Origin of the sequence: Pseudomonas sp. B3G-3, assembly GCF_028640915.1 — a bacterium.
Taxonomy (GTDB): Bacteria; Pseudomonadota; Gammaproteobacteria; order Pseudomonadales; family Pseudomonadaceae; genus Aquipseudomonas; species Aquipseudomonas chlororaphis_I.
Map to the genome: position 1 here is coordinate 166,512 of NZ_JAQZAB010000137.1, position 57,671 is coordinate 224,182.

Annotated in this window: 45 protein-coding genes (1 of these 45 only partly in view); 34 read left to right on the forward strand and 11 right to left on the reverse strand. The window is 66.5% G+C overall.

The window, feature by feature from the left end:
- From PVZ80_RS33205 to PVZ80_RS33265, 13 genes are all read left to right on the forward strand, one after another.
- On the forward strand, nucleotides 1–1,119 hold a 1,119-nt coding region (locus PVZ80_RS33205; protein WP_273865093.1), incomplete at its 5' end, for an aldehyde dehydrogenase family protein.
- Between the two features lie 452 nt (nucleotides 1,120–1,571).
- Entirely contained in the window at nucleotides 1,572–2,240 is a 669-nt protein-coding gene (locus PVZ80_RS33210; RefSeq protein WP_009049179.1) for a haloacid dehalogenase type II, read from the forward strand.
- A 42-nt stretch (nucleotides 2,241–2,282) separates the two neighbouring features.
- Entirely contained in the window at nucleotides 2,283–3,557 is a 1,275-nt protein-coding gene (locus PVZ80_RS33215) for an NAD(P)/FAD-dependent oxidoreductase (RefSeq protein ID WP_273865094.1), read from the forward strand.
- Nucleotides 3,558–3,646: 89 nt separating this feature from the next.
- Nucleotides 3,647–5,284, forward strand: a complete 1,638-nt coding sequence (locus PVZ80_RS33220; RefSeq protein ID WP_041983646.1) for an ABC transporter substrate-binding protein — start codon at nucleotides 3,647–3,649, stop codon at nucleotides 5,282–5,284.
- Nucleotides 5,285–5,332: 48 nt separating this feature from the next.
- A complete protein-coding gene (locus tag PVZ80_RS33225) occupies nucleotides 5,333–6,289 on the forward strand; it encodes an ABC transporter permease (protein ID WP_009049176.1) in 957 nt (318 codons plus the stop codon).
- Nucleotides 6,286–7,161, forward strand: coding sequence for an ABC transporter permease (locus PVZ80_RS33230; protein ID WP_028684087.1), 876 nt, complete (start codon nucleotides 6,286–6,288; stop codon nucleotides 7,159–7,161). The genes PVZ80_RS33225 and PVZ80_RS33230 overlap by 4 nt, the downstream gene beginning before the upstream one ends.
- A 1-nt stretch (nucleotide 7,162) precedes the next feature.
- Nucleotides 7,163–9,004, forward strand: a complete 1,842-nt coding sequence (locus tag PVZ80_RS33235; RefSeq protein ID WP_028684086.1) for an ABC transporter ATP-binding protein — start codon at nucleotides 7,163–7,165, stop codon at nucleotides 9,002–9,004.
- Entirely contained in the window at nucleotides 9,001–9,309 is a 309-nt protein-coding gene (locus PVZ80_RS33240; protein ID WP_124334900.1) for a (2Fe-2S)-binding protein, read from the forward strand. Before PVZ80_RS33235 ends, PVZ80_RS33240 begins: the two co-directional genes overlap by 4 nt.
- Nucleotides 9,291–10,697, forward strand: coding sequence for an FAD/NAD(P)-dependent oxidoreductase (locus tag PVZ80_RS33245; protein ID WP_028684085.1), 1,407 nt, complete (start codon nucleotides 9,291–9,293; stop codon nucleotides 10,695–10,697). The genes PVZ80_RS33240 and PVZ80_RS33245 overlap by 19 nt, the downstream gene beginning before the upstream one ends.
- Nucleotides 10,694–11,848: an NAD(P)/FAD-dependent oxidoreductase gene (locus PVZ80_RS33250; protein ID WP_009049171.1), complete on the forward strand. Its 1,155-nt coding sequence runs from the start codon at nucleotides 10,694–10,696 to the stop codon at nucleotides 11,846–11,848. Before PVZ80_RS33245 ends, PVZ80_RS33250 begins: the two co-directional genes overlap by 4 nt.
- Nucleotides 11,845–13,002: an acetylornithine deacetylase gene (gene argE / locus PVZ80_RS33255; RefSeq protein ID WP_273865095.1), complete on the forward strand. Its 1,158-nt coding sequence runs from the start codon at nucleotides 11,845–11,847 to the stop codon at nucleotides 13,000–13,002. The genes PVZ80_RS33250 and argE overlap by 4 nt, the downstream gene beginning before the upstream one ends.
- A 277-nt stretch (nucleotides 13,003–13,279) precedes the next feature.
- Entirely contained in the window at nucleotides 13,280–14,737 is a 1,458-nt protein-coding gene (locus PVZ80_RS33260; RefSeq protein ID WP_053269137.1) for an NAD-dependent succinate-semialdehyde dehydrogenase, read from the forward strand.
- Between the two features lie 33 nt (nucleotides 14,738–14,770).
- Entirely contained in the window at nucleotides 14,771–15,850 is a 1,080-nt protein-coding gene (locus tag PVZ80_RS33265) for a tartrate dehydrogenase (RefSeq protein ID WP_124355077.1), read from the forward strand.
- 477 nt (nucleotides 15,851–16,327) lie between these two features.
- Here the strand turns inward: PVZ80_RS33265 and PVZ80_RS33270 are convergent, their stop codons facing one another.
- Complete coding sequence (locus PVZ80_RS33270) at nucleotides 16,328–17,251, reverse strand: 2-hydroxyacid dehydrogenase (RefSeq protein ID WP_009049167.1); 924 nt, start codon at nucleotides 17,249–17,251, stop codon at nucleotides 16,328–16,330.
- Nucleotides 17,252–17,525: 274 nt separating this feature from the next.
- On the opposite strand from PVZ80_RS33270, the gene gabT reads away from it, so the two are divergent.
- From gabT to PVZ80_RS33305, 7 genes are all read left to right on the forward strand, one after another.
- Entirely contained in the window at nucleotides 17,526–18,815 is a 1,290-nt protein-coding gene (gabT, locus tag PVZ80_RS33275) for a 4-aminobutyrate--2-oxoglutarate transaminase (protein ID WP_009049166.1), read from the forward strand.
- A 96-nt stretch (nucleotides 18,816–18,911) separates the two neighbouring features.
- Nucleotides 18,912–19,571, forward strand: a complete 660-nt coding sequence (locus tag PVZ80_RS33280) for a hypothetical protein (RefSeq protein WP_009049165.1) — start codon at nucleotides 18,912–18,914, stop codon at nucleotides 19,569–19,571.
- 43 nt (nucleotides 19,572–19,614) lie between these two features.
- A complete protein-coding gene (locus PVZ80_RS33285) occupies nucleotides 19,615–20,103 on the forward strand; it encodes an Lrp/AsnC family transcriptional regulator (protein WP_009049164.1) in 489 nt (162 codons plus the stop codon).
- Between the two features lie 434 nt (nucleotides 20,104–20,537).
- Nucleotides 20,538–21,320: a DUF4198 domain-containing protein gene (locus PVZ80_RS33290; RefSeq protein WP_232788579.1), complete on the forward strand. Its 783-nt coding sequence runs from the start codon at nucleotides 20,538–20,540 to the stop codon at nucleotides 21,318–21,320.
- Between the two features lie 78 nt (nucleotides 21,321–21,398).
- A complete protein-coding gene (locus PVZ80_RS33295) occupies nucleotides 21,399–22,604 on the forward strand; it encodes a DUF1624 domain-containing protein (protein ID WP_101282548.1) in 1,206 nt (401 codons plus the stop codon).
- An 80-nt stretch (nucleotides 22,605–22,684) separates the two neighbouring features.
- A complete protein-coding gene (locus tag PVZ80_RS33300) occupies nucleotides 22,685–24,028 on the forward strand; it encodes an OprD family porin (protein ID WP_028684081.1) in 1,344 nt (447 codons plus the stop codon).
- A 205-nt stretch (nucleotides 24,029–24,233) separates the two neighbouring features.
- On the forward strand, nucleotides 24,234–25,496 hold the full coding sequence (locus PVZ80_RS33305; protein ID WP_103330692.1) for a T6SS phospholipase effector Tle1-like catalytic domain-containing protein: 1,263 nt from the start codon (nucleotides 24,234–24,236) through the stop codon (nucleotides 25,494–25,496).
- A gap of 14 nt (nucleotides 25,497–25,510) precedes the next feature.
- On the opposite strand, the gene PVZ80_RS33310 is transcribed toward PVZ80_RS33305, so the two are convergent.
- Genes PVZ80_RS33310 through PVZ80_RS33325 form a run of 4 tightly spaced genes read right to left on the reverse strand, consistent with a single transcriptional unit; the run spans nucleotide 25,511 to nucleotide 30,163 of the window.
- Complete coding sequence (locus PVZ80_RS33310; protein WP_009049159.1) at nucleotides 25,511–25,963, reverse strand: response regulator; 453 nt, start codon at nucleotides 25,961–25,963, stop codon at nucleotides 25,511–25,513.
- Entirely contained in the window at nucleotides 25,960–28,317 is a 2,358-nt protein-coding gene (locus PVZ80_RS33315; protein ID WP_101282545.1) for an ATP-binding protein, read from the reverse strand. The genes PVZ80_RS33310 and PVZ80_RS33315 overlap by 4 nt, the downstream gene beginning before the upstream one ends.
- Nucleotides 28,314–28,982 (reverse strand): response regulator, encoded by a 669-nt coding sequence (locus PVZ80_RS33320; RefSeq protein WP_124301642.1) that lies wholly within the window; start codon nucleotides 28,980–28,982, stop codon nucleotides 28,314–28,316. Before PVZ80_RS33320 ends, PVZ80_RS33315 begins: the two co-directional genes overlap by 4 nt.
- Complete coding sequence (locus PVZ80_RS33325) at nucleotides 28,979–30,163, reverse strand: sensor histidine kinase (RefSeq protein WP_257373576.1); 1,185 nt, start codon at nucleotides 30,161–30,163, stop codon at nucleotides 28,979–28,981. The genes PVZ80_RS33320 and PVZ80_RS33325 overlap by 4 nt, the downstream gene beginning before the upstream one ends.
- A 170-nt stretch (nucleotides 30,164–30,333) precedes the next feature.
- Between PVZ80_RS33325 and PVZ80_RS33330 the strand changes: the two genes are divergently transcribed.
- A complete protein-coding gene (locus PVZ80_RS33330; protein WP_016705169.1) occupies nucleotides 30,334–30,858 on the forward strand; it encodes an SgcJ/EcaC family oxidoreductase in 525 nt (174 codons plus the stop codon).
- 135 nt (nucleotides 30,859–30,993) lie between these two features.
- On the opposite strand, the gene PVZ80_RS33335 is transcribed toward PVZ80_RS33330, so the two are convergent.
- Entirely contained in the window at nucleotides 30,994–31,998 is a 1,005-nt protein-coding gene (locus PVZ80_RS33335) for an AraC family transcriptional regulator (protein WP_028684076.1), read from the reverse strand.
- 249 nt (nucleotides 31,999–32,247) lie between these two features.
- On the opposite strand from PVZ80_RS33335, the gene PVZ80_RS33340 reads away from it, so the two are divergent.
- Nucleotides 32,248–33,015, forward strand: coding sequence for an EAL domain-containing protein (locus PVZ80_RS33340; protein ID WP_273865096.1), 768 nt, complete (start codon nucleotides 32,248–32,250; stop codon nucleotides 33,013–33,015).
- Nucleotides 33,016–33,221: 206 nt separating this feature from the next.
- Here the strand turns inward: PVZ80_RS33340 and PVZ80_RS33345 are convergent, their stop codons facing one another.
- The 4 genes from PVZ80_RS33345 to PVZ80_RS33360 all read right to left on the reverse strand — a co-directional run bounded on the left by PVZ80_RS33345 (nucleotide 33,222) and on the right by PVZ80_RS33360 (nucleotide 37,786).
- A complete protein-coding gene (locus PVZ80_RS33345) occupies nucleotides 33,222–33,527 on the reverse strand; it encodes a YceK/YidQ family lipoprotein (RefSeq protein ID WP_053279613.1) in 306 nt (101 codons plus the stop codon).
- Nucleotides 33,528–33,773: 246 nt separating this feature from the next.
- Nucleotides 33,774–35,087: an NAD(P)/FAD-dependent oxidoreductase gene (locus tag PVZ80_RS33350; protein ID WP_273865097.1), complete on the reverse strand. Its 1,314-nt coding sequence runs from the start codon at nucleotides 35,085–35,087 to the stop codon at nucleotides 33,774–33,776.
- Entirely contained in the window at nucleotides 35,084–36,172 is a 1,089-nt protein-coding gene (locus PVZ80_RS33355; RefSeq protein WP_273865098.1) for a polyamine ABC transporter substrate-binding protein, read from the reverse strand. The genes PVZ80_RS33350 and PVZ80_RS33355 overlap by 4 nt, the downstream gene beginning before the upstream one ends.
- A gap of 255 nt (nucleotides 36,173–36,427) precedes the next feature.
- Nucleotides 36,428–37,786, reverse strand: a complete 1,359-nt coding sequence (locus tag PVZ80_RS33360) for a glutamine synthetase family protein (protein ID WP_009049149.1) — start codon at nucleotides 37,784–37,786, stop codon at nucleotides 36,428–36,430.
- 162 nt (nucleotides 37,787–37,948) lie between these two features.
- Between PVZ80_RS33360 and PVZ80_RS33365 the strand changes: the two genes are divergently transcribed.
- On the forward strand, nucleotides 37,949–38,854 hold the full coding sequence (locus PVZ80_RS33365; RefSeq protein WP_273865099.1) for a helix-turn-helix domain-containing protein: 906 nt from the start codon (nucleotides 37,949–37,951) through the stop codon (nucleotides 38,852–38,854).
- 45 nt (nucleotides 38,855–38,899) lie between these two features.
- Here the strand turns inward: PVZ80_RS33365 and PVZ80_RS33370 are convergent, their stop codons facing one another.
- On the reverse strand, nucleotides 38,900–41,608 hold the full coding sequence (locus PVZ80_RS33370) for a hypothetical protein (protein WP_273865100.1): 2,709 nt from the start codon (nucleotides 41,606–41,608) through the stop codon (nucleotides 38,900–38,902).
- Nucleotides 41,609–41,897: 289 nt separating this feature from the next.
- Here PVZ80_RS33370 and PVZ80_RS33375 point away from each other — a divergent pair, with 289 nt between their 5' ends.
- The 11 genes from PVZ80_RS33375 to PVZ80_RS33425 all read left to right on the forward strand — a co-directional run.
- On the forward strand, nucleotides 41,898–44,042 hold the full coding sequence (locus PVZ80_RS33375; RefSeq protein WP_053269125.1) for a phosphocholine-specific phospholipase C: 2,145 nt from the start codon (nucleotides 41,898–41,900) through the stop codon (nucleotides 44,040–44,042).
- Nucleotides 44,043–44,269: 227 nt separating this feature from the next.
- Nucleotides 44,270–44,779, forward strand: coding sequence for a sigma-70 family RNA polymerase sigma factor (locus PVZ80_RS33380; RefSeq protein ID WP_007925423.1), 510 nt, complete (start codon nucleotides 44,270–44,272; stop codon nucleotides 44,777–44,779).
- Nucleotides 44,779–45,753: a FecR domain-containing protein gene (locus PVZ80_RS33385; protein WP_009049145.1), complete on the forward strand. Its 975-nt coding sequence runs from the start codon at nucleotides 44,779–44,781 to the stop codon at nucleotides 45,751–45,753. The genes PVZ80_RS33380 and PVZ80_RS33385 overlap by 1 nt, the downstream gene beginning before the upstream one ends.
- Before the next feature lie 68 nt (nucleotides 45,754–45,821).
- Nucleotides 45,822–48,245, forward strand: a complete 2,424-nt coding sequence (locus tag PVZ80_RS33390) for a TonB-dependent receptor (RefSeq protein WP_273829409.1) — start codon at nucleotides 45,822–45,824, stop codon at nucleotides 48,243–48,245.
- A gap of 362 nt (nucleotides 48,246–48,607) precedes the next feature.
- Nucleotides 48,608–49,984: a diaminobutyrate--2-oxoglutarate transaminase gene (locus PVZ80_RS33395; RefSeq protein WP_273865101.1), complete on the forward strand. Its 1,377-nt coding sequence runs from the start codon at nucleotides 48,608–48,610 to the stop codon at nucleotides 49,982–49,984.
- A gap of 221 nt (nucleotides 49,985–50,205) precedes the next feature.
- Nucleotides 50,206–52,005 (forward strand): IucA/IucC family protein, encoded by a 1,800-nt coding sequence (locus PVZ80_RS33400; RefSeq protein WP_273865102.1) that lies wholly within the window; start codon nucleotides 50,206–50,208, stop codon nucleotides 52,003–52,005.
- Complete coding sequence (locus tag PVZ80_RS33405; RefSeq protein ID WP_273865103.1) at nucleotides 51,998–53,218, forward strand: type III PLP-dependent enzyme; 1,221 nt, start codon at nucleotides 51,998–52,000, stop codon at nucleotides 53,216–53,218. The genes PVZ80_RS33400 and PVZ80_RS33405 overlap by 8 nt, the downstream gene beginning before the upstream one ends.
- The gene (locus PVZ80_RS33410; RefSeq protein WP_273865104.1) at nucleotides 53,215–54,633 is read left to right on the forward strand and encodes a DHA2 family efflux MFS transporter permease subunit; all 1,419 of its coding nucleotides are present in this window, start codon (nucleotides 53,215–53,217) and stop codon (nucleotides 54,631–54,633) included. The genes PVZ80_RS33405 and PVZ80_RS33410 overlap by 4 nt, the downstream gene beginning before the upstream one ends.
- 18 nt (nucleotides 54,634–54,651) lie before the next feature.
- Nucleotides 54,652–56,520 carry an IucA/IucC family protein gene (locus tag PVZ80_RS33415; protein ID WP_273865105.1) on the forward strand — a complete coding sequence of 623 codons (1,869 nt, stop codon included), beginning with the start codon at nucleotides 54,652–54,654 and terminating at the stop codon, nucleotides 56,518–56,520.
- The gene (locus PVZ80_RS33420) at nucleotides 56,514–57,287 is read left to right on the forward strand and encodes an HpcH/HpaI aldolase family protein (RefSeq protein WP_273865106.1); all 774 of its coding nucleotides are present in this window, start codon (nucleotides 56,514–56,516) and stop codon (nucleotides 57,285–57,287) included. Before PVZ80_RS33415 ends, PVZ80_RS33420 begins: the two co-directional genes overlap by 7 nt.
- Before the next feature lie 4 nt (nucleotides 57,288–57,291).
- Nucleotides 57,292–57,671: the 5' portion of an IucA/IucC family protein gene (locus PVZ80_RS33425; RefSeq protein ID WP_273865107.1), read on the forward strand. Its footprint extends 1,504 nt past the window's final position; only the first 380 of its 1,884 coding nucleotides appear in the window; it begins with the start codon at nucleotides 57,292–57,294; its stop codon lies beyond the right edge, outside the window.

Genomic DNA, 57,671 nt, shown 5'->3' on the forward strand with positions numbered 1-57,671 from the left:
ATCCGCTTTTTCGCCGAGCTGGCGGACAAGCACGGCGGTTCGCTGGCCGCCACCCAGACCGACCGCCTGGGCATGCAGATCGCCGAACCCTATGGGGTGATCGCCGCCATCGCGCCGTGGAATTTCCCGCTGAGCATGGCCTCGTGGAAAGTCGCCCCGGCCCTGGCCGCCGGTAACGCGGTGGTGCTCAAGCCGTCGGAACTGACGCCGTACTCCAGCCTGCGTTTCGCCGAACTGGCGCTGCAAGCGGGGATCCCGGCGGGCATCTTCAACGTGGTACAGGGCGACGGCCGGGTCACTGGCGATGCCCTGTGTCGCCATCCGCGGGTGGCCAAGGTGACCTTTACCGGCTCCACCGCCACCGGTTCGAGCATCATGTCCACCTGCGCCCTGGTCGGGCCCAAGCCGGTGACCCTGGAGCTGGGCGGCAAGAGCCCGCAACTGGTGTTCGCCGACGTGCCGGACATCGCCAGGACCGCGCGCACCGTGGCCATGGCCATTACCGGCAACGCCGGGCAGGTCTGTGTCTCCGGTTCGCGGCTGCTGATCGAACGCTCGATCATGCAGCCCTTCGTCGAGCACCTGCGGACGTACTTCGAACAATTGCGCCCGGGGCCGACCTGGTCGTCGGCCAGCACGCTGTCGCCGATCATTTCCCGGCAGCAGGCCAACCGCATCGACGGCATCGTCCAGCGTTCGCGCCAGGCCGGCGCCGAGGTGCTCTGTGGCGGCGGCTTGTTCGATGGCCTGGGCGGCGCCTATTACCAGCCGACCCTGCTGACCGGCCTGGACAACAGCAATCCGGCGGTCTGCGAGGAGATCTTCGGCCCGGTGCTGACGGTGCAGGCCTTCGACGACGAAGCCGAGGCCCTGGGCCTGGCCGAGCACGCCACCTACGGCCTGGCCGCCGGGGTGCACACCGCCGACATCAACCGCGCCCTGCGCCTGGTCCGGCGCCTGGAGGCCGGCACGGTGTGGGTCAACCGCTACGGGCGCAGCAACGACTACATCCTGCCCACCGGCGGCTACAAGCGTTCCGGCATCGGCAAGGACCTGGGGCGCGAAGCCTTCGAGGCCAACCTGCGCTTCAAGAGCGTGCTGATCGATATCGCCGGCTGAAAGCCATGACCGGCAGGCGGCGGGTGAGCGGGGCGGTACGAAGTATGCATTGAACCTTCCGGCGCGGCCGAAGGCCGGCCGCCACCGGTTGGGGATTGACCGGGACACACTCTGCGATTCAGCGAAACGGGCGCTTCCAGACGGGGGCGCCCGTTTTTGTTGGGGCGGCGCAGGTTCTGCGGCGGTCGGGCCCTGGCTTGAGCCCCGGCGGCTGGAAAAGGTCCATAAAAGCGCATGAATACGGGCTTTGCCCAAGGCTGGCGCGCCCCGCAAAGTCTGCTGAGGGCACCCCGAAAAACGGTGGTTTGTATCGAGCAGCCCGCGCTTTTAACGCCATCTGCTGATTTCACGGTGTTGTAATGAAGCTGTGATTGCAACGCTGCATCAGGGCTCCGGCAGCCGCGCTCTTGCGTGTCACGCCATGACCTCAACGAACTTCAGGACCGCACTCAATGAGCTTTCTTCGTCCCAAATTCATTACGTTCGACTGCTACGGTACGCTGACCAACTTCCACATGGGCACCATGACCCGCGAGCTGTTCGCCGACCGCGTCAGCCCCGAGCAGATGGACCAGTTCGTCAAGGACTTCTCGGCCTATCGCCTGGACCAGGTGATGGGCGACTGGAGGCCCTACGACGAGATCCTCAAGACCGCGCTGGCGCGGACCTGCAAACGCTGGGGCGTCGAGTACCGTGACGAAGGCCAGCTGTACTACGACGCGGTGCCGACCTGGGGCCCCCATCCCGACGTGCCGGCCGGCCTGTCGAAGATCGCCGACAAGATCCCCCTGGTGATTTTCTCCAACGCCAGCGACAGCCAGATCATGTCCAACGTCGACAAGCTCGGCGCGCCGTTCCACAAGGTCTTCACCGCCGAACAGGCCCAGGCCTACAAGCCACGCCTGGCGGCCTTCGAGTTCATGCTCGACAACCTCGGCTGCGGCCCGCAAGACATCCTCCACGTGTCTTCCAGCTTCCGTTACGACCTGATGCCGGCCCACGACATGAAGATCAAGCACAAGGCCTTCGTCGCCCGTGGCCACGAACAGCCGGCCAACGCCATCTACGGCTACCAGCAGATCCCCGACATCGGCGGCCTGGCCGCGCTGGTCGGTCTCTGATCGGTCATGGGCGCTCTTCAAGGCATGGTCAGGGAGTCAGGCATGGGCAGTGAATCCTATTGGCTCGACAGTGCGCCGGCGTTCACCGGGGCACAGGCCGGCGCGTTGCCGGACAGCGTCGACGTGGCGATCGTCGGTGGCGGGTTCACCGGGTTGTCCGCGGCCCGCGCGCTGGCCATGAAGGGCGCCCGGGTGGTGGTGCTGGAGGCCGGCCGGGTGATCGGCGAAGCCTCCGGGCGCAACGGCGGCCAGTGCAACACCGGGGTGGCCCAGGATTATGCCGCCCTCAGCGCCAGCCTCGGCGCCGAGCGGGCGCGGGCCTATTACCAGGCCTACGAGCGGGCGGTGCAGAGCGTCGTGGCGCTGGTGGAGCAGGAGGGCATCGGTTGCGACCTCAAGCGCAACGGCAAGCTCAAGCTGGCGGCCAAGCCCTTGCATTACGAAGGGCTGGCGCGCACCTGCGAGCTGATTCGCCGCGAGGTCGATGCCGATGTCGAGTTGCTGTCCGCCGAGCAGGTGCGCGGCGAAGTCGATTCCGCCGGTTTTCACGGCGGCCTGTTGCAGCGCAACGGCGTACAGATGCATGTCGGGCGCTTCGGCGTCGGCCTGGCGCAGGCGGCGGCGCGCCATGGCGCGCTGATCTATCAGGACTGTGCGGTCAAAGGCTGGCAAGGCAACAGTGGCGGCTACCGGCTCGACACCGCGCGCGGTTCGTTGCAGGCGCGGCAGATCCTGCTGGCCACCGGCGCCTGCCAGCATGGCGACCTCGGCTGGTACCGGCGGCGCATCGTGCCGGTGGGCAGCTTCGTGGTGACCACCGAGGTGCTGCCGCAAGCCCTGGTCGAGCGGCTGCTGCCGCACCAGCGTTCCTATGTCACCAGCCGCACCATCGGCAACTACTTCCGCCTGACCCCGGACAACCGCCTGCTGTTCGGCGGCCGGGCGCGTTTCGCCATGTCCAGCCCCAGCTCCGACGCCAAGAGCGGCAAGGTGCTGCAGGCGGCCATGGTGCAGATGTTCCCGCAACTGGCCGAGGTCGGGATCGACTACTGCTGGGGCGGGCTGGTGGACATGACCAGCGACCGGCTGCCCCGGGCCGGAGAACGCAACGGCATCTACCACGCCATGGGCTACAGCGGCCATGGCGTGCAGATGTCGGTGCACATGGGCCAGGTCATGGCCGAGGTCATGGACGGCAAGGCCAGCGCCAACCCCTGGCAAGACCTGGCGTGGCCGGCGATTCCCGGGCATTTCGGCAAGCCCTGGTTCCTGCCGTTGGTAGGGGCTTACTACCGCTTCCAGGACTATCTGCACTGAGTTTGCTGCACCGTCGTTTTGCGTTTCCAGGACGCTCCGGTCAACCGCGAGCACTCGAGCCTTCTCATTATTCGACAGGTAGAACTGCTATGACTGACAACAAAGTCGATCCGCAACTGATTTCCGGCGAAGAAAGCCTGCGGGTTTTCGAAGGCCTGAACCGTGGCATGTCCCGCCGCAGTGCCTTGCGCATGCTTGGCGTGGCCGGTGTCGCCGCCGCGGGCGCCGGCAGCCTGTTCGGCAGTGCCGGCACCTTGCTCGCCAGCGACAGCGCGGCGCCGGGCAAGGGCAAGCCGGGCGGACGCATCCGCGTCGCCGGCATGTCCAGTTCCACCGCCGACACCCTCGACCCGGCCCGCGGCGCACTGTCCACCGACTATGTGCGGCACTTCATGTTCTACAACGGCCTGACCCGCTTCGACAGCCACCTGGTGCCGCAGCTGGAGCTGGCCGAGCGCATCGACAATACCGACGCCACCCTGTGGATCATCACCCTGCGCAAGGACGTGACCTTCCACAACGGCAAGGGCCTGACCGCCGCCGACGTGGTGTTCTCGCTGTCGCGGCACAAGGACCCGGCCACCGGCTCCAAGGTCATGCCGCTGATGGAGCAGTTCGCCGAGATCAAGGCCACCGGCACCCATGAGGTGCAGATCCGCCTCAAGGCGCCGAACGCCGAGCTGCCGTCGATCCTCGCGGTCTCGCACCTGCTGATCGTGCCCGAAGGCACCACCGACTTCAGCCAGGGCATCGGCACCGGGCCGTTCAAGGTCAAGGAGTTCAAGCCGGGCGTGCGTTCGGTCTCCGCGCGCAACCCGAACTACTGGAAGCCGGGCCTGCCGTACCTGGACGAGATCGAGTTCATCGCCATCGCCGACGAGCCTTCGCGGGTCAACGCCTTGCTCTCCGGCGATGTCAACCTGATCAACGAGGTCAACCCGCGCTCCACCGCGCGCATCGCCGCCAGCGCCGGGCACCGGGTGGTGGACGCGCCGTCGGGCAATTACACCGACCTGATCATTCGCCAGGACCAGTTGCCTGGCCAGAGCCCGGAATTCACCCAGGCGCTGAAGCACCTGCTGGACCGCGAACAGGTGAAATCCGCGGTGTTCCGCGGCTACGCCGTGGTCGGCAACGACCACCCGATCGCGCCCGGTTCGCGTTACTACAACGCTGACCTGCCGCAGACCGTGTACGACCCGGAAAAGGCCCGCTTCCTGCTGAAGAAGGCCGGCATGGAGAAGGTCAGCATGCCGCTGGTGGCCTCGCCGGCCGCCACCGGCTCGGTGGACATCGCCGTGCTCCTGCAGCAGTCGGCCAAGCAGGCCGGGCTGACCCTCAACGTCAACCGCCTGCCCAGCGACGGCTACTGGTCCAACCACTGGATGAAGCACCCGCTGAGCTTCGGCAACATCAACCCGCGGCCGAACGCCGACGTGATCTTCTCGCAGTTCTTCCAGTCCAGCGCGCCATGGAACGAGTCGGGCTGGAAGAACGAGCAGTTCGACCAGTTGCTGATGCTGGCCCGCGGCGAGACCGACGACGCCAAGCGCAGCACCATGTACGCCGACATGCAGACCCTGGTGCACGACCACTGTGGCATCGGCATCCCGGTGTTCATCAGCAACATCGACGGGGTCGACCAGCGTATCAAGGGCTATGGCAGCAACCCCCTGGGCGGCTTCATGGGCTACATGTTCGCCGAGCAGGTGTGGCTGGACGCGTGAGGGGCGAAAGCGGGTTCCGTCGGAGCTGCAAGGCAGGAGGGAAGGGCGATGAATAGCAACACACTGTGGTTGATCGGGCGGCGCATGGGCGCCGCGGTCGTGACCTTGTTGATCGTCTCCATGGTGGTGTTCGCCATCACCGCGGTATTGCCGGGGGACGCGGCGCAACAGGCCCTGGGGCAGTTCGCCACGCCGGAACAGGTGGCGGCGCTGCGCCTGAAACTGGGCCTGGACCAGCCCGGTGTGGTGCGTTACCTGCACTGGTTGCTCAGCCTGCTGGCCGGCGACATGGGCACCTCGGTGTCCAACGCCATGCCGGTCAGCGAGCTGATGGCCGGGCGGGTGCCCAACACCCTGATGCTGGCGGCGGTGACCGCGGTGGTCTCGGTGCCGGTGGCGCTGACCCTGGGCATCGGCTCGGCCATGGGCCGCGGCGGGCGCCTGGACAGCGTCCTGAGCTTCATCACCCTGGCCCTGGTGGCGGTGCCGGAGTTCCTGGTGGCGACCCTGGCGGTGCTGGTGTTCGCGGTGAACCTGGGCTGGCTGTCGGCCTTGTCCTACGCCAGCGAAACCCACTCGCCGCTGCAGTTCCTGCGCACCTACGCCTTGCCGGTGATGACCCTGTGCTTCGTCATCGTCGCGCAAATGGCGCGCATGACCCGCGCCGCGGTGATCGACCAGCTCGACAGCCCCTACGTGGAAATGGCCCGGCTCAAGGGCGTCAGCCCGGTGCGCATCGTGCTGCGCCACGCCTTGCCCAACGCCATCGGGCCGATTGCCAACGCGGTGGCGCTGAGCCTGTCGTACCTGCTGGGCGGGGTGGTGATCGTCGAGACCATCTTCAACTATCCCGGGATCGCCAGCCTGATGGTCGACGCGGTGACCAACCGCGATATGGCGCTGGTCCAGGCCTGCACCATGCTGTTCTGCACGGCCTACCTGGGCCTGGTGCTGATTGCCGACCTGTGCGCGATTCTTTCCAATCCGAGGCTGAGAAACCAATGAGCAATCTCATGCTGAAGTCGACGCCTGCCACGCCCGACCTGGCGCTTGGCAAGGTGTCCCACGGGCCGTCCTGGCTCGGCCTGACCGGGGCTGCGATGTGTGTGCTGTGGCTGCTGGTGGCGCTGTTCGGCCCCTGGCTGGCGCCGCACCCGGTGGGCGAAGTGGTGTCCGCCAATGTGTTCGACGCCATGGGCGCGGCCTATCCGTTCGGCACCGATTACCTGGGCCGCGACATGCTCAGCCGGGTGCTGGTGGGCGCGCGGTTCACCGTCGGCCTGGCGCTGATTTCCGCGGTCCTGGCCAGCGGCCTGGGCACCGCCTGCGCCTTGCTCTCGGTGGTCGCGCCGAAATGGCTGGATGAAGTCATCAGCCGCCTGATGGATGCCTTCATCTCCATCCCGAGCAAGATGCTGGCGCTGATCATGGTCTCGGCCTTCGGCTCCTCGGTGGTGCTGCTGGTGTGCACCGCGGTGCTGAGCTTCACCCCCGGGGCATTCCGTATCGCCCGCAGCCTGGCGGTGAATATCGAGGCCCTGGAGTATGTGCAGGTGGCCCGCACCCGGGGCGAGCGGCGGCTGTACATCGCCTGCGTGGAGATCCTGCCGAACATGCTCAACCCGGTGCTCACCGACCTCGGCCTGCGCTTTGGCTTCATCGTCCTGCTGCTCAGCGGCATGAGCTTTCTCGGCCTCGGCGTGCAGCCGCCGGACGCCGACCTCGGCTCGCTGGTGCGCGAGAACATCGGCGGCCTCAACCAGGGCGCGCCGGCCATCGTCATCCCGGCGCTGGCCATCGGCACCCTGACCATTGGCGTGAACCTGTTCATCGACAGGATCTCGTCGCGCCGCAGCCGCCGTCCGGGAGGTCATTGAGATGAGCCAGTTGATTCGAGTGGAAGACCTGCGGGTGGTCGCCGGCGGCGAGAGCGGCGAAGTGGAGATCGTCAAGGGCGTGAGCTTCGCCCTGGAGCAGGGCGAGGTGCTGGCGTTGATCGGCGAATCCGGCTCCGGCAAGACCACCATCGCCCTGGCCCTGCTGGGTTATGCCCGCCGCGGTTGCCGCCTGGCGTCCGGGGTGGTGCGGGTCGGCGAACATGACATGCTGGCCCTGGGCGAGGAGCAGTTGCAGGGCCTGCGCGGCAATCGCGTGTCCTACATCGCCCAGAGCGCGGCGGCGGCCTTCAACCCGGCGAAAAGACTCCTCGACCAGGTGGTGGAGGGCGCCCTGATCCATGGTCTGGACAGCCGCGCCAACCTGGAGGCCAAGGCCATCGCGCTGTTCCGCGACCTGGCCCTGCCGGACCCGGAACACATCGGCCAGCGTTACCCGCACCAGGTCTCGGGCGGCCAGTTGCAACGGGTGATGGCGGCGATGGCGCTGATCAGCGACCCGCTGCTGGTGATCCTCGACGAGCCGACCACCGCGCTCGACGTCACCACCCAGATCGACGTGCTGCGGGCCTTCAAGCGGGTGGTGCGCGAACGCGGGGCGACGGCGGTGTATGTGTCCCACGACCTGGCGGTGGTGGCGCAGATGGCCGATCAGATCGTGGTGCTCAACGGCGGCCAGATCCTCGAACAGAGCGCCACCGCGCCGCTGCTCGAGGGCCCGGCCCACGACTACACCCGCAGCCTGCTGGCGGCGGCGCGCCCGGACTCGACCATTCGCCCGCCCAGCGATATCGCCGAGGACCAGCCGCTGCTGACCATCAAGGGCCTGACCGCCGGCTACGGCAACAAGAACCTGCAAGGCATGCCGATGATCCGCGTGCTGGAGGACATCGACCTGACCGTGCGCCGTGGCCAGGCCATTGGCGTGATCGGCGAGTCGGGCTCCGGCAAGTCGACCCTGGCGCGGGTGGTGGCCGGTTTGCTGGCCCCGGCCCTGGGGAACCTGACCTTCGACGGCCAGCCCCTGGGCGGCAGCCTGTCGAGCCGCACCGACGAGCAGTTCCGGCGGATCCAGATGGTGTTCCAGAACGCCGACACCGCGCTCAACCCCATGCACAGCGTCAGCGCCATTCTCAGCCGGCCGCTGAAGATGTATTTCGGCCTCAAGGGCGCGGCCTTGCGCCAGCGCATCGACGAACTGCTGGACCTGGTGCGGCTGCCGCGCAAGCTCGCGGACCGGCGGCCCAGCGAGCTGTCCGGCGGGCAGAAGCAGCGGGTCAACCTGGCCCGCGCGCTGGCGGCCAAGCCCGACCTGATCCTCTGCGACGAGGTGACTTCGGCCCTGGATACGGTGGTTGGGGCGGCGATTCTCGAATTGCTGCGCGACCTGCGCCAGGAACTGGGGGTGTCCTACCTGTTCATCAGCCACGACATTTCCACGGTGCGCGCGCTGTGCGACGACATCGTGGTGATGTACAGCGGGCACAAGGTCGAGGCGGGCAGCCGCGCGGCCTTTGCCCAGGCGCCGTTCCATCCCTATACCGACCTGCTGATCCACTCGGTGCCGGAGCTGCGCCAGGGCTGGCTGGAAAGCTGCGGCAGCACCTGCGCCAGCCTGCCGCCGATCGGCGCCAAGGCCAACGTGCCGGAGCTGTGCACCTTCCTCAATCGCTGCCCGGTGCGCATCGACGGGTTGTGCAACCGCACCGCGCCGAACCGCCGCGCCATCGACGGCGGCAGCGAGATTCTCTGCCACCGCGACAGCGGCGAGTTGCTGCAGAGCCAACAGAACTTCAATGGCATGACCGAGGGAGCCTACGCATGAAGGGGCGTTTTGTACGGTTGGGCGAGCGCGAACGCTCGCCGGTACGGCTGTGGGTGGATGGCACGCCGATCGAGGCGTTGCAGGGCGACACGCTGATGGTGGCGTTGCTGACCCAGGGAACGGCCCTGCGCCAGTCGGAGTTCGATTCCGGCCGGCGCGCCGGCTTCTGCCTGATGGGCGCCTGCCAGGACTGCTGGGTCTGGACCCGCGCCGGCGAACGCCTGCGCGCCTGTTCCAGCGAGGTCCGCGAGGGCCTGGATATCCTCACCACACAACCGGAGGCGGTATGGCCACTGCACGGCTGAACATCCCGTCCGGCGCCGCGCCGCGGGTCGTGATAGTCGGCGCCGGCCCGGCCGGTGTCCGTTGCGCCGAAACCCTGCTGGCGGCCGGCCTGGTGCCGACCCTGGTCGACGAGAACCGTCGCGACGGCGGGCAGATCTACCGCCGCCAGCCCGAAGGTTTCCGCCGCGACTACGCCACCCTGTACGGCAGCGAAGCGCACAAGGCGCGGGCCCTGCACGACAGTTTCGAGCGCTTGCGCCCGCGCATCGACTATCGCCCGGACACCCTGGTGTGGAACCTGACCCCCGGGCAGCTGTGCTGCGTCAGCCAGGGCCGGCACTTCACCCTGGACTATGACGCGCTGATCCTCTGCACCGGCGCCACCGACCGCCTGATGCCGCTCGAAGGCTGGCAACTGGCGGGCACCTACAGCCTCGGCGGCGCGCAGATCGCCCTCAAGGCGCAATCGGTGTCCATCGGTCACCGCGTGGTGTTCATGGGCAGCGGGCCGCTGCTGTACCTGGTGGCCAGCCAGTACCTCAAGGCCGGGGCGCAGGTCGCCGCGGTACTCGACACCTCGCCGCTGGGCAAGCGCATCGGCGCCTTGCCGAAACTGCTGGCGCGCCCGGGATTGCTCTGGACCGGCATGAAGCTGCTGGCGCAGCTGTGCCTGGCCCGGGTGCCGGTGCACCTGGGGATCCAGCCGGTCCGGGTGCTGGGCGATGCCCAGGGCGGGGTCAGCCTGGTGCAGGTCAAGACCGCCAAGGGCGACAGCCTGGATGTCGAGTGCGATGCCCTGGCCCTGGGCTATCACCTGCGTCCGGAAACCCAGCTGGCCGACCTTGCCGGTTGCCGCCTGGCCTTCGACCCGGCGTCCAGCCAGTGGCTGCTGGAGCTCGACGAGGCCGGGCGCACCAGTGTCAGCGGGGTCTATGCCGCCGGCGACGGGGCGAAGATCCGTGGCGCCGACGCCGCCGAACACGCCGGGCGCCTCGCGGCGCTGGCCCTGCTCGAGGATCTGCAACTGCCGGTCAACGCCGCGGAACGCGACGAACAGCGCCAGGCCCTGGCGGTGATGGACCAGTTCCGCCTCGGCCTGGCCCAGGCCTTTCCCTGGCCGAGCGCCCAGGCCGAGGCGCTGCCGGACACCGCCATCGTCTGCCGTTGCGAGATGATCAGCGCCGGCGAACTGCGGCGCACGGTGCGCGAGAAGGGCGCCTGCGAAGTCAACCGCGCCAAGGCCTTCAGCCGGGTCGGCATGGGCCGCTGCCAGGGGCGCTACTGTTCCCAGGCCGGGGCCGAGGTGATCGCCGCCGCGGCCGGGGTCGCGGTGCAGGAGGTGGGCCGGCAGCGAGGCCAGGCCCCGGTCAAGCCCCTTTCGATGCTCACCGGGGAGGTGACGCCATGACGGTGCAACAGTCCGATGTACTGATTGTCGGCGGCGGCCTGATGGGCTCGGCGGCGGCGTTTTTCCTGCGCCAGCGCGGCCAGTCGGTGACCCTGCTGGAGCGCGACCAGATCGGCCAGTACGCCAGCGGGGTGAACTTCGGCAACGTGCGGCGCCAGGGGCGTTATCTCGGCCAGCTGGAGCTGGCCAACCGTTCCTGGGCCCTGTGGAGGCGCCTGCCGGAACTGATCGACGACGACCTGGAATTCATCGCCAGCGGCCATATGCGGGTGTGTTACCGCGAGGACGAGATCGCTGAGCTCGAGGCCTATGCCGCGGCGCCCGAGGCGCGGCAGCTGGACCTGAAGATCTACCGCGGCCGCGAGCTGCATGAGCGTTTTCCGTTCCTCGGGCCGGACGTCAAGGGTGGCTCCTACGCGCCCCATGACGGCCATGCCAACCCGCGCCTGGCGGCCCCGGCCTTTGCCCGGGCGGCGGTGCGCGCCGGGGCGCGGATCGAAGAGCGCACCGAAGTGGCCGAGGTGCAGAAGGTCGGCGGCGGGTTCCGGGTCGGCACCACCGACGGCCGCCAATTCAGCGCCGAACGCCTGCTGATCACCGCCGGCGCCTGGGGCCAGAAACTCTCCGAGCAGTTTGGCGAGCCGGTGCCGCTGGACACCAACGGCCCGCAGATGGCGGTCACCGAGCCGGTGCCTTACGCCTTGCCGACGGTGATCGGGGTCTACACCAAGATCCCCGAGGAGGTGATCTACTTCCGCCAGATTCCCCGCGGCAACATCATCATCGGCGGCGGCTACCGCAGCAAACCGGACATGCTCACACGGCGCGCCCAGGTCGAACCGCGCAGCATCCTCAACCAGATCCAGCAGATGCGCCGGCTGCTGCCGGGCGTCGGCAACCTCAACATCATCCGCGTCTGGAGCGGCATCGAAGGTTATCTGCCCGACTCGCTGCCGATCATGGGTCCCAGTGGCCAGGTCGACGGTCTGTACTACGCCTTCGGTTTCTGCGGCCACGGCTTCCAGCTTGGCCCGGGCGTCGGCGACGTGATGGCCGAGCTGATCGCCACCGGCAGCACCAGCACCCCGATCGAGCCCTTTTCGATTCGCCGCTTCGCCGGCACAACCGCACAACGGAGCAAGGCCTCATGAAACCCCGGGTACTGGAGATCCTCAAGCGCCTGATCGCCTTCGACACCGTGTCCTCGGAGTCGAACCTGGCGCTGATCGAATACGTGCGCGAGCTGCTGCTGGGCAAGGGCATCGAGTCGCTGATCGTCAAGGACGAAAGCGGGCGCAAGGCCAACCTGTTCGCCAGCACCGGGCCGCGGGAGCTGCCGGGGATCCTGCTGTCCGGGCATACCGACGTGGTGCCCGTCGCCGGCCAGGCCTGGACCCTGCCGGCGTTCCAGGTCACCGAGCAAGGCGGGCGCCTCTACGGGCGCGGCAGCTGCGACATGAAGGGGTTTATCGCCCTGGCCATAGACGCCATGCTCGATGCCGCCGACAGCACCTTGAACCGGCCGCTGCAACTGGCGCTGTCCCATGACGAGGAAATCGGTTGCGTCGGCGTGCGCCGCCTGCTGGACGTGCTGCACCTGGCGCCGGTGCGGCCGTTCCTGTGCCTGATCGGCGAACCCACGCGCATGCAGTTCGTGCTCGGGCACAAGGGCAAGGGGTCGTACCGCGCCTATTGCCGTGGCCAGGAAGCGCATTCCTCCCTGGCGCCGCTGGCAGCCAACGCGATTCACCTGGCCTGCGATTTCATCGCCGGTTTGCGCGACAGCCAGCAGCGTCTGCGCGAGCAGGGCGCGCGCGATGCCGACTACGACATTCCCTACAGCACCGTGCACGTCGGGCAGATCGGTGGCGGCAAGGCGCTGAACATAGTGCCGAACCTGTGCACCCTGGATTTCGAGGTGCGCAACCTGCCGGCGGACGATCTCGAGCAGTTCCTCGAACAGATGCGCGAACGCGCCGAGCTGATCGTGCGCGAGGCCCGCAAGGTCTCCGAGGTGGCGGCCATCGAGATCGAAACCCTCAATGTCTACCCGGGGCTGGAAACCCATCCGAGCGTCGAGGCAGTGCGTTTGCTCCACGCCTTCGCCGCGCCGGGCACCGGCTATGCCAAGGTCGGCTTCGGCACCGAAGGCGGCCTGTTCAGCCAGCGCCTGGACATCCCGGTGGTGGTCTGCGGCCCGGGCTCCATCGAGCAGGCGCACAAGCCCGACGAGTTCATCGAGGTCAGCCAGATGGATGCCGGCCAGCGTTTTCTCGAAGGCCTGCTGGGTTCCCTGAAACGTTGAGCGGTCACCTGTAGCCGCTGCCGGAGGCTGCGATCGGGCGCTAGCCCGCCAAGCCTGTATCCCGGATCGATCTGACGCACCGTGGTTATCTGTTTTGCGACGGCTGCGCCGCCGATCGCAGGCTGCGCCAGCGGCTACAGGGCGCTGTTCATGTTCTCGGTAGAGCCTGCTGCGCCGCCGCGTTTTTCAGCATCCGACGCTGTCGGCCCGGCGCTTTCAGCATCCTGGGCTGTGGCGCCTGCTTAGACTGGAGGCTGTCTCGGAACAGGACTCGACCATGCTCAAGAATCGTTTGAAAGACCCAAGCCTCTTGGTGGAACTGGCCTATATCGACGGGCAGTGGGTGGCCGCCGACGATGGCGCGACCCTGGCGGTGCTCGACCCGGCCAGCGGCGAATGCCTGGCCCGGGTGCCGGCCCTGCAGGGCGCGCAGACCCGCCTGGCCATCGCCGCCGCCGAACGCGCCTGGCCGGCCTGGCGCGCGCGCCCGGCGGCGGAGCGGGCACAGCTGCTGGAGCGCTGGTACCAGGCCATGCTCGACAACCTCGACGACCTGGCCCTGATCATGACCGCCGAACAGGGCAAGCCTTTCGCCGAAGCCCAGGGCGAAATCCGCTACGGCGCCGGTTTCGTCAAATGGTTCGCCGAGGAGGCGCGGCGCATCTGCGGCGACACCCTGCCGGCGCCCGCTGGCGACCGGCGCCTGCTGACCCTCAAGCAGCCCGTGGGGGTCTGCGCGGCCATCACCCCGTGGAATTTCCCCAACGCGATGATCACCCGCAAGTGCGCGCCGGCCCTGGCCGCCGGCTGCCCGATCATCGTCAAGCCTTCCGACCTCACGCCGCTGTCAGCCCTGGCCCTGGCGGTGCTGGCCGAGCGGGTGGGGATTCCGCCGGGGGTGTTCAGCGTGCTTACGGGCATGCCGACCGGGATCGGCGAAGAGCTGACCGGCAACCCGGCGGTGCGCAAGATTTCCTTTACCGGCTCCACCGCGGTCGGCCGCCTGTTGATGCGCCAGAGCGCCGAGCACATCAAGCGCCTGAGCCTGGAGCTGGGCGGTAACGCGCCGTTCGTGGTGTTCGACGACGCCGACCTGGAACAGGCGATCGCCGGGATCATGCAGAGCAAGTTCCGCAACGCCGGGCAGACTTGCGTCTGCGCCAACCGCATCCTGGTCCAGGACGGGATCTACCAGCGTTTTGCCCAGCGCCTGGTGGAAGAGGTGGCCAAGCTCAAGGTCGGCAACGGCCTGGAGCCGGGCGTGAGCATCGGCCCGCTGATCAATGCCGCGGCGGTGAGCAAGGTCGCCCGGCATATCGACGATGCCCTGGGCAAGGGCGCGACCCTGCTGTGCGGCGGGATTCCCCAGGGCGAAAGCCAGTTCGTGCAGCCCACGGTGCTGGGCGAGGCCAGCCCCGAGATGCTCCTGGCCCACGAGGAAACCTTCGGCCCGGTGGCGCCGCTGATGCGCTTCCACGACGAGGCCGAGGCGCTGGCCATCGCCAACGCCACGCCCTACGGGCTGGGCGCCTACTACTTCACCCAGGACCTGCGCCGCTCCTGGCGTTTCGGCGAAGCGCTGGAGTTCGGCATGGTCGGCCTCAACACCGGGATCATCTCCATGGAAGTGGCGCCGTTCGGCGGCATCAAGCAATCGGGCCTGGGCCGCGAAGGCAGCAAGTACGGCCTGGACGAATACCTGGAAATCAAGGCTTTCCACATCGGCGGCCTGTGACCGGCCCGCACCGACTTCGAGGAGACATGCGACATGAGCAAGGCATTCAGGATCGCCGCCATCGCCGGCGACGGAATCGGCAAGGAAGTATTGCCAGAAGGATTGCGGGTGCTGCGGCAGGCGGCGCGCAAGTGGCAGCTGGACCTGCAGATCGAGGTGCTGGACTGGGCGCACTGCGATTACTACCTGGAGCACGGGCGGATGATGCCCGAGGACTGGTTCGAGCGGCTCAAGGATTTCGACGCCATCTACTTCGGCGCCGTGGGCTGGCCGGACAAGGTGCCGGACCATATTTCCCTGTGGGGTTCGCTGCTCAAGTTCCGCCGCGACTTCGACCAGTACGTGAATATCCGCCCGGTGCGGCTGTTCCCCGGGGTGCCGTGCCCGCTGGCCGGGCGCGAGCCGGGGGACATCGATTTCGTGGTGGTCCGCGAGAACACCGAGGGCGAGTATTCCTCGGTGGGTGGCAAGATGTTCGAGGGCACCGAGCATGAGTTCGTGCTGCAGGAGTCGGTGTTCACCCGGCGTGGCGTGGACCGCATTCTCAGGTACGCCTTCGACCTGGCCCAGACCCGGCCGCGCAAGCGCCTGACGGCGGCGACCAAGTCCAACGGGATTTCCATCAGCATGCCGTACTGGGACGAGCGCACGGCGCTGATGGCCGAGCAGTACCCGCAGGTGAGCTGGGACAAGCAGCACATCGACATTCTCTGCGCGCGTTTTGTCCTGCAACCGGAGCGGTTCGACGTGGTGGTGGCCTCCAACCTGTTCGGCGACATTCTCTCCGACCTCGGCCCGGCCTGTGCCGGCACCATCGGCATCGCGCCCTCGGCCAACCTCGATCCGCAGCGGCGCTTCCCGTCGCTGTTCGAGCCGGTGCACGGCTCGGCGCCGGACATCTACGGGCGCAATATCGCCAACCCGATCGCGATGATCTGGTCTGGCGCGCTGATGCTGGATTTCCTCGGCAACGGCGACCAGCGTTATCGCGCCGCCCACGACGGGATTCTCGAGGCCATCGAACAAGTGATCGCCCAGGGCCCGATCACCCCGGACCTGGGTGGCCAGGCCTCGACCCAGGAGGTGGGTGCGGCGATTGCCGAGAGGCTCTGAGCCCCACCCTGTAGCGGCTAGTGCGGGCGGCGTTCTGACCTGGCGCCCGCCAAAGCCGTATCCCGGATCAGCCTGACACACCGCGGTCAGCGGTCTTGCGACGGCTGCGCCGCCGATCGCAGGCTGCGCCAGCGGCTACAGCGATTGCGGGGCTCCTGCGTTCTTTGTCGACACCGAACCCTGTAGCCGCTGCCGAAGGCTGCGATCGGGCGCCAGCCCGCAAAACCTGCGTCCCGGATCGCCCTGACGCACTGCGGTCAGCGGTCTTGCGACGGCTGCGCCGTCGATCGCAGGCTGCGCCAGCGGCTACAGCGATTGCGGGGCTCCTGCGTTCTTTGTCGACACCGAACCCTGTAGCCGCTGCCGAAGGCTGCGATCGGGCGCCAGCCCGCCAAACCTGCACGCTGGATAGCCCTGACGCACCACTGTCACTGGTTTTACGACGGCTGCGCCAGCGGCTACACGATCGCGGGGCTTTCAATAACCCTGGCTGCGGTCGATCTGCCCGAGCATCGGTTCGCCGCGCTGGTGGCGGCGGATATTGTCCAGCAGCACGGCGAAGGCGCTTTCCGGCTGGGTCATGGCGGCGATGTGCGGGGTCAGGAGGATCTGCGGGTGATCCCAGAACGGGTGTTCGGCCGGGGCCGGCTCCTGTTGCAGGACGTCGAGCACCGCGCCGCTGAGCTGGCCGCTGGCCAGGGCGTCGAGCAGGTCCTGCTCCACCAGGTGGCCGCCACGGCCCATGTTGATCAGCGCCGCGCCGCGGGGCAGTTGGCGGAACAGCTCGCGGTCGAGGATGCCCTGGGTCTGTTCGGTCAGGGGCAGCACGCACAGCAGGATGTCGCACTGGCTGAGAAAGGCCGGCAGCTGCTGGTTGCCGGCGAAACACTGCACGCCGTCGATGCGATGGGCGCTGCGGGCCCAGCCGGACAGGGCGAACCCCAGCGGCCGCAGGGTGGCGAGGATCTGCTGGGCCTGTTGGCCCAGGCCCATGACCCCGACCCGGCGTTGCGCCGCCGGTTGCAGCAGGTGCGCCTGCCAGCAGCGGGCGAACTGCTGCTGCCGGTAGCGCAGCATGTCGCGGTGCAGGCTGAGCACGGCGAAGCTGGCGTATTCGCACATGCCCCGGGTGATGCCCGGGTCCAGCAGGCGCACCACCGGCAAGTCCGGCGGCAGGCGCGCGAGGTCCAGCTGATCGACCCCGGCCGAGAGGGCGAACAGCACCTCGAGGTTAGGTAAAAGGCTCAGGTCGTCCGGCGCCTGCCAGGCCGCCAGGTAGCGGATGTCCTCGGGGTTGCCGAGGTCCGGCCAGGCACGCCATTGAATGTCCGGGGCCTGTTCGGCGAACAGCGCTCGCCAGTGTTCGCCACGCACGGGGTCAGCTTTATAGAGGAGGGCCATGGGCGGTTCCTGATCGATGGAGGGATGGGTTTCATGATGCCGCAACGGCAAAGCAGGATCTGTCGAAAGGCCGCGTGCGAACGCCTTGTGCCGCGCGCTTCGAGGCCCTGGCCGGCAGATTCGGCGGGGCTGAAGGAATCTGCCGTTTGCCGGGGTGAAAACAGTGGATCCGGATTTCTCAGGGGCCAAGTTCGGCTAAGTCGGTTCCGCCGAAGCCTTAATCTGAAGCCATCGCAACCGCTTCCCGGTTGCCTGGCTCAGTATGAGGAACGCCATGAATAGCAAGGTCGACGAAACACCTCATTTGCTCCAGCAGCGCGATCAGTTCGTGCCGCGGGGCGTGGTCACTGCCCATCCGCTGGTCATCGACCGCGCCGAGGGCTCCCAGGTGTGGGACGTGGACGGCGAGCGCTATCTGGATTTCGTCGGCGGGATCGGCGTGTTGAACATCGGCCACAACCACCCGCGGGTGGTGGCGGCGGTGCAGGCGCAGTTGCAGAAAGTCTCCCACGCTTGCTTCCAGGTGGTGGCCTACAAACCGTACCTGGACCTGGCCCGGCGCCTGAGCCAGATGATCGGCGGCGCCGAGCCCTACAAGGCGGCATTCTTCACCTCTGGCGCCGAGGCCGTGGAGAACGCGGTGAAGATCGCCCGCGCCCATACCCAGCGTTCGGCGGTGATCGCCTTTCGTGGCGGTTTCCATGGCCGCACCTTGCTCGGCAGCACGCTGACCGGCATGAGCCAGCCGTACAAGCAGAACTTCGGCACCGCCCCCGAGGTGTTCCATACGCCGTACCCGAACGCCTATCGCGGGGTCAGCAGCGAGATGGCCCTGCAGGCGTTGCAGGAGCTGTTCGCCACCCAGGTCGCACCCGAGCGCGTGGCGGCGATCATCATCGAACCGGTGCAGGGCGACGGCGGTTTCCTCGCCGCTCCGGCGGAATTCCTCCAGGCCTTGCGCGCCCTGGCGACGCAACACGGCATCGTGCTGATCCTCGATGAAATCCAGACCGGCTTCGGCCGCACCGGCAGCTGGTTCGGCTTCCAGCACGCCGATATCCAGCCGGACCTGGTCACCGTGGCCAAGAGCCTGGCCGGTGGCTTGCCGTTGTCCGGCGTGGTGGGCAAGGCGCAGATCATGGACGCGCCGCTGCCCGGCGGCCTCGGTGGCACCTACGGCGGCAACGCCCTGGCCTGCGCCGCGGCGCTGGCGGTGCTGGATGCCTACGAAGAGGAACAGTTGCTGGCCCGTGGCGTGGCGCTGGGCTTGCGCCTGCGCGAAGGGTTGCTGAGCCTGCAGAGGCTGTACCCGTGCATCGGCGATGTGCGTGGCAGCGGTTTCATGCTGGCGCTGGAACTGGTCAAGAACGATGCGGCGCACAGCCCCGATGCCGAGTTGACGCAACGGCTGATCGACCAGGCGCGCCTGGGTGGGTTGCTGGTGATCAAGTGCGGGGTGCACCGTAACGTCCTGCGCTTCCTGGCACCGCTGGTAACAACTCCCGAGCAGATCGACGAAGCCCTGGCGATTCTCGACGCCGCGCTGGCACGAGTCTTGAACTGAGCTGATGCCCCGGTCGGCGCCGGGCTGCCGGGCGCCACCGATGGGCATTTTTGGAGCATGGATCGATGGAACGCATCATAGGAGGCTGTACACGCCATGGGGCTGACTGATTATCGTGCGTTGCTGATCGACTGCGACGCGGTCCTGGTGGACCGTGACTCGGGGGTCTGGGCGGCCTTGCAACCCTTGCTCGACAGTCGCCGCGGGCAACCGGACAAGGAGCAGGTGCTGGGCGAGTTCGCCGAGACGGTGCGGGGCCTGTACCCGCGCTTCGCCGAACTGGGGTTCAGCGGCCTGCTGTGTTTCGCCCATCGCCAGCTGGCCGAACGCTGGGGCCTGAAGGCGTCCTGGGAGGAGGGCATGAGCTTCGCCCGTTCGGTGGCGGGCTGGTCTCTGTTCGAGGATGCGCCGGGGGCGATGCTGTACCTGCGCAAGTTCTATCGGCTGCTGGTGCAGGGCGATCGCGATGCCGAGGATCGCGCGCTGTTGTGCGAGCGGCTGGGGATCGCCCAGGACGATTTCATCTCCCTGGCCAGCCAGCCGTTGCAGGATCGCCAGTGGCTGGCGGACAACGACCTGCGGGCCCAGGACATCCTCCAGGTGACCCGGCCGCCGGCCGCCGCGGCGCAAGCGACGGCGGGCCTGTGCCTGATCTGCCGTGCCGGCAGCCGCAACCCGCAACCCTGCGCCGCCGACTACTGCATCAACAGCATGGCCGACCTGGTGGCCCAGCATCAGGCGTCGTTACGGCGCTGATCTTGCTTGTCGATTGCATCCCACAGCAATCAAGAGGTAAACGATGGAAGGTTTAGTCAAACTGGACCGTATTGATATCAACATCTTGGTTGAGCTGCAAAAAGACGGACGCATGACCAATGTCAGCCTCGCCGACGCCGTGGGGTTGTCGGCCAGTCCGTGTCTGCAGCGGGTCAAGCGCCTGGAATCGGCCGGCTACATTTCCAGCTACAAGGCGCACCTGAACCTGGCCAAGATCACCGACTCGGTCACGGTGTTCACCGAGATCACCCTGAGCGACCACAAGCGCGAGGACTTCGCCAAGTTCGAGTCCAATATCCGCCTGGTGGACGAGGTGCTGGAGTGTCATCTGATCAGTGGCGGCTACGACTATCTGGTGCGGTTCATGACCCGCAGCATCCAGCATTACCAGGAGGTGGTGGAAAGCCTGCTGGACAAGAACATCGGTATCTCGAAGTACTTCAGCTACATCGTCATCAAGTCGCCGGTCCTCAAAGACGGCGTGCCCCTGCGTAAATTATTGCGCCACTGACTCGTTCTTCTCTCAGAATGAAATGTTATCTGATAACATTTTGCCGTCTGATCAATCACTCATGCGCGCGCCTCTCACCGGGCGCGCTTGCGTCTGGGCCGGCCATTTTGCCTGGCCGGTGAGTGCACAGCGGGTTGCGCGCAAGCAAGCGACACCGGCCATGCAGGCCTCGCGTGCACCCCGATCGGACAATCCACGCACCGCTTACCCCTGGATGCTTCAGCCTGGCGCACACCGCATAAATCGCTGTTTGCCTTGAGAAAACAGCAGGCAACGGGCTTGTGCCGCGGCAAATCGGAACAAAGCACAGAACGGCCTGCGCTGTAATGCCAGCCAGTGGTAGGTGCGCATCGTCGCCCCGGGAAGTTCAACGCCATCAGAGCGGGGGCGGCGATTCGTTGAATGAGAGCACAAAGGAGCGCAACACGATGCGAATGAGTACGGCAAATACCTTGATAGGGCTGGGCGCGCTGATGCTGGCCAGCGGTACCCAGGCTCACCAGATCTGGTACGAACACACGCCGGGGCAGCCCCTGACGCTGTATTACGGCGAGTACGAAAAGAACATGCTGGAAGTGACCCCCGGTGGCCTCGATCGCTTCCGCCAGCTCAAGGGCTGGTCGGCGGCGAATCCGCTGCCGGCCCCGGCATTGGGTCTGAGTCTGGGCCTGCAACGCCAGTCGTTCAGCGTTGCTCATCAGCCCAGGGCCGATGAAAGCCTGCTGGCGCAGGACTCGCAGTATCCGCTCTTCGACCTGCATGAAGGCGGCAAGACCCTCAAGACTCATTGGACGCCCGCCACCCGCTGGGTCGGCGACCTGCGCGCGCGCCAGCCGGAACTGGCGCTGGACATCGTCCCCACCGGCGTGGCCGCCGCGGGCAAGGCGCAGTTCCAGGTGTTCTATGAACTCAAGCCGCTGGCCGCCCAGGAAGTGATCCTGGAAACCGGCTCCGGCGAGGTCTTCACCCAGACCAGCGACCAGGACGGCAAGGTCAGCTTCGCGCTGCCGTGGCAGGGCACCTATGTGGTGGCCGCCGAATACAAGGACCGCACCCCGGGCACTCGCCAGGGCCCGGACAGCCAGGCCGAGGCCTACGACCTCAAGAGCTTCAGTTCCACGCTGTCGTTCCACCAGCCACAGGGCAAGCCGCCGTTGCCACGGGCGCCTGCAACGCTGCCGGCCTCGGAAGTCGCGCGCTTGAAAAAGCAATCCTGACCCGCTGCCCCGACCCCTGTGCCGTGTCGGCGACAGGGGGTTGCCCAGGCTTAACGACCTTCAACATGAGTGACTGATATGACCCTTTCTACTGGATTGGCAGGGCAGGCGGGCGTTGCGTCCCCTGCGCTGGCGGGCAGCGTGGCCAAGGCCAATACGCGGATGCTGGCGATCGATGCCCTGCGCGGCTTCGTCATGCTGTGCATGCTGGTGGACCACGTGCGCGAGACCTTCCTCCTGCATCGCCAGGTCACCGACCCGATCGACGCCCTGAGCGTGACCCCGGACCTGTATTTCACCCGCCTGCTCAGCGAGATCTGCGCGCCGGTGTTCATCTTCCTCACCGGCCTGTCGGCCTGGCTCTACAGCCAGAAACACAGCCTTGGGGAAACCTCGGTGTTCCTGCTCAAGCGCGGCCTGTTCCTGGTATTCCTCGAGCTGACCTTCGTGTGTTTTGCCTGGAACGCCGAGTTCCCGCCCAAGACCCTGTGGCTGCAGGTGATCTGGTGCATCGGCATCTGCATGATCGTGCTGGCCGGCCTGCTGCACTTCAAACGCGGCTGGCTGATCGTGCTGGGGGTGGCCATAGTCGCCGGGCACAACCTGCTGGATGACGTGGTGGTGGGCCCCGAGTCGCCGTTCTTCGTGCCCTGGTCGATCCTGCACCAGCGGGTGTTCATCGACATCACCGAGTTCACCCGGGCCCGCACCACGTACCCGGTGCTGCCGTGGATCGGGGTGATCCTGCTGGGCTGGGCCATCGGCCCGTGGTTCGGCAAGGACGTGCAACCGGCGGCGCGGATTGCGCGATTGCTCAAGGTCGGCGTCGGCCTGCTGGTGGCGTTCGTGTTCATTCGTTACCTGAACGTCTACGGCGAGAAGCCCTGGGTCCAGACCGGCGATGCGCTGCGCACCTTCATGAGCTTCATGAGCGCCAAGAAATACCCGCCATCGCTGATGTTCCTGATGCCGACCCTGGGCCTGGGGCTGATCCTCCTGGCGTACTTCGAGAAGGTCCAGGAACGCTGGTCGACTGCGCAACTGGCGATCTACGGCGGCGCGCCGATGTTCTTCTACCTGCTGCACCTGTACGTGCTCAAGGCCATGTACCTGGTGGCCGTGGCCATCTGGGGCGCCAACCAGGGCACTTACTACGGCTTCGACAACCTGTCCGGGGTCTGGCTGTGGAGCCTGATCCTCGGCGTGCTGCTGTTCTTCCCGACACGCTGGTTCGCAGGCCTCAAGCAGCGCCGCCGCGATATCGCGATCCTCAAATACCTCTGAGTGGGGTCCCGGTGGTGCGCCCGTACAGCGGCGCACTGCCTGATATCGCCCGCCATTTATCGATTTTCGGGAGTTCGACAGTGAAGACCTTGACCCGACACACCCTGCTGTTGGCATTGGGAGGCCAGAGCCTGCTCGCGCTGGCCGCGGAGCAGGACAATGCCAAGGGTTTTATCGAAGACAGCCAGTGGAGCCTGTTCAACCGCAGCCTCTACGACCGTCGCGACTATGAGCACGGTTCCTTGAGCAACGGCGCGCGCAATGCCTACAAACCCCGCGCCGAACGCAGCGACCTGGCGCAGGAGTGGGCTTACGGCCTGATGGCCGACTACAGCTCCGGTTTCACCCAGGGCACGCTCGGCTTCGGCCTGGATGCCCACGTCTATTCCGGCTGGAAACTCGACAGCGGCGGTGGCCGGGCCGGCAAGGCGCGGCTGCTGGGAGTGGACAACGACGGCCATCCCAAGGATGAATTCAGCCGTGGCGGCGCGGTGGCCAAGCTGCGTTTTTCCTCCACCGAACTGCGCTACGGCGAGCAGCGGGTCAAGACCCCGGTGTTCGGTTCCTCCGACAGCCGCCTGCTGCCCGAGACCGCCACCGGCTGGTTCCTCACCAGCCGCGAACTGAGCAATACCACGCTGTACGGCGGCCACTTCAACGAAAGCACCGACCGTAACGCCAGCAGCCACGACCAGGGTTTCGTGGTCAATTATTCCAACGGCAAGCAGGGCGACAGCTTCGACCTGATCGGCGTGCGCAACACCTCGATCAAGGGCCTCAACGCCAGCCTGTTCAGCGCCTTGTACGAAGACACCTGGCGCCAGCAGTACCTTGGCGCGCTCTACAACCTGCCGCTGAGCCAGGGCCAGGACCTGACGTTCGATTTCAACCTGTACCGCACCCAGGACACCGGCAAGGCCCTGTCCGGGCGCATCGACAACACCACCTGGAGCCTGATGTCGACCTACAGGAGCGGCGCCCACAGCTTTGGCCTGGGCTACCAGAAGGTCGACGGCGACACGCCTTACGACTACGTCACCCGCGGCGCGATCCTGCTCAGTAACGCGGTGGCCCTGTCGGACTTCAACGCCCCTGAAGAAGCCTCCTGGCAGGCCCGCTACGACCTCAACATGGCCGGCTACCAGGTTCCCGGCCTGACTTTCAGTGCCCTGTATGTGCGCGGCAGCGGCATCGACGGCAGCCACATGGACCCGCGCGGCGGCTACGCCTGGCTGGGCTACGGCGAAGGCGGCAAGCACTGGGAACGCGACCTGCAGGCCAAGTACGTGGTGCAGTCCGGGCCGGCGAAAAACCTCGCCGTCACCCTGCGCCACGCCGTGCACCGCGGTAATAAAGCCCAGGCCGAACTGGATGCCGACCAGCTGCGGCTGGCGATCGAGTATCCGTTGGGCGGCAGGTTCTAGGGCCCAGGCAAGGCTTGTCGGTGACCAGCCCCTCCCGGTGGAGGGGTTTTTATGGCCGGGCGCCGTTAATGCTGCTATGCCTTGGATAGCCCTTCAGGCTTTACCGCAGCAGTTGTCATGACACGGACGTAGGGTGACACCGGTCCTCGCCTGGCCGACTGGCCGCGCGGGAACCTCACTTGACGACTCTCGAGGGAACCAGGTCGTGGACAACACAAGGATCAAGGCGCGCCAGCTGATTGTTTGCATCGACGGCACCAACAACCGTTTCAGTGACGAGCCGACCAACGTGGTCCGGCTGTTTCGCTCGCTGCCCAAGGACAGCGAAACGCTGCTGGCCTATTACGACCAGGGCGTGGGCACCTTCGGGCTCAGCGAAACCCTGTTCGAATGGCAGAAGGTGCCGTCGCGCATCGCCGGGCTGATGTTCGGCTGGGGTATCAAGCGCAACGTGCTCAATGCCTATCGCTTCCTGATGGAGAACTACAGGGATGGTGACCAGATTTTCCTTTTCGGTTTCTCCCGCGGCTCCTACGCGGTGCGGGTGCTGGCGGCGCTGCTGCATACCATCGGCCTGTTGCCCGCCCATCAGGTCCAGCTGACGGATTTTGCCTGGTCGCTGCTGACTACTCGCCTGCAACCCGATGGAAACGCCCCCAAGCCCGATCGTCAACGCGCCATGAGTTACACCTGGTGGCGCATGAGCGCGGACAAGAAACCGGACTTCAAGTTGATGGGGGAATTCAAGGGCAGCTTTGCCCGGCCAGTGAGCATTCACTTTCTCGGGCTGTTCGACACCGTGAGTTCGGTGGGCTGGGTGTATGACCCGCTGATCGTTCCCTACACCCGCAGGAACGAGGACGTGAAGACCATCCGCCATGCGGTGTCCCTGGACGAACGCCGCAGCTTTTTCCGGCAGAACCTCTGGGCAGAAGGCAAGGGGGTGAACCTGAAACAGGTCTGGTTCGCCGGCGTGCATTCGGATGTGGGCGGCGGTTACCCGGTCGGCGAGTCGCAGCTGGCGCTGATTGCCTTGCGCTGGATGATCGGCGAGTGCCTGGAGGCCGGGTTGAGCATCGATGCCGAAGCCTGTCGCGCCGAACTCTATCCAGCATCCTCGGTGCTACGGGATCCGCTGGCCCAGGCCCACAATTCCCTGACCCGCAACTGGCTGATCGCCGAGTGGGTGCCGCGCCTGGTCTGGAACCCGAGGACCCACAAGCGAACCCTTGAGTACGGTTCGATGCCGCCGTTCGGCAAAGCCCGGTCGCGGGAGATTCCCACCCCTGAAAACGGACAGAAAATCCGGGTCCATGCCTCAGTGGCCGCTCGGCTGAAGGGGCCGCTGAACAGCGACCAGCCGTGGGGCAGCCAACTGAGCTACCAGCCGCAAAACCTGCCGGACATCGATTCCGAGTCGATCGAGCAGGTGGGCGACTCGCCGAGGCTGGATGAGTACAACCTCTAAGGCTGCCAACCCACTCACTGGCGATGCCGGCGCAGCAGCTCGATCTGCTGCGCCGGTACCTGCTGGCGCAGGGCTTTGTACAGGGCGCGGGTTTCCAGCAGGTTCCAGATCCGCAGCAGGGTTTCCAGGGCGTCCAGCGGCTTGCTGATGAAGTCGCGGGCGCCCAGGGCCAGGGCCCGCAGGCGGGTGTCGCGGGTGGCGTCGGCGGTCAGCACCAGGATCGGCAGGTAATCGTCGGCCGGGATCCGCCGGTTGAGCTGTTCGAGCACGGCGAAGCCATCGAACTCGGGCATGTGCAGGTCGAGGATCACCAGGTCCGGCTCGAAGCTGTTGAACAGGTCCAGGGTGCGCAGCGGCTGGGTGCTGCTCAGCACGTTGTGCAGGCCTTCGCGGGCCAGCAACTGCTCCATCAGGTCGAGGTTGGGGCGCTGGTCGTCGATGATCAGGATGCGCAAATCGTGGTTCATGCGGGCTCCGGTAGATGTTGCTCAAGGTGGGCGAGAAACGCCGGGATATGAATGGGCTTGGTCAGGATCGCCGTGGCCCCGGCCTGCAGCAGGGCGCGGTGGGTCAGGGCGCTGGCGTCGGCGGTGATCATCAGCACCGGGGTGCTGGCGGTGCTCGGCGATTCCCGCAGCCGGCGCAGCACCTCCAGGCCCGCAAGGTCCGGCAGGCTGACGTCCAGCAGGATCAGTTGCGGCGCATGTTGGCGCGCGAGGTCCAGGCCCATCTGGCCCTGCATGCTCGACAGCAGGCGAATGCCGGGGCGGCGTTGCAGCAGGGTTTCGATCAGCGCCAGGCTCGACAGGTTGTCTTCGATGCACAGCACCTGGCCACGGTATTCCACGGTCTCGACCCGGGCCGGCAGCACCGACACCGATTGCTCCAGCGCCTGCTGCTCCAGGGCCTGCTGTTCCAGGGGGCGGTGCGCGCCGGCCGCGGCCACCTGGACAAACGGTAGTTGCAAGGTAAAGCAGCAACCCTGGCCCGGCGTGCTGTGCACCCGCAGGCTGCCGTCCATCATCTCCAGCAGGCTCTTGCTCAGGGCCAGGCCCAGGCCGGTGCCTTCCACCCGCGGGTCGGCACCCAGGCGTTCGAAGGGCCGGAACAGCTGGTCCAGGCGCTCCAGGGGAATGCCGGCGCCGGTGTCGCTGACCGCCACCTCGACTCGCGGGCCCAGGACCTTGACCGCGATCCGCACCTGGCCCTGGGGCCGGTTGTACTTGATGGCGTTGGACAACAGGTTGAGCAGCACCTGGATCAGCCGCTGGCGGTCGGCGATCACCCCGCTGTGTTCGCTCAGCGCGGGCAGGGCAGCGAGCTGGACGCCGGCGTCGGTGGCCATTGGCGAGACCAGGGTCAGGGCTTCGTGCAGCGCCGAGGCCAGGGCGATCGGCTCGACAGTCAGCGGCAGGTGCCCGGCCTCGATACGGGCGATGTCCAGCACCTCGTTGATCAGGGTCAGCAGGTGCTGGCCGGCGCGCAGGATATGCCCGACCTGGGGCCGCTGGCCGCTGGGCGAGTCCATGTCCAGCAACTGGGCGAAACCGAGGATGGCGTTGAGCGGGGTGCGCAGTTCGTGGCTCATGCGCGAGAGGAATTCGCTCTTGGCGCGGCTGGCGCTTTCGGCTTCTTCGCGGGCGGTGCGCAGGGCGATTTCCGCGGCGCGGCGGTCGGTGATGTCGCGGGTGATCTTGGAGAAGCCGCGCAGCGCGCCGCTGGCATCGTACTGCGCGGTGATCACCACGCTGGCCCAGAAGCGGCTGCCGTCCTTGCGGCAGCGCCAGGCCTCTTCCATGTAATGACCGTCGCGGGTGGCCTCGCGCAGGGCCATGTCCGGGTGCGCCGGGCATTCTTCCGGCAGGTAGAACAGCGAGAAGTGCCGGCCGAGGATTTCCTGTTCGCGGTAGCCCTTGATCCGCTCGGCGCCGGCGTTCCAGGTGGTGACCCGGCCCTGGGTGTCGAGGGCGAAGATCCCGTAGTCCTTGACCCCGTCGATGATCAGCCGCAGGCGTTCTTCGTTATCGCGCAGGGCCCGCTCGCGCTCGGCCAGCAGTTGCCCGGCCTCCACCAGGCGGGTGCCGAGCTGGCCGATCTCGTCCTGTTCCGGGGCCTGCGGGCGCAGCGGTTGGCCGAGGGCCAGGCGCTGGGCGTTGCCTTGCACCTGCTGCACCCGGGCGACGATGCCCTTGGACAGGAACAGCACCGCGACAATCGCCCCGAACAGGCCGCAGAGCGCCGCCAGCAGCGTGGCCATCAGCAGGCGCATGCGGGTCGCCGAGGCCGCGGCGCTGCGCTCGGCGAGCAAGCCGTCTTCGCGGATGCGCATGGCGCTGATCTGCTCGCGCAGCACGTCCAGCACCTGTTTGTTCTCGATCAGGATCGCCGTGATGCTGGCGCTGTCGTCGGGCCGGCCGTTGCGCAGGGCCACCAGGCCGTCGAGCTTGTGGCCGATCAGCGGGGTGATGGCCTTGAGGTGATCGCGCATGCGCGCATCGCGAATGTTGCTGTCCAGCCGTTGCAGCGCGGCCTGGATCAGCGGCTGGGCGCGCTCGTAGCTGGGCAGGAAGTCTTCGCGGCGGGTCAGCAGGTAGCCGCGCACGCTGGCCGCCGCTTCGGCGAGCAGGGTGTGCACGGTCTGGATATCGCCCTGCACCAGCAGCACCCGGCGCACGTCTTCCTCGGCGCGGGCGGTCTGGCGTTCGGTGATGTAGATCAGCACCAGCGACAGCAGGAGGATCACCAGCGGCAGGGAGATCACCACCAGCGCCTTGCTGCGCAGGGGCAGGTCGAGCCAATGCCGGCTCGCCAGCAGCCTCATGGCCAGTCTCCCGCGGGCTGCGCCACCAGCCCCAGGGCGATGCCGCGCACCGCGGCCTGGGTCCGGTCCGCCGCGCCGAGCTTGCCGATTACCCGCTCCACATGGGCCTTGGCGGTGCCGGTGGTGATGCCGAGCTTTTCGCCGATCTCGCGGTTGCTGAAACCGCCGGCCACCAGCCCCAGCACCTGGCGTTCGCGGGCGGTCAGGGCGACAGCTTGGCCGCTGCCGCCGGCGTTGCGTTCGGCCATGCGCCGCAGCAGGCGGGCGCTGACTGTACTGTTGAGGGCTTCCTCGCCCTGGGCCACCCGTTGCAGGGCGCCGAGCACTTCGCTGCGGCTGGCGTCCTTGAGCAGGTAGCCGACCGCGCCGGCGGCAATCGCCGCTTCCAGGTGATCGGGGCTGTCGTCCATGGTGAAGATCACCACCTTGATCGCCGGTTGCCGCTGTTGCAGCAGGCGCGCCGCGCCCAGGCCGTTGAGCAGCGGCATGCGGATGTCGAGGATGGCGATGTCCGGTTGCAGGCGCTCGCACAGCTCGAGGGCTTCCTGGCCATCGCGGGCCTGGCCGACCACCTCGAATTCCGGGTGGCCGGCGAGCAGGGCGACAAAGCCGGTGCGGGTGACTTCATGGTCGTCCGCCAGCACCAGGCGCAGGGCAGGGCTCATGGGTGTTCTCCAACTGTGGGCAGCGGCACCCGGGCTTGCAGGCGGGTGCCATCGCCAGGGGTGCTGTGCCAGGACAGCTCGCCGCCCAGCAGGCTGGCGCGCTCCTGCATCGCCGCCAGCCCCAGGTGCTGGCCGCCGCAGCTGGACAGCGGGCTGTCCAGGGCAAAGCCGACGCCGTTGTCTGCCAGCGTCAGCCGGGCCTGGCCATCGGCCAGTTGCAGGCTCAACTCGGCGCGGCTGGCCCGGGCATGCTTGAGGATGTTGTTGATGCCTTCCTGGGCGATGCGGAACAGGGCGATCTCGCTGGCACCCGGCAGGCGCGCGCCGGACTGTTGCTGCCAGTGCACTTCGATGCCAGCGTCGCGCAGGCGGTCGGCTTCCTTGTCGATGGCCTTGTACAGGCCAAAGTCGTCCAGCACGTTGGGGCGCAGGCCGCCGATCAACTGCCGGCCCTCGCCGACGCAACCCTGGGCCAGGGTCAGGATGGTTTGCAGTTCGCTGTGCAGTTCTTGCGGCAATGTCGGACAGCGTCCGGCAAAACCTTGCAGGCGCTGGTGCAGCCCGGCCAGGGTTTGCGCGAGGCCGTCGTGCAGGTCGTAGGCCACGCGCTTGCGTTCGTCTTCCTGGGCGCTGAACAGCCGGTGCACCAGCTCCGACATGGTCCGTTCCCGGGCTTGCAGGGCTTGGAGCAAGCGCTGGTTTTCCAGGTGCGCGGCCAACAGGGTGGCCAGCAGTTGCAGGGATTCCAGGTCCTCGCTGTCGGGCGCGGCCAGGGCCACGCTGTTGGCCAGCAGCAGCGCGCCGAAGGCCTGGCCGTCGGCGCCGGGCAGGGGAATGCGCAGCACCTGGGGCAGGGCGGTATCGGTCTGCGGCAGCCATTCGGGGTGCAGGGTCGCAGACTTGGCCAACGGGTGCAGGGCGGCCAGGCGTTCGCTGCTGCCATGCTGGGCGGTGGCCCGGGGCGGCTGGGCGGCGTGCCATTCCAGCAGCAGGCCGTGGTCCATCGCCATAAAGGCGCAGGCCCGTTGCAGGGCGCGCTGGCGCATGGCCGCGGGCGGCAACTGGGTCAGTTCCTGGCCGGTGTCCACCAACAGGCGCAGGCGCGCGGCGCGGCTTTGCGACTGGCGATACTGGCTGCGAATGGCCAGGGCGCTGCCGGGGTCGTGAGTCGGGCTTTGCATGAAAAACAGGCTCCAGCGTGAAGGGCGTGCGCTCGCGAGCAGGCATTAGACCCGCTTGCCGGCTGTGGGCCTATCTGCCGAATGGCATAGGCCGCCGGCACCGGTTGGCCGATGGCGAGGTTGTGCCGGGTGGGCAAAGTGGGCGCATTGAAACCCACTGGAGCCTTCCGATGAAACTGCCAACCACCGCCATTGCCCTGTTGCTGGCCCTGACCGCGCCCCTGGCCCAGGCCCTGGACGCCACGCCTTATGTGTACCGCACCGTCGCCGCGCAGCCGCAGAACCAGGGCGACCGGGAGATCGCCGGCCTGTTCGATCGCTGGAACGCGGCCCTGCAAACCGGCAGCGCAAAAAACGTAACCAGTCTTTACGCCGCCGACGCGATCCTTCAGCCAACCGTATCGAATCAGGTGCGCACCACCCCGGCGCAGATCCAGGATTACTTCGAGCATTTCCTCGCGGGCAAGCCGGTGGGCCAGATCAACTACCGGGAAATCCGCCACCTGGGCCCGGACGCGGCCATGGACAGCGGCGTCTACACCTTCACCCTGCACGAGGCCGGTGGCGCGACCCGCCAGGTGCAGGCGCGCTACACCTTCCTCTACGAGCGCATCGACGGCCAGTGGAAGATCCTCAACCACCACTCTTCGGCCATGCCCCAGGCGCAGCCGCCATTGCAGGCCAGCCATCGCTGAATCCTGCCCCCCCTGTAGGAGCGAGCTTGCTCGCGATGGACTCAAGAGCGCCGCGTTCATCCAGTCGGTATGCGCAATCGTTAACGTCCATCGCGAGCAAGCTCGCTCCTACAGTTTTTGTTTGGTCGTTTGTGTTCAGCCTTCCTGGCGATAACGCCCCGGGGTCATGCCGAACCAGCGACGGCAGGCCTTGTGAAAGCTGCTCTGGTCGCGAAAGCCGAGCAGGGCGCCGATGTACTTGACGCTGCGCGCCGAGTTGCGCAGGAAACTGTGGGCGAGCATCAGCCGTGCCTCGTCGAGCAGGGCCGAGAAGTGCATGTCCTCGCTGCCCAGGCGCCGTTGCAGGCTGCGGCTACTGACCCCCACCAACTGCGCGATATGCCGCAGGTCGCTGGGCCCGCCCTGGGCCAGGCGTTCGGACAGTACCCGCCTTACCTGCGCGGTCATCGAGCCATCGAGCAGCAGCTTGAGGCGACTGCGCGCGTATTCCATGTGCAGCACGTCCAGGGCCGGGTCGGCGCTGGGCAGGGCGGTCGCGCAATCGCGCGGGCTGAAGCTCAGGCTGTTGTAGGGCGCGTCGAACTGCAGGTTGGGGCCCAGCAGGCGCTCCAGGGCGCGGGTGTCCGCCGGCCGCGGGTAGGTGAAGCTTGCCGCCAGCGGTTGCGGCTTGCGCCCGGGCAGCAGCCAGTGCACCAGGCCCAGGGTCTGCGCGGCGCCGGCATCGATGAACGCCCGTGGCACCAGGCCCGGTTCGAGGGCGAGGTCGAAGCCGATCAGGGTGACAGCCTGGGGGCTGCGCTCCAGGCGCAGGTAAAAGCCGTTGCTGACCAGCGAGTGATAGTCCACCAGGCGTTGCAGCGCGGTGTCCAGGGTGGCGCCGGACATCAGGGCATAGCCGAGCACTTCCAGGTTGGCCGGGTGGGCCTTGGTGTACGCCAGCAGGCCGAGGTCCGGGTTGCCGCAGAGGTGCACGGCGTCCTGCAGCACCGCGTAGACCAGCTCCAGCCTGACGCCCGTGGGGTTTTCACAGGCCTCCTGGTGGCTGCTGCCGTGGCGCTTGAGCAAGGCCTCGACCTTGACGCCGGCATCGGTCAGGACATCGGCAAGCACCCGGAAACTGGTGCCGGTCATTCTGTGCATAGTACTTCCTGGACTGGTGGCTAATTGATGTCATTGGCGCCGGCGCATGATCGCAATAAACCCTGGGCCACAGTCGAGAAAGGGCGGTGCGGTGTTTCCGAGGACAAACGAAAGGTATCCGGGAACACTTTCGAGCCGCTCGGGCAGGGGGGATCATAAGTGGCAATGAGCCATTATCTCGTCGGGCGCGCCGACGCATCCTGGCCAACCCACCCGGCGCGCTGTCGCCGCTTCGACTACGGATCTGTCATGCAAAGCGTCAAAGACTTTTATCGGGAACTGGCGCAGGGGCGACTGGCGCTGGCCTTCCAGCCGGTGGTGTGGCTGCCCGACGCCAACCGGGTGCTGTACCAGGAAGGTTTGCTGCGCCATGTCGAGCAGCCGGGCAAGGGTGTCTACCCGTTCGCCATGCTCGAGCGCCATCAGGTGATGCGCGAGCTGGACCGCAGCGTGATGGGGTGCGTGATCGAGCGCCTGCTGGAGGACGAGCACCTGCGCCTGGGCTGCAATATCTCGGCGCAGAGCGCGATCATCGATCCGTTCTGGTCCGCCACCCTCGCGCAGTTGCGCGACGCGCCTTCGGTGGCTGCGCGCCTGGTGATCGAAATCACCGAAAGCGCCACGCCGCCGAGCCCCGAGGCGGCCATCGAGTTTGTCCTGTGCCTGCGCGAGCTGGGCTGCCGGGTGGCGGTGGACGACTTCGGCGCAGGCCTGGGCACCCTGGAGTTCATCCGCCAGACCCGCCCCGACATGGTCAAGATCGACCAAGGTTACCTGCAACGCGCCCGCAGCGAACCCAACAGCGTGCAGACCCTGAAACACCTGGTGCAGCTGTGCAAGACCCTGGCGCCCTGCGTGATCATCGAAGGCATCGAGAGCGAAGCCGACCGCGCCCTCGCCACCGCCTGCGGCGGCGAGTGGGGGCAGGGCTACCTGTTCGGCCGCCCGCGGCTCGACCGCCTGGGCGCGCCGTGCCGGTTGCGTGGGGTGGTGGCCGAGCCTGTGGTGGCGGGCTGAGTGGTGACGGTTTGCCGATGTTTGCCAGGGATGACAGCGGCGCATTTGAGATCGCCATCGCTGGCAAGCCGGATCGCCGCCCGCTGGCTCCTAGAGGTTTGTGGAGCGCCCGGTAGTCCGTATCTGGCACTCGCTTCTGTAGGAGCGAAGCCTGCTCGCGATAGCGGTGGTCCATTCACCCATGCCGCTATCGACCAAACGCGGCTTCAGTAATAAACGCCCTTGGCGTCGTAGGGCAGCAGCACGGTATCGACCGCCGCATCCACCGGCAGGCTCACCACCGCCACCAGAGGGCAGACGATGCTCATCCAGCAGTAGATCGTGGCGTAGCCGTCGTAGCCGCGGGCGCCGCGCATGGTCAGCAGCTGGATATTCTGCTGGGTGCCTTTGTAGAAGTCGTAGGAGATGTACTGATTGCTGGCACGGGCCATCAGGGTGCCGCAGCCCGAGAGGGCGAGTGTGCCGAGCAGGACGAGAGCAGTGAGCGCTTTGATGATGCCATTCCTTAGCAAGCCGGTTTGCGGCGCGCATCTTCGCACCGGTCGAGGTTTCAGGCCAGCCTGTGTGGCAATGATCGCAGCGAGCTGCCAGGGATGATGGCGGCGCATTCGATGACGCCATCGCCGGCAAGCCGGGTCGCCGCCCGCTGGCTCCTACAGGTTTGTGGAGCGCCGGGTAGTCCGCGTCTGGCGCTCGCTTTTGTAGGAGCGAAGCTTGCTCGTGATAGCGGTGGTCCATTCGCTTGCGCAGTTACTGCCTTAGCCCAGCACCTCGCGCAACCGATGCCACAGCATGCCCAGCGCCAGCAGCGGCGCGCGCAGGGCCGGGCCGCCGGGGAAGGTCATGTGCGGCACTGCGCTGAAGATATCCAGGCCCCGGCTGTGGCCGGCGTGGATGGCTTCGGCCAGCAGGCGCGCGGTCCAGTGGGTGACGTTGACCCCGTGCCCGGAGTAACCCTGGGCGTAATACACGTTGGGGTACTGGCGCAGGCGCCCGACCTGGGGGAAGCGGTTGGCGGTGATGCCGATCTTGCCGCCCCATTGGTAGTCGATGCCCACGTGCGCCAACTGTGGGAACACTTTGAGCAGCTTGGGCCGCATATAGGCGCCGATGTCCGCCGGGTCGCGCCCGGAGTAGTGGCAGGCGCCGCCGAACAGCAGGCGCCGGTCCGCCGAGAGCCGGTAGTAGTCGAGGCCGACCTTCTGGTCACAGAGCGCCAGGTTCTGCGGGATCAGTTCGGCGGCCAGGGCCGGCGCCAGGGGCTCGGTGGCGACGATGTAGCTGCCCGCCGGCAGCACCTTGCCGCTCAGCCGTGGCTCCAGGTCATCCAGGTGGGCGTTGCAGGCCAGCACCAGGCTGCCGGCGCGCACCGTGCCGTTGGCGCAACGCACCTGCACGCTGTCGCCGTGGATCAGCTCCAGCACCGGGCTCTGCCCGAAGATCCGCACCCCCAGCGACCGGGCCAGGGCGGCCTCGCCGAGCACCAGGTTGAGCGGGTGCAGGTGCCCGGACCCCATGTCCACCAGGCCCCCGGCATAGCACGACGAGGCCACCACCTGGGCCATGTCCTGCGGGGCCACCAGGCGGGTTTCATGCACGTAGCCCAGCGCCGCCAGATGCTCCTGCTCGGCCTGGAACGCCGCGAACTGCGCCGGGGTATTGGCCAGCTCGCAGAAGCCCCAGCGCAGGTCGCAGTCGATGCCGTGTTCGCGCACGCGCTGGCCGACCAGCGCCACCGAGTCGATGCCGGCCTGCTCCAGGTAGCGCACGCCCTCGGCGCCGACGTAGCGGGCAAAACCGCTGACGTCGTGGCCGATACCGCGGATCAGTTGCCCGCCGTTGCGCCCGCTGGCACCCCAGCCGATGCGCCGGGCTTCCAGGAGGATCACCGACAGGCCGCGCTGCGCCAGTTCGATGGCGGTGTTGACCCCGGTGAAACCGCCGCCGATCACGCAGACATCGGCGCTCAGGTCTGCATTTAGGTCAGTGTTCAGGGGCGGGTAGTCCGGCAGCGCGTTGGCCGAGGCGGCGTAGTAGGAGCGGGTGTGTTGCGCGTGGCTGTGCTGATTCATTTGTTGGACTTCACTTTGCTCCAGGCGCGGGTCATCAGGCGCATGGTCTGCGGGCTCTGGGTGCTGGAGATGTACAGCTTGTCGAGCACCGCCTGGGGTGGGTAGACCTCGGGGTTGTTCACCAGCTCAGGGGCCATGAATTGCTGGGACGCCGGGTTGGGGTTGGCGTAGCCGACGTAGGCGCTGACCTTGGCGATCACCTGCGGGTCCAGCAGGTAGTTGATGAAGGCATGAGCCTCCTTGGGGTTGCTCGCGTCCGCCGGGATCGCCAGCAGGTCGAACCACAGGTTGCTGCCTTCCTTGGGAATCGAATAGGCGATCTTCACCCCGTTCTTGGCTTCCTTGGCGCGATTGGCGGCCTGGAACACGTCGCCGGAATAACCGAAGGCCAGGCAGATATTGCCGTTGGCCAGGTCCGAGACGTACTTGGAGGAGTGGAAGTAGGTGATGTAGGGACGGATCGCCAGCAGCTTGGCTTCGGCTTTCTTGTAGTCCGCGGGGTTTTCGCTGCGCGGGTCCAGGCCCAGGTAGTTGAGCATCGCCGGGAACACTTCGTCCGGCGAGTCCATCATCGACACGCCGCACTGGCTGAGCTTCTTCAGGTTCTCCGGTTCGAAGAACACCGCCCAGGAATCGATCCTGTCGACGCCCAGCACCTGCTTGACCTTGTCGACGTTGTAGCCGATGCCGTTGGTGCCCCACAGGTAAGGCACCGAGTACTGGTTGCCGGGGTCGTTCTGCTCCAGCAGGGCCAGCAGTTTCGGGTCGAGGTTCTGCCAGTTCGGCAACTGCGCGCGGTCCAGCTTGAGAAAGGCCCCGGCCTTGACCTGCCGCGCCAGGAAGTGGTTGGACGGCACCACCACGTCATAGCCGGTGCGGCCGGCCAGCAGCTTGCCTTCCAGGGTTTCGTTGGAGTCGAAGACGTCGTAGATCACCCGGGTCCCGGTTTTTGCCTGGAAGTCGGCGAGGGTGGTCTCGCCGATATAGTCGGTCCAGTTGTACACGCTGACTTTCGATTCAGCCTGGGCCGTGGCGCCGAACAGCACCGTCAGGGCCAGCGGAACCACCGATTTCCATAGACGCATAGCGATACCCCTTTTGCGGTTGTTATTGGTTTGCCAAATTCATGAAGCCCTGTAGCCCCTGTAGCCCCTGTAGCCCTGTAGCCGCTGCCGAGCGCCAGCGAGGCTGCGATCGGCGGCGCAGCCGACGCAAACCCGGCAACCGCCTTGCATCAGGTACACCGCGTGCGACGGTCTGGCGATGGCTGCGCCATCGAGCGCAGCCTCGCTGGCGCTCCGCAGCGGCTACAACGGTGTGCGCAGCAGTGCGCGCAAGCCTCAGACGCTGAGCAACAGGAACTCGCGTTCCCAGGAGCTGATCACGCGCTTGAAGTTCTCGTGCTCGGCGCGTTTCACCGCCACGTAGCCGCGCACGAACTTGCTGCCCAGGTAGCGCTCGAGGGTCGGGCACTCTTCCATGCGGGTCAGGGCGTCTTCGATGGTGATCGGCAGGCGCAGGTTGCGCCGCTCGTAGGCCCGGCCTTCCACCGCGGCGCTCGGCTCGATGCCCTCGACCATGCCCAGGTAACCGCACAGCAGGCTGGCGGCGATGGCCAGGTAGGGGTTGGCGTCGGCGCCGGGCAGGCGGTTTTCCACGCGCATGGCTTCCGGGCTGGAAGTCGGCACGCGCAGGCCGACGGTGCGGTTCTCTTCGCCCCATTCGACGTTGACCGGCGCCGAGGTGTCCGGCAGGAAGCGGCGGAACGAATTGACGTTGGGCGCGAACATCGGCAGCACCTGGGGGATGTATTTCTGCAGGCCGCCGATGTGATGACGGAACAGCTCGCTCATGCGGCCCTCGGCGTCGGCGAAGATCGGCTTGCCGGTGGCGCTGTCGACCACGCTCTGGTGCAGGTGCATGGCGCTGCCGGGCTCGTCGGCTACCGGCTTGGCCATGAAGGTGGCGGTGACGTTGTGCTTGAGCGCGGCCTCGCGCAGGGTGCGCTTGAACACGGTGATCTGGTCGGCCAGGTCGAGGGCGTCGCCGTGGCGGAAGTTGATTTCCATCTGCGCCGGGCCGTCTTCGTGGATCAGCGTGTCGAGGTCCAGGCCCTGGGCTTCGCACCAGTCGTAGACGTCCTCGAACAGCGGATCGAATTCGTTGGCGGCGTCGATGGAGAACGACTGGCGCCCGCTCTCGGCCCGGCCGGAGCGGCCCAGCGGCGCCTTCAATGGCAGGTCCGGGTCTTCGCAGCGCTGGGTCAGGTAGAACTCCATTTCCGGCGCGACGATCGGCTGCCAGCCCTTGTCGGCGTACAGCTGCAGGACTTTTTTCAGCACGTTGCGCGGCGACAGCTCGATGGGGTTGCCGAACTTGTCGAAGGTGTCGTGGATGACGATGGCGGTCGGCTCGATGGCCCAGGGCACCAGGTAAATGCCCGAGGCGTCGGGGCGGCAGACCATGTCGATGTCGGCCGGGTCCAGCAGGTCGTAGTAGATATCGTCGTCGACGAAGTCCCCGGTTACCGTTTGCAACAGCACACTTTCCGGCAGGCGCATGCCTCGCTCATGCAGGAACTTGTTGGTGGGCGCTATCTTGCCGCGGGCGATGCCGGTCAGGTCGCTGACCACGCATTCCACTTCGGTAATCTTGTGTTCTTTCAGCCAGGCAGACAGCTGATCGAAAGGGGCATTCATAAGGACCTCGTCAATGATTGTCGGTGACGCGCCAGTGCTTGGGGTGGCCCGGCAAGGCTTCCCCTGTGGCGCGTTGGCGACTATCTTGGGCAAGCCTTGCGGTTCCATCTATCCACTTTAAGTAGCACCAAAGCGCACCAAAAGAGTGCGCAAGGTCCCTTCATGACAGCGTCGACAGCTCTTCAGGTCCAGGCCTTCAACACCTTCGATGTGGCCGATCAGATCCGTGCCACCCCGGGTTGGGTGCAGCATTACCAGCAGATGTCGCCCGGGCATTTCGCCGGGCAGGTGCGTTACCTGGACCTGCAAGGGGTGCAGATCTACGAGGAGTGCATGAACACCCGGGTCGAGCAGAATTTCAGCGCGCCCGAGGACTCCCTGGCGTTCTGTTTCGATCGCAGCGACAACGCCCTGTACCTGCTCAACGGCGAGAGCCGCAACATCTGGATCACCCCGGAGAACTACCAGGAAATCGCCGTGGTGTTCGGCCCGGAATTCGTCCGCGGCCATGGCCTCGACGCGCAGCGCCTCGACGGCCTGTTCCTGGCGCCGCTCAACTGCGGGCAGAACGCCTTGTTCAGCCGCTGGCTCAGCGCGACCCTGACGCGCCTGTCGCAGACCCTCGACCCACCAAGTCGCGAAGCGCTGACCCAGCAGCTGCTCGACGACTGCCTGTTTATCCTCGACAACGCCTGTGTGCGCCTGGACGGCGGCGGCCTGCGCCGGCGCGCCGAGGAGCGGGCGATCATGCAGCGGGTCGCGGAATGGGCGGCGGAAGGCCCGGAAGACAGCCTCAACCTGCTGGAGCTGTCGCAGGTGGCCGGGGTTTCCCTGCGCCAGTTGCAAGGCGCGTTCAGGGCCTTCGCCGGCATGGCGCCGACCCAGTGGCTGCGCCTGCGCCGGTTGAACAGCGCGCACCGCGAACTGCTCAGCCGCGGCCCGGACGAAACCACCGTGGCCGAGGTGGCCATGCGCTGGTCGTTCTGGCACCTCGGGCGGTTCTCCAGCAGCTACCGCGCGCTGTTCAAGGAACTGCCGAGCGAGACCCTGCGCCGCGGCCAGCGTTGAGGTTTCGCTGGCCGTGGGCTTGCAGGGGCGTCGCCATTTCGCGCCTCATGCGCGGGGATCGCGGTCGGCCGAAGGGCGGCGCTGGCCGTTGCGGCTCGGCCGCGGCGGCCTGGCCTGGTCATCCTCGTGCGCGCTTCCCTCAGGGTGCTCGCGCAGGTAGCGCCACAGCGCCTGGGCGATGGTATTGCCGTTGAGCCCATTGCCGAAGACTTCCTGGCCAATGCTCAAGCCGAGCTTGCGATAGCTCTCGAACTGCGCTTCGTCGAAGAACTGGTCGACGGTGGGCTGGTTGGGGAAGGACTGGTTGATCAGCGCGTAGTTCTGCACGTCCGGCGATACCGAGGCGATCAGCCGTGGCTTGAGCACCAGGATGCGGCTGATCAGGGTGTCTGGCTTGGTGCAGGCGTAGACGTTGAGCAGCAGCGCGCAATGCAGGTCCGCCGGCGAAGGCGCGGTCTTGAAGTACTCCATGCGCGCGAACACCTTGCCCAGCACCTCGTCATCGGCGATCTGCGTGTCTTCCCTGATCTCCAGGCCATGGTCGATGCGCGCCAGGCGGATGAGGTTGCTCAGGTCGTCAAACTGGTAATCGGGGTCGCAGCCACAGTCGCACATCACGATCAGCTCGACCTGGCGTGCCTCGCGCAGCAGTTCGTAGGCCGCGGTGTTCTCGAAGTGGCCGCCGTCGGAGAGGTACTGATAGTCGCGCCGATGGCCATGGAAGTGCGCGGTCAATTCGTAGAACAGGTAGGTCTGGGTCGGCAGCCAGTGCGACAGCTTCAGGCCCAGGGACTGCTTGGGTTTTTCCGGCCTGTCCTCGATAAAGCGGCTGGGCCACCAGTTGCCCAGGCGCACGTTGGCCAGGCCCAGCAGCAGCGACATGCCGAGGCTGGTGGCGCGTCCCAGGCCGGTGGTGAAGGCCGCGCCGGAAACGCCTATCCATTGGCCGATGGTCAGCGGGTAGGCGATTTCCGAAGCGGGGATGTTGTCCACGTCGCGCTGATAGACCTTGCCGTCGAGGATGAAGCTCCCTTCGCCCTTGACGCTGCCCGGCGCCAGGCACAGCGGCTTGCCTTTGCGATCGCGCTGCACCAGTTGTTCGGCCGGGTCGACCGTGAGGTTCATGGTCACGTTGATCAGGTGCAGCGGGCCGGCGCTGGGCGTGCCGTAGTAGTGCTCGACGCTGATGTCGTCGTTGCTCAGCGGCTCGGCCACGCTCATGTGCTTGCGCCGTTGCTCGGGCGTGCCGTCGAAGCGCTTGCCGTTGGTGGCGCCCATGTAGGCGCGAACCAGGCGGGCGCTGTAGTAGGACTGCAAGGACGAGGTATTGAGGAAGCCGACGAAGCGGCTGCTGACCCAGGTCAGGGCCGCCGCGACGCCCGCCAGCACGGCCAGCCGCAGCACATAGCCGTCTTCCTGCAGGCGGATACCGCCATCGGCGGTGACCCACAGAACGAACAGCATCCACACCAGGCAGACCGCCGCCAGCAACAGCAGGCCGCCGATCAGGCTCATGACCTCCAGGGGCAGCAGGCGCAGCCAGTCCGGCAGGCTCTTCTCGTCGCGCAACAGCGCCAGGCGGCGCACCAGCCAGATCAGCAGCGCAAGGATGCCGACGGTGCCCTGGGTCAGGCTCTGCAGGTGCAGGTAGATCGCTTCGGACAGCGACACCAGGAACGCGGCGAACAGCAGCGCGCCGAGGGCCATGATGACCTGCGACAGCACCCGGGTGACCTCGACCCGGTAGTTGCGCACGGTAAAGATCCCGTCTTCGTCGTTGGCCTTGCGGGTCCGGTACTTCAGGTGCCAGATCAGCAGCCAGGCGTAGACGATGCCCAGCAGCGCGATGGCGGCGAACCCGAGGAACAGGTAGCGCACGTTCGGCCTGTCGTCCGGTTGTTGCAGCAGCGCCCAGATACCGACGAAGAGCAGCGCCATCACCGTGCAGGCCGCGGCCGCCAGGTTGCTCAGGGCCGGCGGATTGCTCAGGCTGTTTTTCGGCAGCACCAGCCAATAGGCCAGGCAGCAGGGCAGCAAGCCGAGGATGAACACCGCGCCGGGCAGCAGGAACAGATTGGGCAGGTACTCCACCTGCAACAGCATCAGCAACGACAGCAGCAGGACGATCGGCATGCCGATGACGAAGTGCAGCGACAGCCAGTTGCGCCAGGTGATCGCCAGGGCGTAGAGCGCGTCCCCCGAACCGGTCGGGGTCAGGTAGCGGCCGTTCTCCCGGAGCCAGGCGGTGGGGCCCTTGCCGATGTCTTTTTCGCTGGAAAAGTCGATGGCGGTGCTGATGCGTCCCGGCGGCTCGTAGTGCAGCACCTCATAGGCGTTGATCGCGGCGGTCCTGGCCGCTTGCTGGGCGGGCGACAGGTGCGAGGCTTCGGCGCGCTCCTGGGCCTGCTCGCGGCGCAGGCGATTGGGGATGAACAGGCTGGAGAAGAAACTGCCGATATAACCGCCGCCGCTGACCGTGGAGAGGTAGTCGAAACGCGGCAGCAGGGTGGTGGTGAGGTTGTCTTGCGCTGTTCTCGACTTGCGTGGGTTGGCCTGTTCCGGCGCGTTGGCCCGGGCCATCGCCTGCAACACCCCCAGGCAAAAGGTGGCGCTGCGGATGCCGCCGCCGGACAGCGCCAGGCCCCAGGTCTTGAGGGGCTGGCCGTCCGGTGCGGGAAGGTATTTGAGACCCAATGCAGCACGGCGGTTCTCGATGCGCTTCCTTTCCCCCTCGTAGTGCTGGGTCGAGTCCATGATTGCTCCTTGCAAATCAAATAGTGGCATTGTGCATATAGGATTAAAGCAGAACGCCGTCAGATTTTTCCGAATACAAGGAGCAACTCTGGATGAAGTTCACGAAATATTCTTTATTTAGAAATGTAATTAAAAATCATAGGCTTAGAGGGTTAATGCGGCTGTATCAGGATCAATGAATGCCTTGACCCCGGCCTGCAACCGCTGTGTAACTTGCCTGTTACTTGAGGTCACTACTTTGCGTGGGTCGCTATTTCCCGCCCTGTAACTTCAAGGAATTCAACCGCGTATGCCTACTCTCACTCGCAGGAAGCTCATGCAGGCCGCCGCCATCGGATCGGCCTTTACCTTACTGCCAGACTCCATCCGCCAGGCCCTGGCGATCCCCGCCAACAACCGCACCGGCACCATTCGCGACGTCGAGCACGTGGTGATCCTGATGCAGGAAAACCGCTCCTTCGACCATTACTTCGGCACCTTGCCCGGGGTCCGCGGTTTCAGCGATCGCTTCACCATCCCGCTGCCCGGCAAGCGTTCGGTGTGGGAGCAGCAGGGCGTCGGGCGCGTGGTGCTGCCGTATCACCTGGACAGCTCGCGGGGCAACGCGCAGCGGGTCAACGGCACGCCGCATTCGTGGATCGACGAGCACGCGGCCTGGGGCAGCGGGCGCATGAGCGCCTGGCCGACCTTCAAGACCAACACCTCCATGGGCTACTACCGCGAACAGGAGCTGCCGTTCCAGTTCGCCCTGGCCAACACCTTCACCCTGTGCGATGCCTACCACTGTTCGGTGCACGCCGGGACCAACCCCAACCGCCTGTTCCACTGGACCGGCACCAATGGTCCGACCGGGGCCAACGTGGCCGCGGTGGTCAACGAATGGGACGGCCCGGGCGCGGTGGACGTCGGCTACACCTGGAAAACCTACCCCGAGCGCCTGGAAGAGCGGGGCGTCAGCTGGAAGATCTACCAGTACCTGCCGGACAACTTCGGCGACAACCCCCTGGCCGGTTTCCGCCAGTACCGCCGCGCCAGCGTGGCGGCCGGCAACCCGGCGCAGCCGCCGGAAGACTTCACCGCCTTCGTGCCTTACAGCGACGCGCTGAATGCCCGGGTGCCGCTGTACAAGGGCAATGGCAACACCTTGCCGGCCCGCAGCGGCAGCGATCTGGAAGGCATGATCGCGGGGTTTCGCAACGACGTGCAGCAGGGCAAGCTGCCCAAGGTCAGCTGGATCGTCGCGCCGGCCACCTATTCCGAGCACCCGGGGCCGTCGAGCCCGGTGCAGGGCGGCTGGTTCACCCAGGAAATCCTCAAGGCGCTGACCGACAACCCCGAGGTCTGGAGCAAGACCGTGCTGCTGGTCAACTACGACGAGAACGACGGTTTCTTCGACCATGTGCCGTCGCCCTCGGCGCCTTCACGCCGCCTGGACGGCAGCTTCGCCGGCAAGTCGACGGTGGATTTCGACAGCGAGGTGTTCACCCACCCGGCGCCACCGGGGACCACCCAGCAACCGCGCCCGGACGGCGGTATCTACGGCCCGGGCCCTAGGGTGCCGATGCTGGTGCTGTCGCCGTGGAGCCGCGGCGGCTGGGTCAACTCCCAGGCGTTCGACCACACCTCGGTCCTGCAATTTCTCGAGAAGCGCTTCGGCGTGCGCGAGCCGAACATCAGTGCCTGGCGCCGCGCGGTGTGCGGCGACCTGACCTCGGCCTTCAACTTCGTCAATCCCAACAGTGAAATCCTCCCGCCGCTGCACACCACCACCCGCCAGGCCGCGGACCTGCTGCGCCAGCGCCAGGAACAACTGGCCCAGGTGCCGCTGCCGGACGCCAGTCGCCAGCAACTGCCGCAGCAGCAGCGCGTGGCCCGGCCGTCGCGGGCCTTGCCGTATCGGCTGAATGTCGAAGCCAAGGCCAAGCGCAAGGCGTTGAGCCTGACCCTGAGCCTGCAGAACAGCGGGGAGCAGGGCGCGGTGTTCCATGTCTACGATCGCCTGCACCTGCTGGACATTCCCCGGCGCTATACGGTTGAGGCGGGCAAGCAGCTCAAGGACAGCTGGCAGACGGCGGGGCGCTACAAGCTGTGGCTGCTGGGGCCCAACGGTTTCCACCGCAGCTTCCACGGCAACCTGCTGGAGCGTCAGCCCGAGGTGTCGATGTTCAGCCGCGGCAACAACCTGCAGCTGACCCTGAGCAACCCGGGCAAGGAGCCGGTGTCGATCACCATCGACCGTTGCCCCTACACCCATCAGGGGCCATGGCGCTTCGACGTGCCCGGGCGCAGCGAGATCCACCAGATGTTCGCCTGCCAGGCCAGCGGCGGCTGGTACGACCTGACCGTGCGTGCCGAGGGCGGCTGGCTGCGGCGCCTGGCCGGGCGCCTGGAAACCGGTGCCCACAGCATCAGCGACCCGTTGATGGGCGTGTAACCCGCGCACCCGTGCCCGGCCCGCAAGGGGCCGGGCGCTGTTCCAGCCCCGACCAGGCCCTGCGCCTGGAACGCTGCATGCCCCTGGGATCATGGTCCCAGGGCGCCCGCCGATTTTCCCCGTCAGATGAAAACTAGACGCGTATCACACGAAAGGACTTGGTTTGCCTTATGAATATTAATTAGAATCAGTCTCATTTGAATAATCCTTCGCGCAGGGCTCTTGACATGATTGAAGCAGCGACGCCACCGGAGCAAAGCCTACATGCCCTGTACCGCGATCATCGAAGCTGGCTCGAGAGTTGGTTGCGCCAGCGCATGGGCAACGCCTGGGATGCGGCGGACCTGAGCCAGGACACCTTCCTGCGCGTGCTCACCAGCTCCCAGCAACTGGTCGACCTGCGCGAGCCGCGGGCCTACCTGGTGACCGTCGGCAAGCGCCTGCTGAGCAACTTCTATACCCGGCGCAAACTCGAACAGGCCTACCTGGACGCGCTGGCCAGCCTGCCCGAAGACAGCGTGCCGTCCCCGGAACAGCGCTGGGTGCTGCTGGAAACCCTGCAAGCCCTCGACGAACTGCTCGATGGCCTGCCGCCCCTGGTGCGCCGGGCATTTCTCTGGAGCCAGCTGGAAGGGCTGGGCTACCGCGAGATCGCCGAACGCCTCGACGTCTCGGAACGCACCGTCAAGCGCTACATGGCCCAGGCCTACGAACACTGCCTGCTGGTGGAACTGTGATGCGCTCGGCGCCGTCCAGCGAAACCCGCGAAGTGGCCCGCGCCGCGGCCCAGTGGCTGGCGCTGCTGGAATCCGGCGCGGCCAACGCCGACGATCACGCCCGCTTGCAGCACTGGCGCAACAGCAACAGCCGTCACGAAAGCGCCTGGCAGAAGGCTCAGCAGCTGCGCCAGCGTTTCTCCGCGCTGCCGTCGGCCCTGGCGCTGGCCACCCTGGATCGTCCCGAGCCGTCGCGGCGCGCGGTACTCAAGCGCGCCCTCGGCGTCGCCGCACTGGTGCCGACCGCCTGGCTGCTGACCCGCCAGTTACCCCTGGACGTATGGCGCGCCGACCTGCAGACCGGCACCGGTGAACACCGCACAGTGCCCCTGGCCGATGGCAGCTCCTTGCAGTTGAACACCGCCAGCGCAGTCAACGTCGACCTGGGTGCGCGGCAAGTGACCCTGGTGCGCGGCGAGATGGCGCTCAAGGTGGCGGGCAGCGCGCCGCTGACCATCCAGGCGCGTTACGGGCGCATCATCGTCAGCCGCAGCGAAGTCTGCGTGCGCCTCAACGAGCACGATTGCCGGGTGTCGGTGGTCAGCGGCTCGGTGCAGCTGCAACCCTTGTTCGGGCCGCAACTGGTGTTGCGCGAAGGCCAGCGGGTCCGGCTGCGCGCGGAGGGCGTCGGGCAGATCGACGCCTTCGATGCGCAGCTGCCGGGCTGGCGCGACGGCGTGCTGATGGCGCAGAACCAGCCGCTGGGGGATTTCCTGCGCGAGCTGAGCCGTTATCGTCCGGGCCTGCTGCGCTGGGACCCGGAACTGGAAGCCTTGCGCGTCACCGGCAGCTTCCGTCTCGACAACACCGACCGCGTGCTGTCGCTGCTGGCCGCCAGCCTGCCGCTGCAAGTGCATTCGCGCACCCGCTACTGGGTGACGCTGATCCCGCAGAAAAGCCAGCCGAAAAACACCCCGCCAAAAAATATTGGCTGAAGCCTGTCCCTTTTTTTCGCCTCGCCGGTCATTCCAGGTAAGTGAACAAAAAACGAGAGCTTCCTCCCATGCCCGCAGTATTGCCTTACCGTTTGCGCCCGGTTGCCCCCGGCCTGCGCCCGTTGTTGCACTTGGGCCTCATGCTGTCCCTCAGTTCCAGTCCGTTCTTCATCCAGGCCAGCTGGGCCGACGATGCCGCGCGGCGCAGCTATCAGGTGCCGGCCGGCCCGCTGAGCGCCGCGCTGACCCGTTTCGCCGGTCTGGCGGGAGTCAACCTGTCGGTGGACCCGCAGCTGGTCAGCGGGCGCAACAGCAGCGGGCTGTCCGGCGAGTACGGGGTGGAAGAGGGCTTTGCCCGTTTGCTGCAAGGTTCCGGCCTGCAACTGCAACCGGTGGGCGAACAGGCTTATATCCTCACCCCGGCGCCGCAAGGCGGCAGCCTGCAACTGGCGCCGACCTCGATTCTCGGTGCCAGCGGCGCGACCGACAGCGACGTCTTCGCCGGCGGCCAGGTGGCGCGCCGGGGTTCCCAGGGCCTGCTGGGCTCGAAGGACTTCATGGAAACGCCGTTCAGCATGACCACCTACACCAGCGAGGTGGTGAAGAACCAGCAGGCGCGGACCCTCGGCGACCTGATCGCCAGCGACCCCTCGGTGCGCGCCACCAACCCGGCGGGCGGTCGCTACGAGCAGTTCACCATCCGCGGCTTCAGCCTGTTCAACAGCGATGTCGCCTACAACGGCCTGTATGGCGTGCTGCCGACCTATACCATCGACATGGAAATGGCCGACCGGGTGGACATCCTCAAGGGCCCGACCCAGCTGATCAACGGCATCTCGCCGCGGGGCAGCGTCGGCGGCGGGATCAACGTGGTGCCCAAGCGCGCCACCGACAAGCCCATCACCGAATTCACCGGCAGCTACGCCTCCGACAGCCAGGTCGGCGGTGCGGTGGACATCGGCCGACGCTTCGGCGAGGACAACAAGTTCGGCGTGCGCCTGAACGCGGTCAAGCAGTCCGGCGACACTAAGTGGGATCATCAGAGTGTCGACCGCGAGATGGCGGTGCTGGGCCTGGACTTCCGTGGCGAACGCCTGCGCCTGTCGACGGACATCGGCCACACCGAGCGCGATACCGACGCGCCCCAGGAGCGGGTGCAGATCGGCGCCAACGCCAAGGTGCCGGACGCCGACGATGTGCGACACAACTATGCGCAGTCCTGGAGCAAGGCGCGGACCAAGGACACCTTCGGCACGGTCAACGCCGAATACGACGTCAATGATTCGGTCATGCTGTACGGCGGCGTCGGCGCGCGCAAAAGTAACCACGACTTCCTCCGTCATGCCGTGTCGATCACCAACGACGCCGGCGACTTCAGCGTCCAGCCCCGCGACTTCACCCGCGACGAAAACGTGCGCACCACCACGGCGGGCGTGCGCAGCTGGTTCCATACCGGCCCGGTGAGCCATGAGGTCAACCTGGCGGCCAGCTACTTCTACATGGATTTCGAAAACGGCGGCGCGCGCTATGCCGCATCCCCCAGCAACCTCTACAACCCACGGCCGACGCCGACCCCGTCGCGGCCGACGCGTTTGGACCCCAAGGTCTACACCGAGAACCGCTTCAGCGGCGTGGCGCTGTCCGACACCCTGGGCTTCTTCGATGACCGCCTGCTGCTGACCCTCGGCGCGCGCTGGCAGCGGGTCAAGGTCGACGACTGGAGCGACGGCGTCAAAGGCGACACCGCCTACGACGAGGAAAAGGTCTCGCCTTCGGGTGGCCTGCTGTTCAAGGCCACCGATCAGTTGTCGCTGTACGTCAACTACATGGAAGGCCTGAGCCAGGGCAAGATCGCGCCGTCGACCTCGATCAACGAAGACGAAATCTTCCCGCCGTTCATCAGCCGCCAGGTCGAGGCCGGCGCCAAGTACGACGCCGGGGCGTTCGCCCTGACCGCCGCGGTGTTCCGCATCAAGCAGCCGGCCTACGAGACCAACGCCACTACCCGGGTCTTCGGCCCGAACGGCAAGCGCCAGAACGACGGCGTCGAGTTGAGCGTGTTCGGCGAGCCGCTCAAGGGCTTCCGCCTGCTGGGCGGGGTGATGTACATCGACAGCGAACTGAAGGACACCACCAACGGCACCTTCGACGGCAACCGGGCGCCGGCCACGCCGAAGTACAACGTCAACCTGGGTGCCGAATGGGATGTGCCGAAAGTCCAGGGCCTGACCCTGACCGCGCGCGGCATCTATTCCAGCTCGCAGTACCTTGACCAGGCCAACAGCAAGGAAATCGACTCCTGGGAGCGTTTCGACCTGGGTGCGCGCTACGCATTCAAGCTCGACGACAAGGACATCACCTTGCGCGCCAATGTCGAGAACGTGCTGGACAAGCGTTACTGGAGTTCGGCCGGGGCCTCGGACGACAGCGAGCCGGGCTTGACCCTGGCGACGCCACGGACCCTGTTGCTTTCGGCAACCGTAGGTTTCTGAGAAACGATGCGGACAAGCGCCACAGGGAAGGGCGCACCACCGTATCGATCGGCCATGACCGGTTCCCCGGTCGAGGAAGGATGTATGCCCGTTATTACATGATGAACTTGCCGGCCTCTTGAATGAGGTATTGGCCATTTAATGGCAACTAACGAAGTTGTCAGGAAGATGGCAATAACATGGCTAACTCATGGCATCGTTAATGACTTTTCCCAGGTTTATCAACTTGGTTTTTGGCGTGCGCGCGCTATTTAACTTATGCCTGGAAGTGCTATGTAAATTTCCAAATAAGTTCGAATAAGCAGTTGCACCTTTTTATTAATGATAATAATTTGCATGTCGAATTTAACGAGGGTGAACAGATGTTGAATGATGGCATATTGCGCACTAGTCCTCTGCAAAAAACCAATGCCGACTATCTGGCCCGGCAAGGCAAGTTCGAATCCAATGTGCGCAGTTATCCGCGCAAGTTGCCGCTGGCCATCGCCAAGGCACACGGGGTCTGGGTCACCGACGTCGAAGGCAAGACCTACCTGGATTGCCTGGCCGGCGCCGGCACCCTGGCCCTGGGGCACAACCACCCGGCGATCATGGCCAGCCTCGACAGCTTCCTGGCCTCGGGCCTGCCCATGCACACCCTGGACCTGACCACCGTGGTCAAGGACGCCTTCAGCGAAACCCTGCTCAGCCTGCTGCCGGGCCAGGGGCGCGACTACTGCCTGCAATTCTGCGGGCCGTCCGGGGCGGACGCGGTGGAAGCGGCGCTGAAACTGGCCAAGACCCACACCGGGCGGCACAACGTCATCAGTTTCTCCGGGGCCTACCACGGCATGACCCACGGCGCCCTGGCGCTGACCGGCAATACCGCGCCGAAGAACGCCATCGCCGGCCTGATGCCGGGGGTGCAGTTCATGCCGTACCCCCACGAATACCGTTGTCCCCTGGGCATCGGCGGCGAGGCCGGGGTCGAGGCGCTGACCCATTACTTCACCCAGTTCATCGAGGACGTGGAAAGCGGCGTGTCCTTGCCGGCGGCGGTGATTCTCGAGGCCGTGCAGGGCGAGGGCGGGGTCAACTGCGCGCCGGCCAGCTGGCTGCGGGCGATCCGCGAGGTGACCCGCAAGCACGGCATCGTGCTGATCCTCGACGAAGTGCAGGCCGGTTTTGCCCGCACCGGCAAGATGTTCGCCTTCGAGCACGCCGGCATCGAGCCGGACATGATCGTCATGTCCAAGGCGGTGGGCGGCGGCCTGCCGATGGCGGTGCTGGGCATCAAGCGCGAGTTCGATGCCTGGGAGCCGGGCAACCACGCCGGCACCTTCCGCGGCAACCAGATGGCCATGGCCGCGGGCCTGGCGACCCTGCAGGTGCTGCGCGAGCAGAACATCGCGGCCCTGGCCGAGCGCCGCGGGCAGTGGCTCAAGGAGCAATTGATGGCCTTGCAACAGAACTATCCGGCCCTGGGCCAGGTGCGCGGGCGCGGCCTGATGCTGGGCATCGAGATCGTCGACGAGCGCCAGCCGGCCGACCGCCATGGGCATTTCCCGTCGGACCCGAGCCTGGCCGTGGCCATCCAGCAGCACTGCTTCAAACAGGGCCTGCTGCTGGAGCGTGGCGGACGTCGGGGCAACGTGATTCGCCTGTTGCCGCCGCTGGTCATCGACGACGAACAGTGCCAGCAAGTTATCCAGCGTTTTACCCGCGCGGTGGCGGACGCTTTATTGCAGACCCGTTCTTGAAGGGCTGTTTCGGGGATTAACCGAAGTCGATAAAAGTGTGTCGTTTTTCACACTTTAAGTTCCTGGTAGAAAACTGTCAGATGAAAAGTTTTATTTGAAAGTGTAAGCGGATGATTTCGTCCGACGGGTATCTGTCGGCTTTTCAGTGTGGCCGAAGAGCAACTAACCATTTGCCGCGACATTACGCAGCCAGTGACCGCACGGGCTACTGTGGAGCACCTATGAATTATTCAGATCGCGATGTTTTATCAAAGCATGTTTTATCGAAGATGGTCAGTGAACTGGCGACCACACGCGCCTTGCTCAATTGCCTGATCAAAGAGTTCGCCTTGCCGGAAAACTGCCTCAGTTACAGCTGGCCGACACAGATGCAGGGCATTGCCCCCGGCAGTTACCTGGACGGCCTGGAATGGAAGGGCATCCCGCTGACCATCGACCTGCCCAACCAGCAGCAGTTCTTTGTCATGGTCGATCGCCGCGACCACTTGGGTAGCCACCGTTACCTGTCGGACGTGTATGCCCGACGCGAGGGCGAGACCTGGCGCTGCCTGGCCTTTGCCGAGTTCGTCGAGCAACTGCTCGGCGCCTGCGAACACATGACCCGGGCCAGCAACGATGAGCTGCTGGACCAGGTGCTGCAAAGCCAATTGCTGACCGCCGCCATCGTCGCCCACAACATGGACGGCCAGGGCCCGGCGCCGCTCAGTGGCTACCTGGCCAGCGAACAGGGCCTGTGGTTCGGTCACCCTAACCACCCGGCGCCCAAGGCGCGGCTGTGGCCGGCGCACCTGGCCCAGGAAACCTACGCCCCGGAATTCCAGGCCGAGACCGCGCTGCACCTGTTCGAGGTGCCGCGCCAGGGTTTGCGGGTGACCGCCAGCGGCCTCAGCGAGGCGCAGGTGATGGCCGGTTTCGCCGACCAGGGCCGGGCGCGTCCGGGGCACGCGATGATCTGCATGCACCCGGTGCAGGCCGAGCTGTTCATGCAGGACCGCCGCGTGCAGCGCCTGCTGGAGCTGGGCGAGGTGGTCGACCACGGGCCGACTGGGCCGCTCGCCAGCCCGACGGCGTCGATGCGCACCTGGTACATCGAGGACCACGACTTTTTCATCAAGGGCTCGCTGAACGTGCGCATCACCAATTGCGTGCGCAAGAACGCCTGGTACGAGCTGGAAAGCACACTGATCATCGACCAGCTGTTCCAGCGCCTGCAGCGGACCCAGGCCGAAACCTTGGGCGGGCTGTCGGCGGTGGCCGAGCCGGGTTCCATGAGCTGGGCGCCGCTGCAGGCCAGCGAAGCCGATGCCCACTGGTTCCGCGAACAGACCGGGGCGATCCTACGAGAGAACTTCTGCCGCCGCGCCGGCGCCGAGCGCAGCGTGATGGCCGGCACCCTGTTTGCCCGCGACATCCATTCGCGGCCGCTGGTGCATGACTTCCTGCAAGGCTTCAATGCCCAGCCACTGGCGGACGAACAACTGGTGGACTGGTTCGACCAGTACCAGGCGCTGCTGCTGCGGCCGGTGCTGGCGCTGTTCTTCAACCACGGCGTGGTGATGGAGCCGCACCTGCAGAACAGCGTGCTGATCCACGACCAGGGCCAGCCGCAACAGCTGCTGTTGCGGGACTTCGAGGGGGTCAAGCTCACCGATGAGCTGGGCATGGCGCAGATCGAGGTCGGCCTGCACCCGCGGGTGCGCCAGTCGCTGCTGTATTCCCGCGAGCAGGGCTGGAGCCGCATTACCTACTGCCTGCTGATCAACAACCTGTCGGAAGCGGTGCTGGCCCTGAGCTGGGAACGCCCGCACCTGGCGCCGCTGATGTGGCAACGGGTCGAGCAGCAGTTGCGGCGCATCCGCGACGAGCTGGTGCGCCCGGCGCCGGAGCTGGACGCGCTGATCGCCGGCCAGCCGATTGCCTGCAAGACCAACCTCAAGGTGCGCCTGGCCGCCAAGGCCGACCGCCAGGCCGGCTACGTCAACCTGAGCTCGCCGTGGAGCGAGGAGGCCCGTTATGGCTGAGTTGTCCCAGGCAGTCCTGAACGCCATCGACCAGGCCCGGGCCGGCAGTGCCGACCCGCTGGCGGCCTTTATCTACGATCTGGATGCCTTGCAGGCCCATGTGCGCCGGGTGATGGCGGAGTTGCCGGCCGGGGTCGAGCTGTATTACGCGATCAAGGCCAACAGCGAGGCGCCGGTGCTGGCGGCGCTGGCCCCGCTGGTCAGCGGTTTCGAGATTTCCTCGGGCGGCGAGATCGAGCGGGTGGTGGCCTGTCCGACCCGCAAGCCCTATGTGTTTTCCGGCCCCGGCAAGCTCGATTCCGACCTGCGCGCGGCCCTGGCCCAGCAGGTGGAAGCGGTGCACCTGGAAAGCCTCAACGAGATCGAGCGCCTGCAACGCCTGGCCGTGGAAGCCGGGCGGGTGCAGCCGGTATTCATCCGCATCAACCCGCAGTTGCCGCAGAATCAGTCGAGCCGGCTGGCCATGGCCGGCACCGCCACGCCGTTCGGCATCGACGAGGCGGAGCTGGCCGAGGCCGTGCAAAGAGTTGAGCGGGCCAGCCATCTGCGCCTCAAGGGTTTCCATGTGCACGCCATGTCCCACCAGCAGTCGGTGGAGCGCCATGAGCAGTTGCTGGATTTCTATCTGCAACGCTGGCCGCTGTGGAAGGCCTTGGCGGCGCACCCCGAGCAGCTGACCCACCTGAATGTCGGCGGCGGCATCGGCGTCGATTACCTCAGTGGCCAGCAGTTCGACTGGCAGCGCCTGTGCCGCTACCTGGAACGCCGGCTGGCGGAGCAGGGCAGCGAGGCGCCGATCCTGCGCTTCGAGCCGGGGCGCTTTATCAGTGCCTTTTGCGGTTACTACGTGATCGAGGTGCTGGACACCAAGACCAGCCATGGCGAGCACTTCCTGGTGTGCCGCGGCGGCACCCACCAGTTCCGCCTGCCCGCGGCGCAGAGCCACAACCACCCGTTGATTCACCTGCCGCGCACGCCGCAGCCGGCGCACACCGCGGAGCAGGCCTGGACCGTGGTCGGCCAGCTGTGCACGCCCAAGGATGTGCTGAGCCGGGCCCAACCGCTCAGGGGCGTCAGCGTCGGCGACCTGCTGGTGCTGCCCATGGCCGGGGCCTATGGCTACAACATTTCCCACGCCGATTTCCTCTGCCATCCACGGCCGGCGCAGCACTTCCTGCGCCAGGGTGAATTGCTCGAAGGAGCCGGTCTGTGAGTTTCAAGGCACCGCGCGCTTGGGTGGTGGTCAACGTGCTGCTCGGCACCCTGACCGTCAGCCTCAACAACAGCTCGCTGAACCCGGCGCTGCCGGCGTTCATGGAAGCCTTCGCCATCGGCCCGCTGATGGCCACCTGGATAGTCGCGGCCTTCATGACCAGCATGGGCATGACCATGCCGCTGACCAGCTTCCTCAGCCAGCGCCTGGGCCGCCGATGCCTGTACCTGTGGGGCGTGGCGCTGTTTATCGGCGGTTCGTTGTTGGGGGCCCTGGCCGATTCCATCGCCCTGGTGATCACCGCGCGAGTGGTGCAGGGCGTTGCCAGCGGGCTGATGATCCCGCTGTCCCTGGCGATCATCTTCTCGGTGTACGCCAAGGACGAGCGCGGCCGGGTCACCGGCCTGTGGGGCGCGGCGGTGATGCTCGCGCCGGCGGTGGGCCCGCTGTGCGGCAGCCTGCTGCTGGAGTGGTTCAGCTGGCGCTCGCTGTTCTTGATGAACGTGCCGATCGGTGTCGTCGCGCTGCTGATGGGCCTTGCGGTCCTGCCGGCTGCCGAACCGGCCGAACGCAAGCCGTTCGACCTGGCCGGCTACCTGCTGATCGCCTCGGGCATCGGCCTGCTGATGATCGCCATCAGCCGCCTGCACCATGCCGCCGGGCTGGTAGACCCGATGAACCTGGGCATGCTGCTGATAGCGCTGCTGTGCCTGGTGGCCTTTGTCCGCCTGGAGCTGCGCCGCGAGGCGCCGCTGCTCAACCTGCGGATCTTCGCCCTGCGCGGCTATCGCCTGAGCGTGATCATCGCCGTGGTGCAGTCGGTGGGCATGTTCGAGTGCCTGGTGCTGCTGCCGTTGCTGGTGCAGACGGTGCTCGGCTACAGCGCTCTCTGGACCGGCCTGGCGCTGCTGTGCACCGCGGTGTTCGCCAGCCTGTTCGGGCGCATGGGCGGCAGCGCCCTGGATCGCCACGGGCCGCGGCTGGTGGTGTCCATCGGCCTGCTGCTGACCGGCCTGTCGACCCTGGCCCTGGGCCTGCTCCGGGCCGATGCGGCGATTGGCCTGGTGTTCGTGCTGATGCTGCTGCGCGGCGCCGGCCTGGGCCTGTCCTACATGCCGGTGACCACCGCCGGGTTGAATGCCTTGCCCGAGCCGATGGTTACCCAGGGCGCGGCGATGAACAACATCTCGCGGCGCCTGGTGTCGTCCCTGGCGATTGTCATCGCCTCGCTGTGGCTGGAGTTCCGCCTCGTCGACGGTGGCTTGCAGGCCCAGCAGGCGGGCATGTCGGGCGCCATCAGCGAGGTGTTCGTGGTCACCGGCCTGCTGATCCTGCTGGCACTGCCCTGTGCCTGGCGTTTTCCCCTTTCCGACGAGACCGCCGAGGCAGTGCCCGGCGCGCTCGAACACCGTTAACCCTTCTTTGCACAAGGTATGAACATGGCGACTGCAATCTCGACAACCTCAAGCCAGCACTCCGGCCCCGGCGCCTGGCTGGCCGCGGTGGATGGGCGTATCGACGAAAAAGTGCAGCAGCGGGTGGTCGGCCAGCTGTTGCAGACCCTGCTGTATGAAGGCGTGCTGCCGTTCGACAGCCAGCCGCTGGACGGCGGCCAGCGGCGTTTTGTGGTGCTCGGCGTCGATGGCCGCCAGGAGCGGGTGGAATACCACTGCAACGGCCTGCTCAGTGCCAGCTTCGATTTGATCCGCCTCGATTCCGCCAGCCTGGAGCGCTTCGACAGCCGCGGCCAGCGCAGCGTGCCGAACCTGCACCAGGCCCTGGCCGAGCTGCTCGGCGACTACCAGGACAGCCCGCACCTGGGGCGCTTCATCCAGGAACTGGAGCAGACCCAGCTCAAGGACCTGCAAGCCCGCAGCCAGGGTTACCAGGCCGAAAAGCCGGCCCACCAGCTGGACGTGGACGCCCTGGAGCAGCACTTCATGGACGCCCACAGCTACCACCCGTGCTACAAGTCGCGCATCGGTTTTTCCCTGGCGGACAACCAGGCCTACGGCCCGGAGTTCGCCACGCCGATCGCCGTGGTCTGGCTGGCGGTGGCGCGCGACCGGGCCTCGCTCAAGCATTCGCAAAAACTCGATTTCCCGGCCTTTATCCGCCAGGAGCTGGGCGCCGAACGCTGGCAGCAGGTCGAGCGACAACTGGCCAGCCAGGGCCGGGCGCTGGACGACTACCAGTTGCTGCCGGTGCACCCGTGGCAGTGGGAGAACCTGATTGTCTCGACCTTCTACCCGGAGCTGCTCAGCGGCGAGCTGATCTACCTCGGCACCTCGGACGACCAGTACAAGGCCCAGCAGTCGATCCGCACCCTGGCCAACGCCACGGCCAAGCAGCGGCCCTACGTCAAGCTGGCGATGAGCATGACCAACACCTCCAGCACCCGCATCCTGGCCCGGCACACAGTGATGAACGGGCCGATCATCACCGACTGGCTGCAACAGCTGATCGCCAGCGACAGCACCGCGCGCCAGCTGGATTTCGTGATCCTCGGCGAAGTGGCCGGGGTCAGCTTCGACTACCAGCACCTCCCTGAGTCCCGCGGGCCCCAGGCCTATGGCACCCTGGGGGCGATCTGGCGCGAAAGCATCCATCAATACCTGAAGGCCGACGAGCAGGCGGTGCCGTTCAACGGCCTGAGCCATGTGGAGAACCGCTACGGCACGGGGCCGCAGCAGCCGTTCATCGATGCCTGGATCCGCCAGTACGGCTTGCAGGCCTGGACCCGCCAGCTGCTGCAGGTGACGGTGCCGCCGATCATCCACATGCTCTACGCCGAAGGCATCGGCATGGAATCCCACGGCCAGAACATCGTGCTGATCGTCAAAGAGGGCTGGCCGCAGCGCATCGCCCTCAAGGACTTCCACGACGGCGTGCGTTACTCGCCGGCGCACCTGGCGCGCCCCGAGCTGTGCCCGGAGCTGGTGCCGCTGCCGGCCAGCCACGCCAAGCTCAACCGCAACTCCTTCATCCTCACCGACGACGTCAACGCGGTGCGCGATTTCTCCTGCGACTGCTTCTTCTTCATCTGCCTGGCGGAAATGGCGATCTTCCTGCGCCAGCACTACCCGCTGGACGAAGGCCAGTTCTGGCAGATGACCGCCGAGGTGATTCTCGACTACCAGAACGCCCATCCCCAGCACCGCGACCGTTTCGGCCTGTTCGACGTGTTCGCGCCGAGCTACGAGGTGGAAGAGCTGACCAAGCGCCGCCTGCTGGGCGACGCCGAGCGGCGCTTCAAGTCGGTGCCCAATCCACTCCACGCCTACAGGCCGCAAGCATGCTGAGAAGCAACCAGCTGAAACGCAAACTGGCGGCCGGGCAGGCGGTGTACGGGCTGATCAGCTCGATCCCGGCGCCGGCGGCCATCGAGCTGATCGCCGAGGCCGGGTTCGACTTCGTGATCATCGACATGGAGCACGTGCTGATCAATCCGGAAACCGTCGAGCACATGATCCGCACCGCCGAAGCCTACGAGCTGACGCCGCTGGTGCGGGTCGCCGACCTCAATCCCAAGACCCTGCTGCGCCTGCTCGACGGCGGTGCCCAGGGCATCGTGCTGCCGATGATCGAATCCGCCGAGCAGTTGCAGGCGGCGATTGCCGCCTGCAAATACCACCCGCTGGGCCAGCGCAGCCTCAACGCCGGGCGCCCCGGCAGTTTCGGCAAGCACAGCCTGGCGCAGTACGTGGGGCAGGCCAACGAGCAGATCATGCTGGTGGCGATGATCGAAAGCGCCGCCGGCGTGCGCAACGCCGCGCAGATCGCCGCGGTGCCGGGCCTGGACATGATTCTCGAAGGCGCGGCCGACCTCTCGCAATCCCTCGGCATGCCCTGGCAGATCGACCAGCCGCAGGTCCAGCAGGCCCTGCTCGATGCCTGGCAGGCGGCGGACCATGCCGGCGTGCCGTACTGCGCGATTCCCCGACAGCAGGGCGACCTGGGCCGCTGGCGCGAGCGCGGGGTCCGGGCCTTTGTCCTCGGCGACGAACGTGGCATCGCCTTTCGTGCTCTCCAGGCCAGGTTGGCCACCCTTTCTCTAGAAGGAAACTGATCCGATGAACTTCACTTCCATGGCCGCCGAGCTGGTGATGCAGGACCTGATCGATTGCCTGCTGGCCGAAGATTTCTTTGGCCGCGAACCCTTGCCGCTGCTGACGGCCAGCCAATGGCGTCAGGCCCATCCTGAAGCGCCAGCCCTTGAAGCCTCAACCCTTGAAGGCGCGGATGCCCGGCAACGGATCTGGGAATGGTGCTGCGACGCCCAGGAACAGCGCTTCATCAGCATCGCCCTGCGCCCGGGCATCACCCAACAGTGGGAAAAGGTCCCGGGCACGCAGGTTCTGGCCCGCCAGGAGCAGCGCTGGACCGCCTTGGGTCCGGTGGACTTCATGCGCCGGGTATTCACCGGCATGGGCCCGCGTTTCCAGGACAACGA

Coding starts and splice junctions, on each gene's coding strand:
- PVZ80_RS33210 (WP_009049179.1), top strand. CDS start 1,572: ATGAGCTTTCTTCGTCCCAAATTCATTACGTTCGACTGCTACGGTACG.
- PVZ80_RS33385 (WP_009049145.1), top strand. CDS start 44,779: ATGCGCTCGGCGCCGTCCAGCGAAACCCGCGAAGTGGCCCGCGCCGCG.
- PVZ80_RS33270 (WP_009049167.1), bottom strand. CDS start 17,251: ATGGCCCTCCTCTATAAAGCTGACCCCGTGCGTGGCGAACACTGGCGA.
- PVZ80_RS33280 (WP_009049165.1), top strand. CDS start 18,912: ATGGGGCTGACTGATTATCGTGCGTTGCTGATCGACTGCGACGCGGTC.
- PVZ80_RS33320 (WP_124301642.1), bottom strand. CDS start 28,982: ATGAGCCCTGCCCTGCGCCTGGTGCTGGCGGACGACCATGAAGTCACC.
- PVZ80_RS33375 (WP_053269125.1), top strand. CDS start 41,898: ATGCCTACTCTCACTCGCAGGAAGCTCATGCAGGCCGCCGCCATCGGA.
- PVZ80_RS33220 (WP_041983646.1), top strand. CDS start 3,647: ATGACTGACAACAAAGTCGATCCGCAACTGATTTCCGGCGAAGAAAGC.
- PVZ80_RS33420 (WP_273865106.1), top strand. CDS start 56,514: ATGCTGAGAAGCAACCAGCTGAAACGCAAACTGGCGGCCGGGCAGGCG.
- PVZ80_RS33415 (WP_273865105.1), top strand. CDS start 54,652: ATGAACATGGCGACTGCAATCTCGACAACCTCAAGCCAGCACTCCGGC.
- PVZ80_RS33315 (WP_101282545.1), bottom strand. CDS start 28,317: ATGAGGCTGCTGGCGAGCCGGCATTGGCTCGACCTGCCCCTGCGCAGC.
- PVZ80_RS33310 (WP_009049159.1), bottom strand. CDS start 25,963: ATGAACCACGATTTGCGCATCCTGATCATCGACGACCAGCGCCCCAAC.
- PVZ80_RS33380 (WP_007925423.1), top strand. CDS start 44,270: ATGATTGAAGCAGCGACGCCACCGGAGCAAAGCCTACATGCCCTGTAC.
- PVZ80_RS33395 (WP_273865101.1), top strand. CDS start 48,608: ATGTTGAATGATGGCATATTGCGCACTAGTCCTCTGCAAAAAACCAAT.
- PVZ80_RS33360 (WP_009049149.1), bottom strand. CDS start 37,786: ATGAATGCCCCTTTCGATCAGCTGTCTGCCTGGCTGAAAGAACACAAG.
- PVZ80_RS33340 (WP_273865096.1), top strand. CDS start 32,248: ATGCAAAGCGTCAAAGACTTTTATCGGGAACTGGCGCAGGGGCGACTG.
- PVZ80_RS33245 (WP_028684085.1), top strand. CDS start 9,291: ATGGCCACTGCACGGCTGAACATCCCGTCCGGCGCCGCGCCGCGGGTC.
- PVZ80_RS33325 (WP_257373576.1), bottom strand. CDS start 30,163: ATGCAAAGCCCGACTCACGACCCCGGCAGCGCCCTGGCCATTCGCAGC.
- PVZ80_RS33225 (WP_009049176.1), top strand. CDS start 5,333: ATGAATAGCAACACACTGTGGTTGATCGGGCGGCGCATGGGCGCCGCG.
- PVZ80_RS33295 (WP_101282548.1), top strand. CDS start 21,399: ATGACCCTTTCTACTGGATTGGCAGGGCAGGCGGGCGTTGCGTCCCCT.
- PVZ80_RS33235 (WP_028684086.1), top strand. CDS start 7,163: ATGAGCCAGTTGATTCGAGTGGAAGACCTGCGGGTGGTCGCCGGCGGC.
- PVZ80_RS33405 (WP_273865103.1), top strand. CDS start 51,998: ATGGCTGAGTTGTCCCAGGCAGTCCTGAACGCCATCGACCAGGCCCGG.
- PVZ80_RS33260 (WP_053269137.1), top strand. CDS start 13,280: ATGCTCAAGAATCGTTTGAAAGACCCAAGCCTCTTGGTGGAACTGGCC.
- PVZ80_RS33290 (WP_232788579.1), top strand. CDS start 20,538: ATGAGTACGGCAAATACCTTGATAGGGCTGGGCGCGCTGATGCTGGCC.
- PVZ80_RS33400 (WP_273865102.1), top strand. CDS start 50,206: ATGAATTATTCAGATCGCGATGTTTTATCAAAGCATGTTTTATCGAAG.
- PVZ80_RS33230 (WP_028684087.1), top strand. CDS start 6,286: ATGAGCAATCTCATGCTGAAGTCGACGCCTGCCACGCCCGACCTGGCG.
- PVZ80_RS33215 (WP_273865094.1), top strand. CDS start 2,283: ATGGGCAGTGAATCCTATTGGCTCGACAGTGCGCCGGCGTTCACCGGG.
- PVZ80_RS33330 (WP_016705169.1), top strand. CDS start 30,334: ATGAAACTGCCAACCACCGCCATTGCCCTGTTGCTGGCCCTGACCGCG.
- PVZ80_RS33350 (WP_273865097.1), bottom strand. CDS start 35,087: ATGAATCAGCACAGCCACGCGCAACACACCCGCTCCTACTACGCCGCC.
- PVZ80_RS33370 (WP_273865100.1), bottom strand. CDS start 41,608: ATGGACTCGACCCAGCACTACGAGGGGGAAAGGAAGCGCATCGAGAAC.
- PVZ80_RS33390 (WP_273829409.1), top strand. CDS start 45,822: ATGCCCGCAGTATTGCCTTACCGTTTGCGCCCGGTTGCCCCCGGCCTG.
- PVZ80_RS33250 (WP_009049171.1), top strand. CDS start 10,694: ATGACGGTGCAACAGTCCGATGTACTGATTGTCGGCGGCGGCCTGATG.
- PVZ80_RS33265 (WP_124355077.1), top strand. CDS start 14,771: ATGAGCAAGGCATTCAGGATCGCCGCCATCGCCGGCGACGGAATCGGC.
- gabT (WP_009049166.1), top strand. CDS start 17,526: ATGAATAGCAAGGTCGACGAAACACCTCATTTGCTCCAGCAGCGCGAT.
- argE (WP_273865095.1), top strand. CDS start 11,845: ATGAAACCCCGGGTACTGGAGATCCTCAAGCGCCTGATCGCCTTCGAC.
- PVZ80_RS33365 (WP_273865099.1), top strand. CDS start 37,949: ATGACAGCGTCGACAGCTCTTCAGGTCCAGGCCTTCAACACCTTCGAT.
- PVZ80_RS33335 (WP_028684076.1), bottom strand. CDS start 31,998: ATGCACAGAATGACCGGCACCAGTTTCCGGGTGCTTGCCGATGTCCTG.
- PVZ80_RS33355 (WP_273865098.1), bottom strand. CDS start 36,172: ATGCGTCTATGGAAATCGGTGGTTCCGCTGGCCCTGACGGTGCTGTTC.
- PVZ80_RS33285 (WP_009049164.1), top strand. CDS start 19,615: ATGGAAGGTTTAGTCAAACTGGACCGTATTGATATCAACATCTTGGTT.
- PVZ80_RS33240 (WP_124334900.1), top strand. CDS start 9,001: ATGAAGGGGCGTTTTGTACGGTTGGGCGAGCGCGAACGCTCGCCGGTA.